Source organism: Maricaulis sp. (assembly GCF_015665295.1).
Lineage (GTDB): Bacteria > Pseudomonadota > Alphaproteobacteria > Caulobacterales > Maricaulaceae > Maricaulis.
In genome coordinates this window covers 1-56,608 of record NZ_JADFAJ010000003.1, presented here as the reverse complement: position 1 = coordinate 56,608, position 56,608 = coordinate 1, and the positions used below count along the sequence as shown (strand labels likewise).

Genomic DNA, 56,608 nt, shown 5'->3' with positions numbered 1-56,608 from the left:
CGGCAGGACAGCCGATGCCCTGGCCGAGCTGGCGTCCCTGCATGATGCCGGTGGTGATCCGGTGGTGATCACCCGGGACCTGCTGGACTATGTCCATGCCACGGCGCGGGTGAAAGCAGCGGGACCGAAGGCCGACCTTGGTGAAGCCGCCGACACGGTGACCCGCCTCGTGACGCTGGCGGAGAGCCAGACTCTGGGTCAGCTGACCCGGATGTGGAAGATCTTGCTGACCGGACTCGATGATGTCCGCGCCGCGCCGGATGCGCTGGCTGCCGCGGAGATGACGGTCCTGCGCCTGGCTTCCGCCGCCAGCCTGCCGCCGCCGGAGGAGGCCGCACGCGTTCTCGCCGGATTGCCGCGCACCGGCGCACCGTCGGAGGCGCCGGGAAAGCCTGAGCCGGCCACCGCGCCGGACCCGGCCCCTGCCGCCAGCAATCCGTCCAGCCTGTCTTCCAGCCATCGTGCGCTGCAGGAAGCGGAACCGGCCAGCGCCGTTGAACAGGATGAGGCTGCGATCTGCGGACCGCAGACCTGGGAAGCGCTGATGGAAATGCTGCGCGAGAAGCGCGATATCGGTCTGCAGTCCGACATGGAGCGCTATGTGCGTCCGGCGGCGTTCAAGCCCGGCTCCTTCAGCTTTCAGCCGATCGAGGACGCGCCGCGCGATCTCGCCCAGCGCCTGTCCCGACGACTTCTGGAATGGACCGGCGAGCGCTGGATGATCCTCGCTGATGCCGGTCTTCGCGGCGGCGAGACCTGGGCCGAACGGCGTGAACGCCTTAAGGCGGAACGCCTGGAGGCGGCTCGCCGCGACCCGGCCGTTACCGAGGCATTGCGCCTTTTCCCGGGCGCCGAAATCACCGCCGTGCGCGATCCTGCGCCGGCGGATGCTGATCGAAATGATGAGACCACGGAGAAACGCGCATGACCGATCTGATGGGCCTGATGAAGCAGGCGCAGGCCATGCAGGCGAAAATGGCCGAAGCCCAGGCCCGGCTCGACGAAACGCAGGTCTCGGGCGAGGCCGGGGCCGGCATGGTCCGTGTCACGCTGACCGCCAAGGGGGATATGGTGTCGCTCAAGGTCGATCCGGGCGTGCTGGACCCGTCAGAGCCGGAAATCCTCGAGGATCTCGTCAAGGCAGCGCATGCCGATGCCCGCCGCAAGGGCGAAGCAGCCCAGCAGGAGATCATGAAGGAAGCGGCTGGCGGCCTGCAATTGCCGCCCGGCATGAAGATGCCCTTCTAGGCCCCGCCCGGAATGAAAACCGCTTCCGCCGGACCCGAGATCGAACGGCTGATCTCATTGCTCGCCAAACTGCCTGGCCTGGGACCGCGCTCGGCGCGCCGCGCCGCGCTGCATCTGCTCGGCAAGAAAGACGCGCTGATGCGTCCACTGGCCGATGCGCTGGCGGACGCCGCCGACAAGATCCGGGCCTGCACGGAATGCGGCAATCTCGACGTTGCCGACCCGTGCACCGTCTGCGCCGCGCCGAACCGGCTCGACGCCGCAATCTGCGTGGTCGAGACTGTCGGCGACCTGTGGGCACTCGAGCGGGCCGGTGCCTTCAAGGGGCGTTATCATGTGCTCGGCGGTGTCCTGTCAGCGCTGGACGGCGTTCGACCGGAAGACCTCAACATCGCCAAACTGGTGGAACGCGCCGCCCGTGAGGAGGTGTCCGAGATCGTGCTGGCGCTCAATGCGACGGTCGATGGCCAGACGACGGCGCACTACCTGGCTGACCGGATGGCTGATTGCGGCGTGGCGGTCACCTCGCTGGCACGGGGAGTCCCGGTGGGTGGCGAGCTGGATTATCTCGATGACGGGACCCTGGCCGCAGCCTTCCGCAGCCGGTCAAGCGTCTGAATTAGCCTATTCAACGGACAGATTCGGACTATTGTCCTTGAGGGCATCGGGGAGACGGCTGTGGACGAGAGACCTACGGAAAGCCTTGAAGACATGAATCCGGCGCGCGTGACACGCCGCGCCTTCGTGCTCTTTTTCTGCACCGGCCTGTTCATGGTCTCCCTGGTTCTTGCCGCCATCACGGCAGTCAAGATACAGGCCTTTCATCTCGGTCCGCTGACGGTGCTCGTTCCGGCTGGAACCCTCGCATTCGGCCTGACCTATCTCGCAACCGATGTGATTTCCGAGGTCTGGGGGCGGGGCTATGCGCTGTGTGTGGTGATTACTGGCGTCCTGATGCGCTTCGTGATCCTGCTGCTGCTGCTCTACGCCATGCACGCCGAGGCGGTCTTCCCCTTCATCACGACGGGCGGAACCTGGAGCGATGCCCAGCAGGCGGCTTTCGTCGAGGTCTTTTCATCCGGCAACCGGACCAATTTTGCGGGCCTTGTCGCCTTTGGCATCAGTGCACTTGCCGATGTGATGATCTTTCATCACTTGCGGGAAAAGGATGCCGGCAGGAACCGGCTCTGGCTGCGCAACAATGTCTCGACCATGGTGTCGCAGATCTTCAACAGCACGATCTTCATCTCGGTCGCCTTCGCCGGCAACCAGACCTGGGCGGTGATCGGCAGTCTGGTGCTGGGCCAGGTGATTGTGAAGCTGCTTGTTGCTGCCATCGATACGCCGCTGGTCTATCTCCTGCGCAATATCGCAGAAGGTCGAAAGCTGACCGATCTCACCGGGTAGGCGTCCTCATGCCGCCGGTCAGGGGATGACAGGCACCAGGCGCAGGACAGCACCGTCCGTGGCGTCGGTGAGGACATAGAGATGGCCGTCAGGCCCGCTCGCCACATCGCGAATGCGCTCGCCCGGATCGGTCAGGAGCTCCTCCGTCGAAATCACGCGATCGCCCTCGATCTCCAGGCGTATGAGCATGGAGCCCGCCAGGGCGCCGACGAAGAGGTCACCCTGCCAGCGCTCGAACCCGTCCCCCTGGTAAAACGCCATGCCTGACGGGGCGATGGACGGGTCCCAGAACCAGATCGGCTGTTCCATGCCCGGCCCGTGGGTGGCATCGGAAATCGGCGTGCCGTCATAATCGACACCCCAGGTAATGCGTGGCCAGCCATAATTGTTTCCGGCCTCGATCACGTTGATCTCGTCGCCACCGCGGGCGCCGTGCTCATTGGCCCAGACCGAGCCGGTCTGCGGATTGATGCCGATACCCTGAACATTGCGGTGGCCGTAGCTGTAAATCTCCGGCCCGGCGCCGCGAACGCTGACGAAGGGATTGTCGAACGGGACCGTGCCGTCATCGTTGAGCCGGACGATGGTGCCGAGATGGTTGGCCAGGTTCTGGGCCTCATTGGGATGCAGACCGCCTTCGCCCAGGGTGAGCAGCAGGGTGCCGTCGCCGAGGAAGAGAAGCCGGCCGCCGAAATGCAGGCCGCGGGCCTTGGCGAAATTGACCCGGAACAGGGTCTCGACGCCCTCCAGCGCCGTAGCCGCCTCATTCAGCCGGCCACGGGCGAGCGCCGTATGATTGGCACTCATGCGGCCTTCGGAGAAAGCGAAATAGACCAGCCGGTTGCTGACAAAATCCGGGTGCAGGGCGAGGCCCAGCAGACCACCCTGGCGCGCGGCAAAAATGTCGGGCAATCCGGCGATCGGGGCGCCGCGCAGCACGCCGTCCTCGATCAGGCGAAGCCGGCCTGCGCGCTCGGACACCAGCATGTCCCCATCGGGCAGAAAGGCGATTGACCAGGGAAATTCCAGGCCGTCCGCTACGGTCTCGATGCGAAAATCAGCCTGCTCGGTCTCGTGGATTGTCGTTTGTGCCCAGCTGGCTGAGGCCAGCAAGGCGGCGGCGGCAAGGCTTGCAAGCATACGCATGTGTCCACTCCCGACCCGGCGCGGTCGGACAAAGACTAGCGCATGCCGGCTGCCGGGGCAGCGGTGTTTGCATCACGATCCGGATATTTTCGCCTTGGCGTTAAAGCGCGATTGAGCCGGCAAAGCTGGCCAGGCGGGAGCCAAGGCGGGGCTGGAAGGCGCTCACCTGTGACCAGCGGCGACGCAGCCGGCCGGGAAGCTCGCCAACCCGGCCCGGCACGAGGGCCAGGGCTTGTTCGGCCAATTCCCAGGACCGGATTCCCAGGGCTGCCATGCCGGGTGCGAGGACGCGTCCATCAGCCAGCGGCACGGAATGGCTGGCATAGTGTTTTTTGTAGTGATCGCCGCCGCGGCCGAGATCAACCCGGTTCAGACCGCGTTCCGGGGCCTGCTCGAACAGGCCGTGCAGAAGCAGCAGGCCGGGCGAGTAGCGCGCCAGTTCCGGATCATAGGCCGGAAACCAGGAGTGATAGATATCACCTGCCACGAGGCCGAACTCGACCGCAGCGAGCCGGTCGCCGAACCAGAGCGCAGCCGTGAGCCCGGAAAACTCATCGCCCTCGCGCTGGCGCAGGTCGCGGAGAACCTCCTGCACCCAGTCGACGCCGAAGACATTGAGCTTGCCGGTGTCGCGATACTGCGCCTGCTTCCAGGTGCTCAGAGCCGCGAAGGCCTGGCCGTCCGGATCGCCCAGCGTGACGCGGACCTCGCCAAAATCACGTATCGCGGCGCGCTGGCGCCGGGCCGTCTTCTTGAAATGATCCTTGTGCAGGGCGCGGCGGGCCTCCAGGAAGGCGGTGCCGTCCTGCCCCAGATCGGCAATATGGCTGCCGCAGCGCTGGCGCTGCATAGACCGGTTTTCCCTCAGCGGGCCGTGCCAGTTCTCAAAGACCAGCGCCGAACCGCCGGCGGCCCGGGCCAGGCGCTCGGGGATGATGCGGGCGGGGTCGCGCGCGATCACGCCCTGATAATCGCTCATCGGGGCGCCGATCGGGCGGACAATGCCGCCATGCGCAGCATGATGGGGAAAATAGCCAATCGTTTCACCGCCATCCTCGATGATCGCGATGCGGGCATCGGCGCGGGCGCGGGCGACCGTCTGCGCGAATTCAAACCGCAGATAAGGGCTGACCAGCTTGCCATCCGGGCACGCCCAGTCATTCCATTGCGCGATCTGCCCGGCGGAAATGTCCTCGATTGAAACGATTTGCGTGCGCACCGTGTCCCTCCCAAGACGTTCACCCCGTTCCAAGCAAGCTTCAGGCCGGATCGGGGTGAGGCAGGGAGTCGGCGGGGTGACTGGTTTTGTCCGGGCAGCGTGCCAGGTTTGCGGCGGTGCGGGGCGGGCGGCTGGCCGCACCCGGACGACTCATCCAGAATGGCGGCCAGCAGGAAGGCGACAAACACCGTGACCCTTACAGATATTTCCCCGGAAACCTGGCTCGTTCTCGGCGGCATGGCCGTTACGCTCGCAGTGCTTGCCGGCTTGCTGCTGACCCGCAAACCGGCCGCGACAACATCGCCGGATACCGCCGAACTCGACCGGCTGCGCGCCGAGCGCGATGATTGGCGCGAACGCCAGGAACAGGCAGCGACTGATCTGGCAACCGCACGCGAGGCGGTCGCCCGGCTTGACGGCGTCGTGGAAGAGCGTGACCGGTTGCGCGCCTCCCTGGAGGCCGTCACAGCCGAGCGCAATGCGCTCAATGCCCGTCATGAGGCGCTCAAGACCGAACATGACGCGACCCAGCGCCATCATGACGAGAAGCTGGCCGAGCTGGACAAGGCCCGCGAGCGCCTGAGCGAGCAGTTCAAGCTGACCGCCGCCGAAATCCTCAAGACCTCCGGCGCCGAGCTCAACAAGCAAAGCACGGACAACCTCCAGACCCTGCTCAACCCCTTGCGCGAACAGCTCACCGATTTCCGCGCCAAGGTCGAGAAGGATGCCGAGCAACGTCACGGCCATGCCGGCGAAATCAAGCAGTTGATGGAAACCGTGCGCAAGGATGCGGCGCGCATGTCCGACGATGCCCAGAAGCTCGCCAACGCGTTGCGCTCATCGTCCAAGGTGCAGGGCGATTGGGGGGAATTGGTACTGGCACGAATTCTCGAGAGTTCCGGCTTGCGCGAGGGCCATGAATTCCACACGCAGAAGAGTGAAACCCTGGAGGACGGCAGCCGGCTGCGCCCCGATATCGTTGTTGACTTGCCGGGCGGGCATCGCTTGGTCATCGACTCCAAGGTGTCCCTGAAGGCTTTTGATCAATGCGTGAATGCCGAGACCGAAGAAGAACGCGGACTCGCCCTGAAGCAACACATCCAGTCGGTGCGTAATCATGTGAATTCGCTGGGCGCGAAGGATTACGGCCAACTCTACACTGGCGTGTCGTTTACCTTGATGTTCATTCCGCTGGAAGGTGCGGCTTCTCTGGCGCTCCAGAATGACGTCAACATCTCCGTCTATGCCGCTGAGCGGGATGTGATGATCGCAACACCGACGACGCTGATGATGGCGATGCGGACAATCGGCAATCTGTGGACCGTGGACCGCCAGAACCGCAACGCGCTGGACATCGCGGACCGTGCCGGAAAGCTGTTCGACAAGTTCCACGGGTTCGTGTCGGACATCGAAGAAATCGGCCAGCGGATCAATCAAGCGGAAAATGCTTGGAGTAATGCCAAAGGTAAACTGATCGACGGTCCGGGAAATCTCGTCGGCCAGGCTCAGAAACTGAAGGACCTCGGCGCCAAGACTCGCAAATCTCTGCCGGCGGAATACCTCGATGCGGCGGGTGTCGAGGACCTGCCCGCGATTGGCGCCCCGGAAGCGGTCGATTCTTGATCCTTTAAGCCGGGGCGACTATCTAGGGGTCATGGCTGTTCTCGATATTCTCACCGTTCCCGATCCGCGGCTCAAGGAAGTGTCGCAACCTGTTGACCAGGTTGACGACGAACTCCGCGCGTTGATGGATGACATGCTGCAGACCATGTATGCGGCGGATGGTATTGGCCTGGCCGCGATCCAGGTCGGCGTTGCCAAGCGCGTCATTGTCATGGATCTCGCCGGTCGGGACGAGGAGCCGCAGCCGCGCTATTTCGTCAATCCGGTCCTGTCCGACCCGTCCGACACGCTCAAACCCTATGAAGAGGGCTGCCTGTCGGTGCCGACCGTCTATGACGAGGTCGAGCGCCCGGACCGGATCCGCATCCGCTATCTCGACTATGACGGAAAGCCGCAGGACGAGATTGCCGAGGGCATGTTCGCCGTCTGCATCCAGCACGAGATGGACCATCTCGAAGGCGTGCTCTTCATCGACTACCTCTCCCGCCTCAAGCGCCAGCGCGCTGTCCAGAAGGTAAAGAAGGTCGAGAAGTCCAAGGACCGCGACGCGGCCTAGCGCCGCCCGTGCGGCTCCGCGAAATTGATCATCGGTCCGGCGGGCACGATGCCGGTGGGATTGATGGTGCCGTGGCTGGCGTAATAATGCTTCTGGGCATGCTCGAAATTGCACGTCTGGGCGATGCCGGGATGCTGGTAGAGGTCGCGCGCATAGGCCCAGAGATTGGGATAATCGACCAGGCGTCTGAGATTGCATTTGAAATGGCCGAAATAGACCAGATCGAAGCGCAAAAGCGTGGGCAATAGGCGCAGGTCAGCCTCGGTAATGGTGTCGCCGGCCAGATAGCGGGTGTCGTCCAGCACCTGTTCGAGATGGTCGAGGGTCTCGAACAGCGGGAAAACCGCTTCTTCATAGGCCGCCTGGCTGGTCGCGAAGCCGGACCGGTAGACGCCATTATTCACCGTTTCGTAGATCCGGTCATTGAGGGCATCAATCGCGGCCCGCTTGTCGGCCGGATAATAATCGCCGGGCTTCGCGCCGACGCCGTCAAAGGCCGAATTGAACATGCGGATGATCTCGGCACTCTCGTTGGACACGATGCGGCCGGTTTTCCTGTCCCACAGGACGGGCACGGTTACCCGGCCGGAATAATCCGGCTCGGACTGCAGATAGACCTGATACATCAGATCCTTGCCCAGCAGTCGGTCGCCGACAATCCCGTCCTCGTCGCTTTCGAAAGTCCAGCCCTTGTCGGCCATGTGCCAGTGCACAACCGAGACCGGGATCATGTCTTCCAGCCCTTTCAGCGCCCGGTAGATCAGGGTGCGGTGGGCCCAGGGACAGGCGTAGGACACATAGAGGTGATAGCGGTCGGGCTCGGCGCGGAAGCCCTCGCGGCCGGTTGGACCGGCCGATCCATCCGCAGTCACCCAATTGCGCAATTGGGCCTCGGAACGTTCGAAGCGCCCGCCGGACTTGTCGGTGTCATACCAGGTATCATGCCACTTGCCGTCGACGAGCAGACCCATGGATCCCTCCGATTTTCTGTTTGATGGTCAGCGAAATGGGGACAGGTCCAATTAACGCGCTGTGCGGAACGCTTGGCCGGTCCGGAGACCGGCGCGCTAATTGGACCTGTCCCCGATCAGGTTCAGAACTTGCCGGCCTGGAAGTCACGCACCGCCTGGTGCAGCTCGGCCTCGGTATTCATCACGAAGGGGCCGTAGCGGGCGACCGGCTCATCGATCGGCTTGCCGGCAACGAGCAGCAGGCTGGCGCCTTCAGGTCCGGCCTTGAGCGCGATCCGGTCACCGTCTTCCAGGACGCCGAGATCGGGATCATCGACACGGCCTTCGCCGGACGAGACCGAGCCCTTGTACACCGCGATGAAGGCGGTGTGGCGGGGATCAATATCCTCTTCCAGCGTGGCGCCGGGCTTGAGCACGATATCGATCAGGGTCGGCTGGATGGCGACAGAGGTGGCCGGGCCGGTGACGCCGGTCGAACTGGATCCGGCGAGCACGCGAAGGCTGGCGCCGGGTCGGGTCTCGACCGGAATCTCGCTCTTGTCGAATTCCTGGTAGCGCGGCTCCGTCATCTTCAGCGCGCCGGGCAGGTTGACCCAGAGCTGGAAACCCCAGAGCCGGCCATTGTCCTGCTCGGGAATCTCCGAATGCACGATGCCGCGCCCCGCAGTCATCCACTGGATGCCGCCACCCTCGATCACGCCGGCATGGCCCTTGTTGTCGCCATGGCGCATCTTGCCGTCGAGCATGATGGTCACGGTTTCAAAGCCGCGATGCGGGTGGTTCGGGAAGCCGGCCATGTAATCGGCGCTGTCGTCCGAGCGGATCTGGTCAAGCATCAGGAAGGGATCAAGCTCCATCAGGCCGCGATGCCCGAGCATGCGGGTGAGCTTTACGCCCGCCCCGTCCGAGGTCGGAAGGCCGCGCGAAACCCTGGTGATCCGGCGCGTCTTGGTGAGGGTATCGGTCGCGGTCATGGAGCTGGGATCCTGTCCTTCACCCGTCTGAGGGCATTTCCGCTACACAAAATAGGGATTTTACGCGCGAGCGCCACCGAAACAGCCGAAAGAGATTGTTTCCATCGTGGAAGCGATCAGGCAGGTTGCTGTGAATCTGAGGAGTGAATCATGCGCCTGGCAGTTCTGATATCCGCGCCGCTGGCCCTTGCTGCCTGTTCGAACGATCAACCGGCGGCCGGGGCCGACCTGTTCGATCGCTTGTCCGCCCTGTGTGGCCAGGCTTTTGAGGGCGAGGTTGTCAGTGATGATCCGCGCGATGCCGACTGGGCGTCACAAGTCCTGACCCTGCATGTACGTGAGTGCTCTTCTTCGGAAATCCGTATTCCCCTCCATGTCGGTGAGGACCGGTCGCGGACCTGGGTCATCACCCGGGAAGCGGCGGGCCTCCAGCTCAAGCATGATCATCGTCATGAAGATGGCAGTGAGGATACGCTCACGCAGTATGGCGGGATGACGATCACCGCGCCCACCGAGACGCGGGCCGAATTCCCGGCCGACCAGTTCTCGCGCGGTCTGTTCGATCGCGAGGGTATTGCGGTGTCCATGGCCAATGTCTGGTCCGTCACCCTGACCGATACCACCTTCACCTACGGCCTGGATCGCCCCGACCGACATTTCGAAGCCGTCTTCGATCTGACCATGCCGGTCCAAGCGCCGCCGCCGCCCTGGGGCGCAGAATAAGCGCAAACCGGCTTGACGGCGGACCCTTGTTCGCGCTCAAACCCGCGCCATGACCTTACGCCTTGCCTTTATGGGCACGCCCGATTTCGCGGCGCGCTCGCTCGCTGAAATCGCGGCTGCCGGCCATGAGATCGCCCGTGTCTACACCCAGCCGCCGCGCCGGCGCGGACGTGGGCAGTCGGAACAAAAGACGCCGGTTCACCAGCTGGCGGAAATCCTGGGCATCCCTGTCTCGACACCCGAGAGCTTTCGCGATCCGGACGTGATCGCGGAGTTTGCCAGCCTCGACCTCGATGTGGCGGCCGTGGTCGCCTATGGCCAGATCCTGCCGCAGGCCGCGCTGGACGCACCGCGTCTGGGCTGTCTCAACCTGCACGCCTCCCTGCTGCCGCGCTGGCGCGGTGCCGCGCCGATCCAGCGGGCGATCATGGCAGGTGACGCGTTGACCGGCGTGCAGTTGCAGCAGATGGAGGCCGGTCTGGATACCGGTCCGATCCTGCTGTCGGAGACCGTGCGTATTGCTCCGAACGACACCGCCGCCACTCTGCACGACAAGCTGCGCGATGCCGGTGCCCTGATGTGGCCGCGCGCCTTGTCGGCGCTGGAACGCGGGTCTCTGGAAGCCGTGCCGCAGTCCGACGAGGGCGCCACCTATGCAAAGAAGATCTCTGCTGCCGAGGCCCGGATCGACTGGTCGCGCCCGGCAAACGAGCTGTCGGCCCATATTCGAGGCCTCTCGCCCTTCCCGGGCGCCTGGTTCGAACTGCCCACCGAGAAAGGGCCGGTCCGCACCAAGGTCTTGATGGCCGAAACTGTCGAGGGCGACGGTGCTCCCGGGACCGTATTGCAGGGTATGACGGTCGCCTGCGGTGAGGGTGCGCTGTCGCTGACGCGGCTGCAGCGCGAGGGCAGGGGCGCCATGGATGCGGCGACCTTTCTCAATGGCAATCATGTCCCCGCCGGGACGGTGCTGGGCTGATGACGCGCTACAAGATCACGATTGAGTATGACGGTCGCCCCTTTGCCGGCTGGCAGCGCCAGGCCAATGCTCCTTCCGTGCAGGCAAGCCTGGAGCGCGCTGCCGCGAAGCTCGATGGCGCGCCGGTCCTCGTCTATGGCGCGGGCCGTACCGATAGCGGTGTGCATGCGCTCGGCCAGGTCGCCCATCTCGACCTCGCCAAGGATCTGTCAGCCGACAAGGTCCGCGATGCGATCAATTTCCACCTCAGGCCTGACCCGGTCGCCATTCTCGAGGCCGAAGAAGTGAGCGCGGACTTCCATGCCCGCTTTTCCGCCACCCAGCGTCACTATCTCTACCGGATGATCGACCGCCGCGCCCCCCTGACGCTCGACAAGGGCCAGGTGTGGCGTGTCCCGCGCAAGCTCGACGCCGAGGCGATGCATCATGCGGCAAAGGCGCTGCTCGGCCGGCATGATTTCACCACGTTCCGCGATGCCCAGTGCCAGGCTGAAAGTCCGGTCAAGACGATCGATGCGATCTCGGTCTCGCGCTATGGCGAGGAGGTCCAGCTGACCTGTTCGGCGCGGTCCTTCCTGCACCGCCAGGTGCGCTCCATGGTCGGGTCGCTTGTCGAGGTCGGCGTGGGCAAATGGTCGGCGCGGGACTTCCGGCAGGCCCTCGATGCCGCCGACCGCAGCCAGTGCGGCCCGGTCGCTCCGCCTGACGGTCTGTATCTGACGGCTGTCGACTACCCGGCCGCGGCCTGAGCGCCGGACAAGGCCTGGCTGATCGCCACAAGGACCAGGAAGGATGTCATCGCCGGGATGGTCGCCGTCAGCGCCGCGGTGATCGTCGGCAGGCCCAGCGTCACATAGGCCAGGCGCCAGTGGACCAGGATGCGCAGATAGCCGTAGAGGAAGAACAGGAAGTCGCGGAACTCGGCATTGATGATGCCGATGACTTCCAGCGCCAGGATGCCGGCAATCACGCCATAGAGCCAGACAACGCCCCAATTGTGCACGACCACCCAGTGCATGTATCGGTTTCGGGCGCCGGCGATCGCCACGGCGACAGCGGCAGAGACCGGAAAGCTCAGCCAGGTCCCGAAGAAGATCAGGAAATAGGTCGTCGCGTCGACCGACGTGCCGATATATTGCCGCTCGACATGCGCGAGGATGGCCAGCGGCAGGGCGAACAATATCCCGCCGAACGAGCGCCAGAAGCCGCGCAGCGAGACGTCGAACATCGCTTCGCCGCCGGGCCGGAAGGTGAGCAGCCGAAGGGCGCCCAGCATGCCGCGCCATCCTTCCATGACAAGGCCGATCATGCGGGAAAATCCTTGAAATAGCGGGTCAGGATGCGCGTGTAGATCGAGGTCAGGCTCTCAATGTCGCTGACCGGCACGCGCTCGTCGATCTGGTGCATCGTGGCCCCGACGAGACCGAACTCGGCCACCGGTGCGTAAAGCTGGATGAAGCGGGCATCACTGGTGCCACCGCCCGTGGTCAGGGCCGGGCGTCGGCCCGTCTCGGCCTCGACGCAGTCCTGCAACAGGGTGGTGAAGGCGCCGGCCGGGGTCAGGAAGGCTTCGCCGGTAACATGGATATCAGCCTCGACCCGGCCGTCGAAATCGAGATTCGCCTTGGCCACCTCGTCACGGATCCACTGGCTCAGCGCATCGCCGGTATGGGCGATGTTGAAACGGATGTTGAAGCGCGCCACCGCGGCCGCGGGAATGACATTGGTGGTCGGATTGCCGACATCGACGGAGGTGACTTCCAGATTGGATGGCTGGAAATGCGGGACGCCCGTGTCCAGCTCGCGCGCGGTCAGGCGGCCCAGCAGGGTGAGCAGTGGCGGGATCGGGTTTTCGGCCCGCTCGGGATAGGCGACATGGCCCTGCCGTCCGGTCACGGTCAGCCTGCAGTTCAGCGAGCCGCGCCGCCCCGACTTGATGGTGTCGCCGAGCGTATTGGGATTGGTCGGCTCGCCGACGAGGCAATGGTCGAAACGCTCGCCCTCTTCGGCCAGGGCAACCAGAACGGCCTTGGTGCCGTGAATGGCCGGGCCTTCCTCATCACCGGTGATCAGGAAGGCGATCGAGCCGTCCGGCTCGCCGGCCTTGGCCAGAAAGCGGTCCACCGCGGCCACCATGGCGGCAATCGCGCCTTTCATGTCGGCCGCGCCGCGTCCCCACAACAGGCCGTCATCGGCCTCTGCACCGAAGGGCGGCCGGGTCCAGTCGGCGTCCGCGCCGGGCGGGACAACATCGGTATGGCCGGCAAACAGGAAGCAGGGCGAGGCCGAACCGCGCCGCGCATAGAGATTGTCGACCTCGCCAAACGGATAACGGCGGCAGGCAAAGCCCAGTTGTTCCAGGGCTGCTTCCAGCACGCCCAGCGCACCGGCATCGGCCGGCGTGATCGACGGGCGCCGGATCAGCGCCTGGGCCAGCGGCAACGGGTTGGAAAGGTCGGCGGTCGTTCTCATATGGGAAACATAGCCAGTTCGCTCTTTCAGGCCAGATCAAGGACGCAGCCATGCCGAAATTCTCGCTCGACGACATCGAAGAAACCGGCGGGACCGGTTACCCGCCGGAATTCGCCGGTGTTGTGGACGGTCGCCAGGCGCGCCGCCTGACCGGCCCGGCCGGTCTGACCCAGTTCGGGGTCAACCTGGTCCGGCTCAAGCCGGGCGCCTGGTCGGCGCAGCGTCACTGGCACACACATGAGGATGAATTCGTCTGGCTGGTCGAGGGCGAGGCCAGGCTGGTGACCGACGAGGGCGAAACCGTGATGCGCCCCGGTGATTGCGCCGGCTTTCCGGCCGGCGAGCCTGACGGCCATTGCCTGATCAACCGGTCGCAGGCCGATTGCGTCTTTCTGGTCGTGGGGTCACGGCTGGACGCTGACGGGGCGCACTATCCGGATATCGATCTGGAGGCGAAGCCGGGCCGCTATTCCGGTCCCGGACTGTTCACGCGCAAGGACGGATCGCCGGTCTAGCCAAACAGCGCCTTTTCCATCGCGAAGCGCTTGAAGGCGATGCCGCGGATCGAGACATCCTCCGGCGCAGTCACCGAATAGCCCAGGGCCGCGAAAGCCGGCTGGGCCATCAGGCTGGCATGGACGTGCAGGCGCGTCTGCCCCGTGCGGCGCGCCTCCTGCTCGATGGCGTCATGCAGGGCCCGGAACACGCCCTTGCGCTGCCAGCTGGGCCGGATATAGGCGAAGTCGACATAGGCCGGCGCCTCAAGCGTCATGAAACCGACGATGGTTCCCGCCTGTTCGGCAATGATGATGATCTGCTGGCCGAGGCGCTCGTCCCAGTCCGGGCCCTTGCGGGGTTCGGGCACCCAGGCCGCCCGTTGCTCGGAGGTGTAGCGGCTCGGCCCGTTGCGGACCGCGTCATACATGACTTCGCCCAAGGCGACATGGTCCGCTGCGCTGCCGCGGCGGATCAGGATCGGCGTTTCCATGGTGGCATCCGTGAGGCTAGTGCGAGCGGCCGTGGGTTTCGCGGAAGCGTTCCATCGAGACCGAGATCTTGAAGGTTTCGCGATATTTCGGCGAGCCGACCGGGCGCGGCGGTTTCTGCGAGGTCAGGGCGAGAATGCGCTCGAGCGTGTCATGCGCGGCACCGGACTGGCCGGCCCCGATATAGGCGTGCAGTTCGACCAGGGCGTCCGACAGGGGGTCGCCGCCACGGATGATGAAATAGGGTTCTTCCGACCCCATCCGGTGCAGCACGTCGAACTCGGACGGGTTGTCGGCCGAGCCGTATGGGGCCGCCGGATTCTTTGCTGCCGGCTTTTCCTTGATCGTGTCGTCAGTCATCGCGCGCCCCTTCGAGAGTGATTTGGCCCATGTGACCAGATTCGACGGCAAAACGGTAGCGGCGCATCAGCGCAGGCCGGGCTTCGGGTGAAGCAGGGGTTTGCGGTCAGGGCGATGGCGGCGCGGCGCGGCGCGCGCTAGACAGGGGGTATGTCATCCATCGCACCCAGACGCATCGCCATTATCGGCGCCGGCCCGGCCGGGCTGATCGCCGCCGAACACCTCGCCACGATCGGCCATGAGGTCGAGATCTTCGAACGCATGCCGACGCCGGGGCGCAAATTCCTCATGGCCGGACGCGGCGGGCTCAACCTCACCCATTCCGAGCCGCTGCCCGCCTTCCTGGGCCGCTATCGCGAAGCGGCCGACTGGCTCGGCCCGACCATCATGCAGCATGAACCCGCGGCCTTGCGCGCCTGGTGCGAAGGCCTGGGACAGGCGAGCTTTGTCGGCTCCTCTGGCCGGGTCTTCCCCGAGGCGATGAAGGCCTCGCCCCTGTTGCGGGCCTGGCGGGCCCGGCTGGACTCGCTCGGCGTGCGCTTTCATCTGCGCCATGAATGGACCGGCTGGAATGATGAGGGCGCGCTGCAATTCTCGACGCCGGACGGCCCGATCGCCATGCAGCCTGACGCCACCTTGCTGGCGCTCGGCGGTGCCAGCTGGCCGCGTCTGGGCTCGGACGGCGGCTGGACCGAACATCTCGCCGGCCGCGGCGTCGCGCTGGTTGCGTTTTCTGCTGCCAATTGCGGGGTCGAGATTGCCTGGAGCGCGGTGACACAGGACCGGTTTGCCGGCGCGCCGCTGAAGACGATTGCGCTGAGCCTGGGTGAGGACCGCGTCCCCGGCGAGGCGGTGATCGCGCGCTACGGGCTCGAGGGCGGTGCGGTCTATGCCCTGTCGGCGCCAATCCGTGCGGCGATGGCGGCTGGCAGGCCTGTGACCCTCCATCTCGATCTCAAACCGCATCGCGACGTGTCCGACATGGCCGCCTGGCTCGGCAAGGCGAAGAAGGGGCAGTCGCTGACCAATACGCTGCGCAAGGCCGGTCTGACACCGCAGGCGATCTCGGTGCTGCGCGATGCCGTGCCGGACCTGCCGCGTGATCCTGCCGCGCTGGCGCGGCTGATCAAGGCCGTCCCGCTGAGGGTGACGGCCCAGCGCGGCCTCGACCGGGCGATCTCGTCCGCCGGCGGCATTGCCCGCACCGCGCTGGATGAGCGCTTCATGCTGACCGCCCTGCCGGGCGTGTTCGCAGCCGGCGAGATGCTGGACTGGGATGCCCCGACCGGCGGCTATCTGCTGCAGGCCAGTTTCGCGACCGGTCTGGCCGCCGCGCGGGGTGTCGAGGCCTTCCTGGTGAACCCTTAGCGCAGCAAATCGTTGATCGAGGTCTTGGCCCGCGTCTGCGCATCGACACGCTTGACGATGACGGCGCAGTAAAGGCTCGGCCCGCCCTTCGGATCGGGCAGGGCGCCGGGCACCACAACCGAATACGCCGGGACTTCGCCATAGCTGATCGCGCCGGTGGCGCGATCAACGATCTTGGTCGAGCGGGTGATATAGACACCCATTGCCAGTACCGAGCCCTCGCGCACGATCACGCCCTCGACCACTTCCGAACGCGCGCCGATAAAGCAATTGTCCTCGATGATCACCGGGTCGGCCTGCAGCGGTTCCAGCACGCCGCCAATTCCGGTACCCGCCGAGATGTGGCAGTTGGCGCCGACCTGCGCACAGGAGCCGACACTGGCCCAGGTGTCGATCATCGTGCCTTCGCCGACATGGGCGCCGAGATTGACATAGGACGGCATCAGCACGGCGCCGGGCGCGATATAGGCGCCCCGGCGGACCGCACAGGGCGGCACGGCGCGGAAGCCGGCGGCCTTGAACTCGGCCTCGCCCCAGCCTTCAAACTTGGATGGGACCTTGTCCCACCAGCGCGCACCGGCAATCCCGCCCTCGATCAGGCCCATCGGATTGAGCCGGAAGCCCAGTAGGACGGTTTTCTTCAGCCATTGGTGCACGACCCAGTTGCCATCATCCCCACGCGAGGCGACCCGCGCCTGGCCGCTGTCCAGCAGGCTGATCGCGGTCTCGACGGCCTCGCGGACCTCGCCGGTCGTGTCGGTCGATACCGAGTCACGGTTTTCCCAGGCGGTTTCGATCGTGGTGATGAGGGCGGTGTCGGTCATGAGGCGTCGTCCGGTGTGGCAGCGGTCCGGATGGACCCGAGGAAGGTGGGCAGGCAGTCCACGGCGTGGTGGACGTGATCGGGATGTTCGTCCGGCGCGGCGCTCTCTTCGTCGCGCGGGCCTTCTTTGGCGCGAACGAGCACGGTTGTGAAGCCCATCTCGTGCGCGGTCTTGAGGTTGCGCACGCTGTCCTCGAAAAAGATCGACTGGCGCACCGGCAAGTCGAAATGCGAGACGAACTTGTCGAAGCCGGCCTGGTGCGGCTTGGGCTGGAAGCCTGACGCCTCGACATCGAAGATGTCGTCGAAGAGATGGGTCAGCCCCATGTGACTGAGAATGTTTTCGGCATGGCTGAGCGAGCCGTTGGTATAGACGAGGCGCTTGCCGGGCAGGGCTTCGATACGGGCCGCCAGCTCGGGATGGGTGATGATCCCGGTCGGGTCGACATCATGCACGAAGTCGAGGAATTCCCGCATGTCGACCGTATGGTTGGCCATCATGCCGTTCAACGTGGTGCCATAATCGCGCCAGTAGGACTTCTGGACGATGCGGGCTTCGTCCTCCGGCAGGCCGAGCGTGCGCGCGACATATTGGGTCATGCGCCGGTCGACCTGGGTCATGATCGGGGCGTCGGACGGGTAGAGCGTATTGTCGAGGTCGAAGACCCAATGGGTGATATGTCTCAGGTCGGCCATGTCAGGGCCTCCGGAAGTCGCCCTCGCCCAGCGTGATGCGGGCACCGCCCTCGCTGGGCTGGGCGATGCGGCGGAAACTGGCGGCCGTATAGCCGCGGTCGATGCAATCGGTTCGGCCTTCGGCGACAAACCGCGCCGGCGCGATGCAGAAGGATTCATTGCCCTCGACCAGGCCGCGTCGTCCGGCCGTGTTGATGCGTTCGGCATAGTAGAAGGCGTTGGCGGTCTCGAGCCGGGTCGCCAGCACGCGGGCGCATTCGCCGGCATGGATGCGCCACCAGCCGCGTGACTGCCAGATCGTGCCGAGCTGGTAGCCGATGGCCACGGCGATATCGCCATCGGCTTCATTGCACATGGTCAGCCCGCTCCCGGCGTTGCGGCCAAGCGCGCGCGCTTCCAGCGCGTCGATCAATGCATCATCAGACGGGCGACTGGTCAGGCCGGCATCGCTCAGAAAACTGCTGACCGAACGCGAGGTCGAGCGACCGCTCAGACCGTCGACCGCAGTGATGGGATAGCCCGCCGATTGCAGCAGGCGCTGGATGCCGGCAATGCCCGCCCGACTGCCAAAATTGACCGGTTCGACCAGCACCGTGCGCTCGCGGTCATCGCCCTCGCGGATGAAGAAATCGCGGGACGCCATGCCAAGCGAGGAGCAGCGTGTATTGGCGACGACCTCGAAGTCGGATTCATCAACGCAGAGCGGGACAGTGCCGCGCCATTCGCGGACGCCGCCGAGATAGGCGATCGAGGACTTGGCGTAATAGAAGATCGGCTGGTCGCTATCGAGGTCCACATCGTTGGCGATGGTGACACAATTGCCCGGCCGCAGCCGGGTCCAGCCTTCGATGGCGACCCCGCCCTCAACCGCCCAGGCGGCGGCGGCTTCGACGATGTAGCTTGTCTCGTTGCACAGTTCGGCTGCATCGGCGCGCGGTGCGGACGTCAGGAACAGGACGGGCAGGGCAACAAGGCCGGCAAGCAGGAAACGCAACATGCGCGATCATCCCATGTCGGGCAGCAGGGCGACAATCTCGGCCCGCAGCTGGTCGACCCCGTCCTGCTTGGCGCTTGAGGTGGCGACCACGCGCGGGAAGGCTGCCGGTCGCTTGGCGATCTTCTCTGCCGTCTCGCCGATCAGGCGGACCACGGCTGGTGGCTTGATCTTGTCGGTCTTGGTCAGAACGACCTGGTAGCTCACGGCGGCTTCATCGAAGACGTCCATGATCTTCAGGTCGACCTCTTTCAGGCCGTGACGGCTGTCGACGAGCAGGTAGACGCGCTTGAGGTTTACCCGGCCGCGCAGGAAGGCTCTGGTCAGGCGGGTCCATTTCTCGACCACCGGCTTGGGCGCCTTGGCATAGCCATAGCCGGGCAGGTCGACGATGCGCAGATCGCTGTCCGCCACCTCGAAGAAGTTGAGCTCGCGGGTCCGGCCCGGCTCTCCCGAGGCGCGGGCAAGGCCCTTCTGGTTGGTCAGGGCGTTGATCAGCGAGGATTTGCCGACATTCGAGCGCCCTGCGAAGGCAATTTCCAGCTTGTTTGGCTCGGGCAAATGATCAAGCGCCACCGCTCCCATCAGGAAGGTGCAGGGCCGCGCGAAGAAACGGCGCCCGAGGCCGGGGTCGAGCTCGTCGCTACCGTCGGTCAGGACGCGTCTCCTCCGCCACGCTTCAACAGGCGGGCGACCAGCTTGTCGACCTGCGTCTCATTCCCGTGGCGCCGCATGATGATGTATTGCTGCAGGACGGATAGGAAGTTGTTCCACGCCCAGTAGATCACCAGACCGGCCGCGAACGGGGCCAGGATGAAGGTGAAGACGATCGGCAGGAAGGCGAAGATGCGCGCCTGCATCGGGTCCGGCGGCGGCGGGTTGAGCGCCTGCTGGGCCGCCATGGTCAGGCCCATGATGATCGGCCAGGCACCAATGCCCAGGACGCCGCCGATCAGCCACATGCCGGTCGGGTCGTAGGGGATGAGGCCGAACAGGTTCCACATATTCGTCGGGTCGGCGGCCGACAGGTCACGGATCCAGCCGAAGAAGGGCGCGTGGCGCATCTCGATGGCGTTGAAAAGGGTCTGGTAGAGCGCGAAGAAGATCGGGATCTGCGGCAGGATCGGCAGACAGCCGGCCAGCGGATTGATCTTCTCGGTCTTGTACAGCTCCATCAGGGCTTGCTGCTGCTTCTGCTGGTCAGCGGCATAGCGTTCCTTGATCTCGGCCATCTTCGGCTGCACCGCCTTCATCTTCGCCATCGAGGCGTAGGCGCGGTTGGCGAGCGGGAACATGACGATCTTGACCATCAGGGTCAGGGCCAGAATGGCGAGGCCGAACTGGCCGGTCAGCCCTTCCAGCATGTGCAGGAGCCAGACGAAGGGGCGGGCGAGGAACCACAGCCAGCCCCAGTTGATGGCCATGTCGAAACGCTCGATGCCAACCTCGTTCTGGACCTGCTGCAGCACGTCCAGTTCCTTGGCACCGGCAAAGATCCGGGTCGTCGAGGCCAGGCTTTCACCGGCGGGAACGGCGATCGCCTGCTCGACATAGCTGGCTTCAAACGCATCGATCTCGCCGCGCTCGATGGTGCGGAAGCGTGCGGTGAAGGCACGGTCCTGGTCGGGAATCGCTGCGGCCATCCAGTAGCGTTGCGTGATGCCGACCCAGCCGCCGATTCCATTGTCCTCGGTCTGGTTGCCATCTTCCAGCTTGCCGAAACTGCTCTGCACCAGGGCGCCGTCGACCACGGCAAGTGCGCCTTCAAAGACGGCCATGTTGCGGGTCTCGTCTTCCGGGCGGCCTTCATGGCGTACCAGGCCGTAGCGCGAGAGCTCGACTTCCTGGCCGGAATTATTGGTCACGACGTCGGTCAGGGTGAAGAGGTAATTGTCGTCGACCGAGATGACGCGTTCGAAATGCAGGCCAGACGGGCTGTCATAGGTCAGGGTGACCGGCGTGTCCGGCGTCAGTGTCGAGCCGGAGGACAGGGCCCATTCGGTCGAGCCACCCGGCAGGTCGGAAAAGCCCTGCGTGCCCGAGGTCCAGCCGTCGCGGGCGTAGAAGACATGGTCGCTGCCGATCGGGTTGAGCAAAGCGACCGGCGTATCGTCATCAATGGTCTCGCTGTGGCGGCGCAGGCGGATATCGTCGAGGCGGGCACCGGTCAGTGACAGCGAGCCGAGAACGGCCGGGGCATCGATGGTGACGCGCTGATTGCCGGCGAGGGCAGTTTCGCGGTCGACCGTCGCGGCAGCGGCCGGTTCGATCGACGAGGCCGGCAGGTCGGGGTCTGCAATTTGCTGGGCGGCTTCGATCGCGGCCTGCTCGGCGCGACGCTCTTCCTCGGCCGGTCCCATCACGAAGACCTGGAAGCCGATCAGGATCGCGCCCATCAGGCCCAGTGCGATAAACAGGTTGCGTTGGTCTTCGCCCATGAAATCAGGCCTCTTGCGCTTTGTGTTCGCGATCGCCCGGGGTCCTGCCGTCGGCCAGACTCACCAATGCGCTTTCGACATCCCCCACCAGGCGCGACCAATCCCTGTCGGGCGTTGCCGCGCGTGCGATGAATACATAGTCGTTGCCGGGCTGTCCGTGGAGGGGGAGAAGCAGCCGGGCAATCTCCCGCAGGCGCCGCTTGGCACGATTGCGGACAACGGCACCGCCGATCTTGCGGGTCGCGGTGAAACCGGCCCCGATATGCGCGTCCTGCAAACGCAAAGAGCCGTCTCGCGAGCGGGCCTGAATGACCACGCCCGATCGGACGGCTTTTTTGCCTTTTGCGACGTGCAAAAATTCGCGCCGCGTTTTCAGCCGCTTAACGGCAGGAAGCGGCGTAGGCATCGTCCTTAGGCGGACAGACGCTTGCGGCCCTTGGCCCGGCGACGAGCCAGGATTAGACGGCCGGATTTCGTCGCCATGCGCGCACGGAAGCCGTGCCGGCGCTTGCGGACGAGCTTGGACGGCTGAAATGTACGTTTCACGGTCGCGCTCCATTGGCGTTAATTCGAGAGCGGCGGCAATTACGCGCTTGAAGCGGCGGCGTCAAGGCTTCATGCCCCTCACTGAGCAGGAGAATGACATGGCAAACGCCGCAAACCAGCCGCCGCAAATCCCGCCCGGGCCGGGCTCCACGGGCCTGCGCGGGCTGCGCCGGCTCATTCTGGTCGCGCTGCTGCTTGTTATTGCGTGGCTTTTGCTGACGGGCAGGACCCCGCTCGACCTGCTGGCCTGGCTGCGCGAAAGCCGGGGGCTGACGCAGGCGGTGATCGACCGTCATTTCGCTCTGGCCCTCCTTCTTTGCACGCTCAGCTATGTCGTCCTCGCGAGTCTGGCGCTTCCCGGTGCGCTCTGGCTGACGATTGCAGCGGGATTCGTGCTCGGCCAGGCCTGGGCGATCCCGGTCTCGCTGATCGGGCTCACCCTGGGCGCAATCAATACCCTATTGTTGGTGCGCTTTCTGGCCGGTGATGCCCGCCGGGCCCGCTTGCGCCAACGGTATCGGCGCCTGGCGGCCGGTTTCGAGCGCGACCAGCTGACCTACATGATCCTGCTGCGGCTGCTCCCCTTGCCCTATTTCGGGGTCAATCTTGCCGCCGGCCTGTCGCGGGTGTCGCTGGCAGCGACTGCGCTGGGGACGATCATCGGATCCGTGCCCTCGATCATCCTCTATGCCGGTTTCGGGGCCGGTCTGGGTTCGCTGAGCGAAATGGACGCCTTGCCGGGACCTGCCGCGCTCCTGCAACCGCAAGTCTTCCTGCCGCTCTTGATGATCATTCCGCTCGCCCTGGCACCGCTTCTCTGGCGTCGCTGGCAAAGGCGGCGAAAGGCAGGCGCCTTGTCGGGCAAATCGCACTAGGCTATCGGCGTTGAACAATGCCCACTGATTTCCAACCCCCCAGCGATCCTGTTCGCCCGTCCGAAACGCCGCCCCCCGGCGTGTTCGACAATCTGCGGGCGCAGCTCCTGATGGTCACGCTTGGACTGGTCACGGCTGGCCTCGTCCTCGTCTACTTCCCGGCGGCCGCCAGTTTCAGGCTGCAATGGATGACAGACCGGGCCGAGGCGGCGCACCTGGCGGCGCTGGCAGCCGACGTCGCACCCGGCGGGGCCCTGGGTGAGGAAGAGGTCAGGGCGCTGCTGATGGGCGCTGATGCCGTCGCCGTGGCCCGTGTCCGCGACGGCATGAACGAGTTGGTCCTTTATTCCGGTCCGATCGGAGAGGGGCTTGTTGAAAGCGATTTGCGCAAGGCGACCTGGTTCACCCATATCCGCGACACGATCGAGACGCTCAATGCCTCGGACGATCGCCTGCTGCGTATCCGTGCCCACCCGATGGGCGCGCCGGACGAGCTGATCGATGTCATCGTCCGCGAAGCGCCGTTGCATACGGCCTTGCGCGAGTTTTCCGGCCGCTTGCTGATCTATGCCGGCCTGGCGGCATTCATTGTCGGCGCAGTCCTGTATTTTGCGCTCTTTTTCCTGTTCGTGAGGCCGATGCGGCGGCTGGCCGGCGCCATGACCCATTTTCGTGAGGACCCGGCCGATCCGGCGCGCATGATCACGCCCGGTGCGGGGCGCAACGAGATTGGCCAGGCCGAGCACGAACTGGCCCGCATGCAGGCCGATATCCGCCAGGCGCTTCTGCAGCGCGAGCGGCTCGCGGCACTCGGCGGAGCGGTCGCCAAGATCAATCATGACCTGCGCAATGTGCTCGCCAGCGCGCAACTCGTCTCGGACCGGCTTGCCATGGACAGCGACGACCGGGTGCGCGGCATGGGTGAGCGACTGGTGCGGGCGGTCGATCGCGGCGTCAGGCTGTGCGAGGCGACGCTCGAATTCGGCCGCGCCGAGGAAAGTGCTCCGGTGCGGCAGCCGATCGCTGCGCGGTCCCTGCTGGACGAGGTGGCCGGCGACGCCATGCTCGCCGAAGGTGATGTCAGCTGGACCAATGAGATCGGGGACGAACTCTGGCTCGACGCCGATCCGGACCAGGCGCACCGGCTTTTTCTCAATCTGTGCCGCAATGCCATCCAGGCGATGCAGGCGAATGAGGGCCCGCGTCGGCTCACCGCCCGCGCGACGCCGGTGCCGCCGATCGGTGACCGGCCCGGAGAGATCCGGATCGAGATTTCCGACACCGGTGCGGGCGTGCCGCCCAAGGCCCGGGAGCGACTTTTCCAGCCGTTCAGCGGCTCGACCCGGCGTGGCGGAAGTGGTCTGGGTCTGTCGATTGCCCGCGAACTGGCACGGGCGCATGGCGGCGATGTGGACCTGGTGGCAACCGGCGAAAGCGGGACGGTTTTCGCCGTTCGCCTGCCGGCTGCCAGCCGTCCGCTGGTCTGATCAGGGCTGGCGGGCCTGACCCTCGCGACGCGGATCCGCGCCGCCGATCAGTGTCCCGTCCTCGAGCCGGCGCACAATGTGCAGGCCGGAAATCTCGCCGCGATTGGCATCCAGCGTGAAACCGAGACCGGCCAGCCCCGAGACGATGGCCGGGTCCATTCCGTCCTCGATGCGAACAATATCGCCGCGCGCGACCACATTGGGCAATTCGATCGCCTGCTGCGGCGTCAGACCCCAGTCGAGCATGCCGATCAGCGTCTTGGCGGTATAGGCGATGATCGAGGAACCGCCAGGCGAGCCGGTCGCCAGCACGAATTCGCCATCATGGTCGAACACGATGGTCGGTGACATGGACGAGCGCGGCCGCTTGCCGCCTTCCGGTGCATTGGGCACGGGTGCGCCGTTGGCATCGGTCGGGGTGCGCGAGAAATCGGTCAGCTGATTGTTGAGGAAAAACCCGCCGGCCATGCGGTGACTGCCGAACACACTTTCCACCGTTGTCGTCATCGACACCACATCGCCATCACTGTCGACGATCACGAAATGGCTGGTTCCCGGCGAGTCGGGCGTGGCATCGGCGCCCGGCACTGCAATGCCGTCGGGAATGCCCGGTGTCGAGGTCGGCAGGGCGGTCGTGCGATCAACGCCCAGCGCGCGCTCGGCGAGATAGTCGGCGTCGAGCAGGCCCGCCACCGGCACGGTCACAAAGTCTGCGTCAGCGACATAGGCGTCGCGGTCTGAATAGGCGAGACGGCTGGCTTCGATGAAACGGCGCCATCCCTCCAGCGTGTCCGGCCCCGTGGCTGCCATGTCATAGGGTTCGAGCAGGCCGAGGATCTCGTTCACCGAAATCCCCCCTGAGGCAGGTGGTGGCGCGCCGCAAACCGTCCATTCGCGATAGTCACGGCAGATCGCGTCGCGGCGAATGGCCTGGTAGGCGGCCAGATCCGTCAGGGTCAGCCCGCCCGGGCGCGGCTCGGCCTGCACAGCGTCGACAATGGCGGCCGCGATCGGCCCCTCATACAGGGCATGCCAGTCGGCAGACAGCGCGCGTGTCGTCTCGGCATAGGCCGGATTGCGCAGCAGATGGCCGGCGGGCAGGGGCGTGCCGTCATCGGCGAAGAAATAATCGCGCGAGGCCGGCCATTCATCAAGCGGCCCGCGCGGCGCCGTCCCGGCGATGAGGCCGGCGAGACGCGGCGAGATTTCAAACCCGCTTTCGGCCAGCCCGGTGGCGGCCGCAAATCCGTCGGCCCAGTCCAGCACGCCGTGGTCGGCATGGGCCAGAGCCAGCATGGCGACCGCGCCTGGCACCCCGACCGAATGACCGGAGAAGACAGACTCGGCGAAACCGAGCGGCTGGCCGGTCTCGTCGAGGAAAAGCTCGGGGGTCGCGCTGGCCGGAGCCGTCTCGCGGCCGTCATAGACCGTCAGATCGCCGCTCTGGGCATCGTAATAGAGCAGGAAGGCGCCACCACCGAGGCCGGAGCTCTGCGGCTCGACAAGGCCCAGCACGCTCTGCACGGCAATGGCAGCATCGATGGCATCACCGCCGGCGCGCAGCGCTTCCAGCCCGGCTTCCACGGCATGGGGATTGGCCGCGGCGACCATCGCAGGGCCCGGCTGGGCCTCGGGAGCGGTCTCCCCGGCGCCGGAGCAACTGGCAAGAATGAGCCCACCGGCGAGCGCGGTGGTGGCGAACAGGAAACGCAGCATCTAACTTGCCCCTCAGCAATGTCCGGTCAGACTGGACCCACAACTCAGAGATAAGAGGCCGGTCATGTCAATGCCAGCATTCCGCAACAGCCTGACCGATATTGCCGGCCTGCGCGTCGGACAGGTTCATGACGCCTCGGTAAAGACCGGCGTGACCGTAATCCTGCCGGACCGGCGTGCTGTTTGTGCCGTCGATGTCCGTGGCGGCGGTCCGGGCACGCGTGAGACCGATGCCCTGGCCAGCCATACACTGGTTGATGCGGTCGATGCCCTCGTTCTGGCCGGTGGCTCGTCCTACGGGCTGGCGGCGGCTGATGGCGTCGCCGCTGCGCTGGGCGCGCGCGGCGACGGGTTTGCCCTGTTCGACTTGCCGGGCGTGCCGAAATCCCCGGTCGTGCCTGCCGCGATCCTCTATGATCTCGCCAATGGTGGCGACAAGGCCTGGGGGGAGGCGCCACCCTATCGCGCGCTCGGCCGGCAGGCGCTCGCCGCAGTCTCCGACACGGTCGAGCTTGGCGCTTTCGGCGCCGGTCATGGCGCGCGGGCCGGCCTGCATGCGGGCGGCACGGGCACTGCGAGCCTTGAGCTGTCCGGCGATGGCGGCCGCGTGGCGGCCCTGGTCTGCGTCAACAGTTTCGGCTCGGTCACCCTGCCCGGGGACGATGATGTCTACTGGGCGTGGCCTTACGAGATCGACAGCGAATTCGGCGGTGCCCGCCCATCCGCCGGCTGGCGCGCCGATGCGGAACACTGGGGGGCTGCCAAGATGCAGCCCGGCCCGCGCGAAAACACCACCATCGCCGTGGTCGCGACAGATGTCGCCCTGACGCCGGCCCAGGCGCAACGTCTCGCGATCATGGCGCAGGACGGGCTTGCCCGCGCCATCCGCCCGGTCCACACGCCCTTCGACGGGGATGTTGTCTTTGCCCTGTCCACCGCCGCCCGCCCGCTCGGCGAAGGCGGCGAGCTGGCGCTCGCCCGGCTCGGCTCGGCCGCTGCCGATTGCCTCGCCCGCGCCGTTGCACGAGGCGTTCACGCCGCGCGCCTGGCGGCCGGCTGAGATGCGCTGCACAAGCCGGTGCAATTGCCGCAATCGGGGACTTGCCATCCCCCAAAGCCGGGGCTAGGTTCCGCGCCTCTTCGGGGCTGAGACCTCGAAGCCATACGGCCTGCACCGGTAGCTCAGTTGGATAGAGCACTAGACTACGAATCTAGGGGTCGGGAGTTCGAATCTTCCCCGGTGCGCCATTTCCTTGATCTCGCGGCAACTCGCTTCGCTCGCGCCTCCGATGGGGCGGCCTGGCCGGCCGGCGCGCAGTCGCGCTTGCGAACCCGTTGGGTTCGAAATGGCGCCTCTAAGGTGCGCCATTTTTCCCTTGTTCCCGTTCCGCTCGACCCGAGCCGGATGCCGTCTTCGGTGCCGGGGTCGATGCTCACATGGAACGCGCTCAAGGCTTAGGGGTCCGGATCTGATCCCGCGAGGCGCGCCATTTTTCCCTTGTTCCCGTTCCGCTCGACCCGAGCCGGATGCCGTCTTCGGTGCCGGGGTCGATGCTCACATCGAACGCGCTCCAGGCTGCGGGGTGTGATCTCGACCGTTCGAGGCGGGCAATCATTCGTCGCGACTTCGCTTCTATTGTCCGGTCGGTGCGCGCGGAGCGTGGTGGAGAGAGGGGCTGACATGTCGTGCCGCCGCGCCGTCCCCGCTCGCATGCGCCGCGATGTCGTTCACCGGATTTCCGGCGGTTGCCGGTCGTGAATTGCGCGCCGCCATCACATGCCGGATTGTTCAGCCAGGACTATCGTGTGCGGCGCGGGTTGCGGTGGGGGGAACCGTGTTCACGAACAACGTTTCCGGCAAGCGCTTATAAAATATAATCTTTTGCACGAGCTTGCTGCAGGCTTGCGGCAGCAATGGGTTAATCTCCGCGGGGCGAGGCGAAAGGATGTTTCGGAACGCGCCAAAGGTTGACCGCCATGCCCTTTCGTCTCCAGGACCTCTCACTGAAAGCCCGTCTGGCCTTGCTGGCCGCCACGTCCGTGGTTCTCCTGCTCGGTTACGTCGTTGCCAACGGGTTGCTGCGACACGCCGTGTCCGGCATTGAGGATGAAGCCCGACACTCCACGTCGAGCCTGATTGCCGCGAACAAGCTGGAAAAAGACCTGACCTCCCTCTTGCGCGACACCTATCTGATGGCGGCCGAGCCGGCGCCGGACCGGATCGATGCGGCGCTGGGTAATCTTGTCGATTTCGAAATTTCGCTGGCCGAGGCCGAGCAGATTGTCGTCCTTCCCGCCTATGAAACCGCCCTGTCGGGCGTCCGGGCCGACTATGCCGGCCTGCATCAGCTGATCAGTGACACGGCCCGTGACATTGCGGGCCTGGACCGTCAGGGCGTGTCGCGCTTTGTCGACAGTCTCGCGGTTTATGACGACCGGATGGACACCGCCATCGAGACGGTGCGAGACGGTGCAAGTGCGGATCTGGACGCTGCCTGGGCGAGCCTGGACAACATGGCCCGGATCACATTCTGGGCCGGCATTGTCGCGGTGGCCGGGGCGACGATCGGCCTGTTCGGGCTGACCCGGCTCATTGGCGGCACGATTCGCGCCTCGGTGACAAAAACCCGCGATATTGTCGGTGCTCTGGCGCAAGGGCGCCGCGATCTCGACATTGACGGCATCAATCGCAGTGATGAGTTCGGCGACCTCGCCCGCGCCACTTCAACGCTTCAGGATGCTCTTCGCACCGCCGACACGATGCGTGAGCGCGAGCTGCTGGAGGCCGACGAGAAAGCGCGTCGCCATGCCGCTCGTGAGGAAGCCGTTGGCAAGTTCGAACAGGCGTCCAGCGAGCTTCTGGCCAGCGTGATGGCAGCATCACAGCACTTGTCAGCCTCGGCCAACCAGATGCAGTCGACCTCCAGCGAGGCGGCGACACTGTCGGACTCGGCGCGCGGTGCAGCCTCGAATGCAGCCTCCAGCGTGCAGGCTGTGGCAGCTGCCTCCGAAGAACTCGCGGCCTCGATCAGCGAAGTTTCGACCCAGGTGAACCGGACCAGCGAACTGTCTCAGCTCGCCGGTACCGAAACAGGCTCCAGTTCGGAAGTGATCGGACAGCTGGCCCAGGCCGCCGAAGCCATTGGCGCAATTGTCGAGATCATCGACACCATTGCCTCGCAGACCAATCTGCTGGCACTCAATGCCACGATCGAGGCGGCCCGCGCCGGTGAGGCGGGCGAGGGATTTGCGGTGGTTGCTTCCGAGGTCAAGGCGCTGGCCGAGCAGACGACGTCTGCAACCCAGCAGATCGCCGAGAAGATCAACGGCATCCAGTCGTCGGCTGAAGCCTGCACGGCTTCCTCCGCCAAGGCCCTGGAAGCGGTCGCACAACTGGGCGAGCTGGCGGTGGCTTCGGCGTCGGCCATTGAGCAGCAACGTGTAGCGACGTCGGAAATTGCACAATCGGCCCAGCGGGCCCAGGACGGCACGACGCGGGCCGCGACCGATGTCGACCAGGTCGCACAATTTACCCGACAGACCGACGAGGTCTCGCGCTCCGTATTGAGTGCATCGACTGAAAGGGCCACCCGGCACGAAGCCTGGAAAGCCGAGTTTGAAGACTTCCTGACCGCCATCCGTGCGGCTTGAGGCGGAGGATGGCCATGCAACACCTGACCCGAACAGTGCTCGCCACCCTGATTGTCAGCGCGGCAGTCATCCCGACGGCCTCCGCCACGGATGACCCGCACGGCACGATCCTGCTGGATATGCGTGCCCGATATGAAGCCGTGGAGCAGGCGGGCAAGCTGGACGCCGAAGCGGCCACGCTGCGCACGCGTCTCGGCTGGCAGTCGCCGCAATGGGCGGGCTTCACCTTTCTTGTGGAAGGCGAAAACGTCATCGCCCTGGGCTCTGACAACTACAATTCCGGTCTCAATGGCCAGACCGCCTTCGCCACGATCAAGGATGACGACATCACCGAGCTGAACCGGTTGCAGGTGAGCTATGCGGCCGGTGAACACGTGCGCATAACGGCGGGACGCCAGCTTCTGTCCTTTGACGGTAACCGTTTCATCGGCTCGCCGTCCTGGCGGCAGGACCGCAATTCCCATGACGCGCTGCGGGTCGATCTGAGCCAGGATGGCTGGCGCGCAAGCTATGTCTATCATGACCGCGTGCTGCGGGGGCCGGGCGATGATTTCGACTGGGACAGCGACAGTCACCTGCTCAATCTGGGCTATACGGTCAATGCGGCCGCCGTCCTGACTGGTTTTGCCTATTTCATTGATCTGACAGACCCGTCTGCTCCGCAGGACGTCTCGAACATGACCTGGGGCGGGCGCCTCACCGGATCGCTCCCGCTAGGCGATGCCAGCTTGCGCTATGCGGCGCTGGTGGCGCGTCAGAGTGATTACGCTTCATCGACGGCGGATTTCGATCTCGGCTTTGCCAGTTTCGATGCCAGCATTTCCGGCTCGGGCGCGACACTCATGGTCGGCTATGACGTGCTGGAGGGTGATGGCAACAACACGATCGCCACGCCCTTGGGCTCCGGCCACGGCTTTCATGGCTGGGCCGATGCGTTCAGCGGCGGCGGGGCGCAATCGACTGCGGACGGGCTTGAAGACCTGCGCTTCGGCGCCAGTTATGAAGGCGGGTTGGCGCTCGGCTTCCTGTCCGGTTGGGAGATCGGCGCCATGCACCGGGATTTCACGAGCCAGCGCAATGACGGTGATCTGGGGCGCGAATGGGATGCCTGGCTGAGCCTCGACTTGCCGGGCGATGTCGGTCTGTCCTTCCAGCTTGCCGATTACCAGTCCGGGACAAGCCCGCTTTCACCGGCCGACAGGACCAAGCAGTGGATTGTCTTGACCCATGCGCGCTGACCCGTCGTGGCAGTGCAATGAAAAAGGCCGGGCAACATGCCCGGCCTTTTTTTGTTATCGGCGCGAGTCCGGGCGTTGATCAGGCCGCTGATGCCGCTTCTCGCTGCATGCGGCCGGCAACGGCGTCGATGATCTTCCAGTCGCTCTCAGCCTCGTCGCTGGCATAGAGATGACCATCGATGAGGGCTGCCGCCGTCGTCTCGGTCGGCGTCGCCGTACCGGCCATGGTGGCAATGATCGAGGCGCTGCCGGTCAGGGCGATCACAGGCTTGCCCTTGTCAGCAAACAGCTTCGCCAGGGCGCTGGCGCTGTCGGGCTGCGTCACGGCGTCTTCGAGCAGGACCAGCGCATCATAGGCGCTCTCGTCAATTTCGGCGACGGTTTCCGCTACGGCGAAATTGATCTCCGTGCCGCCATTCTTGCCGCGCAGCAGCGCTTGCTGTCCGGATACGAGGACAAGGCGTCGATTGTGGCGGGCAAGTGCGTCGGTGGCCGTCTGCAATTGCTGCACATTGACGGTGTCGGCGACGAAAGCCGCGACGCGGGTGGGGCGGGGACCATGTTTCATCAAGCGGGTATTCTCCATTGTTGCGGGCGCAGTTCATCCGGCGCCAAGTTTTATTGCTGTAGAGGAATAATGATCATATGCGTCGAATCAAGGGCCGCATATGTCATTAAAATATATCGCTCCGGCGTCTCAAAATTATTGCACCGGAACTCTGAAATATAAAAACGCGTATTTAATTGCGTAATTCATGACTATCGAGACAAGCGCCAATCATGATTTCGGCTGTTATACATTTAATTTGTTGATTGTCTCAGCTATTTATTCGCAGCCAAACCGGCTTTCCGGGTGATGCATGACCCAAAAGTTCCGGATTTCTGCGCAGGCCGTGCCACCACCGAAAATCAATCGCGCCCGCCGGCATCCTCGAACTCGGTATCGAATTCGGAGCCGAAGCCGGCATCCGGCTCATCGGAGGCATCCTGTTCCTCGCTGGCGAGGTCTGTCAGTTCAATGACGGCTACGGAGGTGGTCGCGGTTGGCTCGAAATCGGCCTTGTCCTCGCTGCGCACCGCTGACTTGCCTGTCCGGCGGACGAGCATCAGGGCGACGAGCGTGAACAGGGCGGCGGATGCAAAGAAGAACAGGCCGGCTGGTCCGATCAGGCTCATCACGCCGCTGGCGACAAGCGGTCCGATCATGGATCCCAGTGCCCAGACCATGAGAATGCCGGACATCATGCTGGTCGCCTGCCCGTCCGGCGCCCGGTCGGCCGCGTGGGCGACGGCAACGCCGTAATAGGACAGGGCGCCGGCACCCCACAAGGCCGCGATGGCAAATATGGCCGCCTGCGGCAGGAGGCTGCTGAACAGGGCCAGGACCAGCGCCGAACTGCCGGCGGCTACGGCCAGCCCGGCGATCACGAGCCGCCGGTCGATCCGGTCCGACAGCATGCCGGCCGGCCAGGTCGCGATCACCGATCCACCAATCATGGCGGCGTTGAACAGGGCCGCCGTCTGGGTGACGCTGGCGGTCGAGAATCCCTGTATGAAAACGGCATAGAGCTGGAGCACGGCGCCGGACACCATGCCGGAGATCAGGGCGGCGATAATGGATGACGGGGCGAAGTTCCAGATTTTCAGCGGACTGAAAGGCTTGGTCGACGGCAGGGCGGGTTCGGCACGCCGCGTGGCACAGACCGGGATCAGGCTCGCGGTCAGAAGGGCGGCAACGATCAGGAAGCCGGTTGCGGTGCCGGCCGGTGCGCCGGCCACCAGGAAGGGACCAAGCATGAAGCCGAGCTTCGAGGTGACCAGGTAGAAGCCAAGAATGGCGCCGCGGCTCTGGCTCGGTGCGGCGTCTGCGATCCAGCTTTCACCGGAGGCGAGGAAGCCGGCGACACACACGCCGATGATGAATTGCACCAGCATCCACCACGCCATGGCGCCGCTGATATAGAGCGAGGCGGCGCCGAGCGAGGCTGCGGCCGCGAAGCCGGCGATCGCCCGGATATGGCCGATCTGCATGATCTCGCGCGGGGCCAGCCGGGCGCCCAGCAGGAAGCCGAGCGCGTAGGCCGACACGATGGCACCGATTTTCATCGGCGAAGCCCCTTGCGCCAGCAGCGTCAACGGACCCACGACCGACAATCCGCCCAGCGCGGCCTGCAGGATGGCAAGCGCGATAACGATCGCCGCGACATTGCGATAGCTGTCGGTTCCGGGTGCGGTTGTCGTGGGCGCTGTCATGAGGGCTCGTCGGGCGTGGCGGTGCGAAGCCCGGTCAGCCGGGCGGCGAGGGGGCAGCTTCAGGCAGAGCTGTCGGCCATGCAAGGGCCGGGGGTGTCAGACCGGCAGTTCCGTCGTGTTCTTGATCGCTTCCATGGCGAAGCTGGCGCTTACATCCGACAGCGGCGCGATCGCGATCAGCTTCTTGTAGACCTCGTCATAGGCCCGCACATCCGGCAGGCAAAGCTTGATGAGATAGTCGATATCGCCGCTCAAACGATAGAATTCCACCACTTCCGGCATCCGCGCGACCCCGTCGGCAAAGCGCTTCAGCCAGTCGGCATCATGGTGGCTGGTCCGCACCGCGATGAAGAGCGTGGCCTGCAGGTCGAGGGCTTCCGGGTCGAGCAGGGCGACATGCTTGCGGATCACGCCGGCTTCGCTGAGCCGCTTGAGACGGCGAGCGGTCGGCGTCGCACTCAGCCCGATCAGGTCCGCCAGTTCCTGCACGGTCCGGTCGGAATCCCTTTGCACCGCTCGCAGCAGGCGGCGGTCATGATCGTCAAAAACCATAATGGCACTCCAGCTTGGCAATAATCACTAGTGAGTCCGAACAGTATAGCTGAAATTTGGTGAAAATCGCCCCCGGTCAGATGTTTGTATGGCGGATCACTGTCCGGAGTTGCTCATGTCCTACCCGACCGTCGGCCCAGCCCGCCTCGACACCGTCCGACGGGGATTGATCGGTGCTGACCGGATGCTGGCCACCCCGTTCGGCACCAAGCCGTTCCTCTATGCCGACTACACGGCGTCCGGGCGGGCGCTGCAGCAGGTCGAAGCGCAGGTCGAACGGCTGATGCAGGATTATGCCAATCCCCACACCGAGGACAGTGCGACAGGACGCGCGAGCAATCGCTGGATGCGCGCCGCCGAACGCGTGATCCGTCAGGCGGTCAATGCCGCGCCGGGGGACTGTCTGTTGCCGTGTGCTGCCGGTGCGACCGGTGCCATTCACAAACTGCAGGAAATTCTCGGGCTGGCGGTCGCACCGGCCAGCCGTGCCGGGCTGGGTCTCGACGCGGGTGCCAAGGTGAAGACGGTGGTCTTCGTCGGTCCCTATGAACACCATTCCAACGAGTTGAGCTGGCGCGACAGCCTGGCCGAGGTCGTGTCGATCGGACTTGATGCGAGCGGCGGGATTGATCTTGCCGCCCTCGCCACCGCGCTCGCCGATCCGCGCTTTGATGGCTGGCGCAAGATCGGCGCCTTCTCGGCCGCCTCCAACGTTACCGGCATACGCACGGATATCGCCAGCCTGGCGCATCGCCTGCACGCAGCCGGGGCGATTCTGTGCCTCGATTGCGCGGCCAGCGCGCCCTATCAGCGCATCGACATGCATCCGGAGCTCGATCCGGAGGCGGCGATTGATGCGGTCTATTTCTCGCCCCACAAATTCGTGGGCGGACCGGGGTCTTGCGGTATCCTGGTGTTCGATGAGCGGCTCTACCGGCGTGACCTCCCGCCGACCCAGAGTGCCGGCGGGACCGTTCGCTATGTCTGGCAGGACGGGCATGACTTTCTGGAAGGCATTGAAGCGCGCGAGCGTGCCGGCACGCCGGGCTTGCCGCAACTGGTCCGGGCGGCGCTGGCGATGCAGATCCAGACCGAGATCGGCGCCGATGTGATCGCCGAGCGCGAGCATAATGCCCTGGAGCGGGCCTTCTCGCGCTGGTGCGGGCACGAGCGGATCGATGTGCTCGGCCCGCAGGTGCCAGCCCGGCGTCTCGGCATCGTCGCCTTCAACCTGCGCAAGGCCGATGGCGATATGATCGAGCCGCGCCTGGTCACGCTCCTGCTCAATGACCTGTTCGGCATCCAGTCCCGCGCCGGGTGTTCCTGTGCGGGCCCTTATGGTCACCACTTGCTGGGCATTGACGATGCCACCACGCAGGACATCCGGACCCGGGTCCTGGCCGGCGATGTCGGTGCGCGGCCGGGCTGGTGCCGGGTCAGCCTGCACTGGATCATGTCCCAGGATGAAATCGACTATCTGGTCGATGCGGTGTGCTTCCTCGCCGACAACGCAGAATTTTTCGCCGGCTTTTATGACCGCGACCCGGAGACCGGCGCCTGGCACTGGGCGGGGGACCCGGTCGATGAGGGTTCTGACTGGCCGTCGGGGCTGCTTGACGCGCGCCGGAACGGCCAGGACGCGGAGCCAGAGCCGCACCCGACCGATCCGCGTGATCGTCTTGAAGAACCTTTCCGGGTGGCTCGCGACATGGTTCGCGTGTTCAGCGAGACCGGGCTTGACCCGCGGGATGTCCAGCTGGTCGACGTTTGAACGGCGGCTGTTCCGGCGAGTCGTCCTGCCTGAATTTCAGGACGCCGCATGCATCCAGAATCTGATCGATGACGGCTCTCTCCTCCGCATTCAGCGGTGTCCGGCGCGGATAGAGGGGGGCGGCGCTGTCGCGGTCATTGACCCAGGGCGCATCCCACAGCTCGGTGGCCTGGATGAAGGCTTTCGCGCGGGCTTCGCCGCCGGTCTCGAGGCAACCGGCCAGACAGGTATCGACATAGGTCTGCGGGATGGGGTGGGCATCATCGGCACGAACCTGCTCGCGATTGACGACGATCCAGTAGCGCCCGTCCGGCAGCCTGGCGCGATCCTCGCCGGCCGGATGGACACTGGCCGGATCCACCTCGGTGAAGACATAGCCGCGCTCGCGATGCCGCAGCTCCGGCGTGATCCGGGTCGGAACCAGCGCAGCATGCAACAATTGTCCGGGAGCCTGGCGGACGCCGGCATAGGTCGCGGCTTCGTCGCCATAGCGCACGGTCCAGCCTCGTCGCCAGCCGGTCGCGACAACAGGACGAATCGCACTGACAATGCCGGAATAGGTGCGGCGGCTATAACTCGAGAGCAGGCTGCCATAGCCGATCATGTAGTCAGACACGCAAACTCCGATCCCGGTCCGCAAACGAAAACGGCGCGGATCACTCCGCGCCGTTTCATTCTGGTCGGGCTTGCGCCCGTGTCCAGCCCGTCGTCCGGTCCTAGCGGTTGCGTCGGGTCGAACGCGCCGAGGACGAAGCGGAGTAAGAGGCCCGGGCGACCGGTACTTCTTCCGAATAGGCATTGCCGTCGGCCGGCATGTCGGTGCCGTAGAGATAGGTATTGCCCTGGCTCGACGGTGCCGGCTGACGCGAGGCGACCGGCGGGATTTCCGAGCTCATCGGCGGGTTGTGACCCGGCAGGTTGATCTCTTCGCAATCCACCAGACGCCATTCCCAACGCTCTTCCGTGCGCAGCGAGTAGCGGGTGATGGTCTGCGTCTCGACCGGGACTACGTGACTGTCGACAGTGGCGTGCTGGTCGAGCACTTCGATCCGGTAGGTATCGCGCTCTTCGGCGATCGGGATCTCCTCGATGCGCGCTTCCTGGATCAGCACGTCGCGGGTGATCTGGGCATATTCAGCCGGATGGCTGACTTCGCGGATATTGGCCGGCTGCACGACAATGTTGCGGGTCACGGTCTGATATTCGCCGGCTTCTTCCACCAGGCACCAGACTTCACCGGTTTCGCTGTCGAAGCGTGTCATGGACGCGCCTGGCACATAGCCGCGACGCCAGACCATGCGGGGCTCGCGAACGAGAATCGATTCGGTGACAGTGTCGTGCACCGCCGGAACGACCTCGTATTCGACATAGGACGGGCGAATCTCGACGGTTTCGGTCACCGTCTCGTAGACCGGCTCATGCACGATGTAGCGCATGCCGGCTTCGCGCGAAATGTACTCGCGATACTCGTCGCGCAGGCGCGGCGGCGCGACACTGTAGCGCTCATAGGAGTCCTGCGTGGTAACCTGCTCGGAATAGATATCGTATTCCGGTGCAATGCGGACGCGCGCGTAACACTCGCCGGTCGCTGCCGTGGACGGCGGGTCCGGCGGGAACCATTCCTGATCGCCGGCGTGTGCGGTGGCGGCGGTGAGCAGTGCGACGGCACTGCCGCACAGGAGTTGGTGTTTCATCTTTATTCCCCCCTTGGAATCTGTTCGGAGCCACGCCTGAGGCGCGCTTCGATGACATAAGGTTAACGGAAGCGGGGAGTGTCGTTAAGAAATAATACGCGTCAGACCTCGTTTTCAACTCACGGGGGAATTGTCAGACGCCTTTTCAACTCAAGGGGTTACGCTGACACCCATCATGAACATCATGATGCAGCCGGTCATCTTTGCGGCCCAGGTCCCGACCATATCGCCGACCACCGCCAGCAACACGCCATCGGGTGCAGCGCATCGACGGCGCTGGTGTCGGCCTTGAGCGCCTTGCCGATCCGCTTGGCATTCGCAACCCCGAGCAGACGGAAGGCCATCCCGATACTGGCGACGATGATGTCGACCGCGATCCAGGCCGCATAGACCGCGCTGCCGACGCCAATCCGGGAGCCGGTCGCGGCAAGGCAAGGCGTCAGATGCAAAACGGCCCGACGCTTGGGCCGGGCCGTTTCGTCATGCGTTTGAAGGTCGCTTTACCAGATCGAGACGCGCTCTTCCGGCGGCAGGTAAAGCTCGTGATCCTCGGTCACCCCGAAAGCTTCGTACCAGGCGTCCTGATTGCGCAGCGCGCCATTGATGCGGTATTGCGCCGGCGAGTGCGGCCCCTGGCGCAGCTGGCGGACGAGCGCCTGCTCGGTGTACAGATTGCGCCACACCTGACCCCAGGCCATGTAGAAGCGCTGATCGCCGGTGAAACCATCCAGCACCGGGGCTTCGCCGCCATGATCGGCGAGGTAGAGCTGGTAGGCCCGGTAGGCCATTGAGAGGCCACCGACATCACCAATGTTCTCGCCCAGCGACAGGCGACCGTTTACGAACTCGCCCTCTACCGGGGAAAACTCGCTGTATTGGGCGGCCAGCTGATCCGTGCGTTCATCGAAATTCCCACGGCTCAGTTCGGTCCACCAGTCACGCAACACACCATCGCCGTCAGAGCGGCTGCCCTGATCGTCGAAGCCATGACCCATTTCGTGGCCGATCACGGCGCCGATGCCGCCGAAATTGACGGCCGGGTCGGCATAGGGGTCAAAGAAAGGACCTTGCAGGATGGCGGCCGGGAAAACGATCTCATTCGCGGTCGGGGAATAATAGGCATTCACCGTCTGCGGCGACATGCCCCATTCCCAATCGCGGATCGGTCCCCGCAGGCGGGCGCCACTATCAGCGCGGAACCAAGCCGCAATGCGCTCGGAATTGCCGAACAGGTCATCGGGACGAATCTCGATCGATGAATAGTCCGGCCACTGATCAGGATAGCCGATTTTCGGCGTGAAATTCTCGAACTTGTCGATGGCGCCGGCACGGGTTTCTTCGTCCATCCACTCCAGCGTTTCAAGGCGTTCGCGAAGGGCCATGCCGAGATAATCGACTAGGACCTCCATCTGCTGCTTGTATTCCGGCGGGAAGAAACGCTCGACATAGATTTGGCCGAGCGCCATGCCCATGGATCCATTGACATATTGGATGGCCCGGGACTCAAGCGGTCGCGGCGCTTCAACGCCTGACAGGGTGCGGTCGTAGAAGTCGAAGGAACGCTCATAGAATTCTGGTGTCAGCGACCCGCGATTACTGGACAGGTAACGGAAGGTCATCCAGTCCTGCCAGGTTTCCACCGGCACTTCGGTGAACAGGGTTGCCAGCGACTGGATGGCGGTATCCTGACGGATCACCACCTCGGTCTGGTCAGCGAAATCGAGTGCTTCCATGAAAGCGGTCCAGTCGAAACCGGGTGCGCTGGCTGCCAGTTCTTCGGTCGTCATCAGATTATAGGTGCGGGTCCGGTCGCGGCTGTCTTCGCGGGTCCAGTGGACCTCGGCGAAGGCTGTTTCCAGGTCAAGGATGCGTTGTGCTCGCTCGGCCCCGCCATCAATACCAATGAAGCCAAAAGTATCAGCAATGTATGCCAGATAGGCGTCGCGGAACGCCTGGTAACGCTCGGTCTCTTCCAGATAGTAGTCGCGGGTGGGCAAGCCTAGACCGCTCTGGCTCACGCCAACAATGTAGCGATCCGGATTGCCCTGGTCACGGGTCACCCCAGCGCCAAAGATGGATGCCGTGCCGGGGCTGCCCATCAGCGTCGCGATATCGGTATGGTTGCTGGCTGCGGCAATGCGTTCGATCATCGGCTGAGCCGGTTCGAAACCGCGCGTCTCAAGCGTTTCCTGATCCATGTAGGCTGCGTAGAGATCGCCGATCTGCTGCAGCGGTTCCCCGGCAGCGGCATCAGCGGCGCCAGCTTCCTCGATGATGCCGTTGATGCGTTCCTCTGAAAGCAGGTAGAGTTCCGTGAAGGATCCGAAGCGCGAGAAGCCTTGCGGCATCTCGACTGAATCGAGCCAACCACCATTCACATAGCGATTGAAGTCGTCACCCGGATGAACGGTAGTATCAACATGCTGGGTCTCGATGCCCCAGCTACCGAGGCGCGGATCACCGGCGGACGGATCGCCGACAACGGTCGCGACAGCCTGGGTCTCGCTGGTGGCGGGTTCATTCTGTGCGCTGGTCTCGGCTTCCGGCGTTTCGCCTGACGGCGAGCAGGCCGCCATCAGAGCCAAGCAGGCACTGGTCAGCAGAAGCTTTTTCATCGTGTTTCCCCTAAGAGCAAAATCCTTGGTGGAAACACTAGTGCGATAGGGCCGGGGCGCAATACGCGGGCACCGTCTCTTACAGCCCTGTAATGTAACGGCCCGACATTGCTGCCGGGCCGTTACATCGGATCAGGGGGCGCCCTACCAGATCGAGACGCGCTCTTCCGGCGGCAGGTAAAGGTCATTGTCCTCGGTCACACCGAAGGCCTCGTACCAGACGTCCAGATTGCGGACGACGCCATTGGTGCGGTATTGCGACGGGCTGTGCGGATCGGTTGCAAGCCGGTTGATGAGGTTGTCCTCGCGATACAGGCGCCGCCAGACCTGGGCCCAGGCCAGGAAGAAGCGCTGGTCGCCGGTGAAACCGTCGATCACAGGAGCCTGGCCATCGCAGCATGCATCGAGATGGCGATGATAGGCCGTATAGGCCATCTGCACGCCGCCGAGATCACCGATATTCTCGCCCATCGTGAATTCGCCGTTCACGGAGCGTCCTTCGACCGGCGAATAGCCGGAATACTGGACGCCGAGACGGTCGGCACGCTCCTCGAAGCGCTCATTCGTCTGTTCGCTCCACCAATCCCGGATCGAGCCATCATGGTCGAAGCGGCGACCCTGATCGTCGAAGCCGTGGCCGATCTCGTGACCGATCACCGCGCCGATGGCACCGTAGTTGACCGCGGCATCTGCGTTCGGATCAAAAAAGGGCGGCTGCAGGATGCCGGCCGGGAAAGTGATCTGGTTCATGAGCGGATTGTAGGACGCATTGACCGTCTGAGGCGGGTAAGGCCAGGCGTTCCGGTCCACCGGACCGGCGAGGTCGGCAACCTGCTCATTCCATTCGAATTCGCTGAGGCGGATGAGATTGCCGAACAGGTCGTCGGCGCTGATTTCAAGGTCGGAGTAGTTCTGCCACTCGTCAGGATAGCCAATGCGCGGCTCGAAGGTGGACAGCTTCTGCAGGGCGTTGGCCCGGGTTTCGTCATCCATCCAATCAAGCGTATCGAGGCGACCCGCGAAGGCCGTCGTCAGGTTGGCAACGAGGGACTCCATGGCCGATTTGGATTCCGGCGGGAAATGGCGGTCGACATAGACCTGGCCAACCGCTTCGCCGAGCTGGCCACCGACAAGATTGACGCCGCGGCGGTCACGCGGGCGCTGTTCCTCGGCGCCGTTCAGCGTCGTGCCGTACATCGCAAAATTGGCCGCGTCGAACGCTTCCGGCAGGGCGCCGGCATTCGAACGGATGAAGTGGAAGGTCATGTAGTCCTGCCAGACATCTACCGGCGTCTCGGCGAAAATCCGGCCGGCGGCCTCGATCGCGCTCGGCTGCGCCACGAGATAGGTGGCAACACCGCTGAGGCCGAGTTGTTCCATGCTGGCTTCGAAGTTCAGCTGTGGCGCAAGGGCGGCCAGCTGTTCCATCGGCATCGGATTGTAGATCCGCTGGATGTCGCGGCTGTCGGCCTGCGACCAATGGGTTTCGGCAAGGCGCATTTCCAGGTCGAAAATGGCCTGGGCCCGGGTTGCCCCATCCTCGATACCCGCCAGGTCGAAGATCTGTGCGATGAAGGCGAGATAGGCGTCGCGATAGCGCTGGTTGTCTTCTTCAAGGTAGAAGTCGCGATCCGGGAGACCAAGTCCGCCCTGGCCGACAAAGACCGTATAGCGCGTCGTGTCGGCCGGATCGGGGATGATGCCGACGCCAAAGGGCGATTGGTGATGGATGGTCGCGAACAGGGCGTTGATGTCGTCATGCGTCTCGGCGGCCGCGATCTGGTCCAGATAGGGCCGTGCCGGGGCGAGACCGAGCTGGTCGATGGTCGAGGTGTCCATCCAGCTGCCATAGAGGTCGCCGACCTTCTGCTCGATCGTGCCGTCGGCTGCGTTCATCGCCGCCAGCTCGAGGATGATCGCCTGGACCTGTTCCTCGGCTTCCAGCGCCAGCACGGTGAACATGCCGAAATTGGTCAGGTCGGACGGGATCTCGGTCTCGTCGAGCCAGGTGCCGTTCGCATAGCGGTAGAAATCATTGCCGGCCACGACGCTGGTATCCATGCCCGTCAGGTCAAACCCCCAGGTCCCGATTTCCGGGCTCGCAGTGGCGGTCGAATGAGCGGTGTCCGTCGCCGTTTCGGTCGGCGCTGCCGGCTGGCAGGCGACGGTGAGCGCCAGGACGGCGGTGCTCAGCAAGAGCTTTTTCATGCGATGATCCCCTTGTTTCTTGTTCCAGGACGCAAAAACGCCCCGCGTTGATTACTACGCGGGGCGTTTGGACGCCAATTATTCGGCAGGTGCGTGGTCGAGATGACCGGCCTGTTCGCCATGGGCGAAATCGGTGTCGGTGTAGTGCTCGCCGAGGGCCGGCTGCTTCTTGCCCGTCCACACCATCCGGAAGAAGCGGGCGATGTCGACCCCGATGGCATACATGGCCGGAACCATGAGCAGGGTCAGGAAGAGCGCGAAGATAACCGCGAAGCCCAGGGCGACGACCATCGGCTTGAGGAATTCCGCCTGGGTCGAGCGCTCGGCCATCATCGGGAAAATTCCGAGGAAGGTGGTGACCGAGGTCAGAAGGATCGGGCGGAAACGCTGCACGCCGGCATCGACGAGCGCCTGGTAGGCACCCACGCCATTGGCGCGCAGCCGGTTGACGAAGTCGATCAGCACCAGGTTGTCGTTGATGACGACGCCTGCCGCGGCCCCGACCCCGAAATAGGAGAAGAGGGCGATCGGCATGTCGAACATGAAGTGTCCGAAAATGGCGCCGGTCAGCGAGAATGGGATGGCGATCATGATCACGATCGGCTGGAAGTAGGAGCGGAAGGCGATCGCCAGCAGCAGGTACATCGAGATCAGCGCGAAGGCGAGCAGGACCAGGACTTCCGACATGAATTCGCGTTCGCCCTCGGCCTGGCCGATTTCGTCACGCGAGACATGCGGGAAGCGGGCCTCGAACGTCTCCCAGTAGTTCTCGCCGAGGCTGGCATTGACGTCGCCGCGGGCAGCCGGGTCCGACAATTCCGCGCTGACCGTGATCGTCCGCATGCCATTGCGGCGGTTGATCCGGTTGAGGCCCGGCGCAAAGTCGGCTTCGGCGACCGCGGCCAGCGGAATTTCACGCCCGTCAGCGGTGCGGATACGTACATCGCGCAGGGTGTCGAGTGAGCGGCGCGAAGCTTCGTCCAGGCGCACCATCACACGCACATCCTGGCCATCACGCGGCAGACGCTGAACTTCCTCACCCCAGAAAGCCTGGCGGACCTGACGCGTCACATCGTTCAGCGTCAGGCCGAGGGCCTGGGCATTGGGACGCAGGCGCACCTGCAATTCCTCGGTCGAGGTCTGCATGGAGTCGACCACGTCGTAGAGCGTGTCATAGCTGCGCAGCTGGGCCTTGAGATCGTCGGCCGCGGCCCGCAATTCCTCCAGGTTCTGCCCCGACAGGGCAAAATTCATGGAGTTGCCACCGTCATTGATCGTGGAGTCGAGACGGATCTCCTCGGCATCCGGGATCGGCCCGAGATACTCGCGGATCTGGGCGGCGACTTCCGAGGTCGGAAGGCTTCCGGGACGGACTTCCGGATCGGCCAGGGTGATCCAGGCACGGATCCGGCCGTCGGTGGCGAGCGTGGAGCGGCTCTCGATCATGTCCACTTCACCCGGAAACTGCTCGCGGTAATAGCTGAGCGCCTCGTCCTGGGCCCGATCGAGTTGCTGGCGGACCTGCTCGGTCCGGTTCCAGGGCGTGCCTTCGGCCAGTGTGATCGAGGTCTGGATCGTCTCGTTCTCGATCTGCGGCATGAAAACCGAACCGACCCGATTGGTCATCATCATGGAAATCGAGGCGACAAAGATCAGGAAGAAGCCGACAAACGTCGCATAACGGTTGCGTATGCAGGCCTTGGCGACCGGCCGGTAAACACCGCGGGCAAAGCTCAGCAGGGAGTTGGCGATCATCCGCTGCACAGCGATCAGTGGCCCGAAGAAGCCGGTACTGGACTGCGGCTTCATGTGCGACAGGTGGGCCGGCAGGATGAGCAGGGACTCGATCAGCGAGAAGGCCAGCGCCGCGATCACCACGAGCGAAATCTGTCGGGTGAACTGCACTTCCGGTCCGGTCAGCAGCATCCAGGGCGAGAACATCATGATGGTGGTGATGACGGCGAAAATCACCGGCTTGGCCACCATCTGCGTGCCGACGATCGCGGCCGTCAGACCAGGTTCGCCGCGTTCGACGCGGTCGTGGATGTTTTCCCCGACCACGATGGCATCATCGACGACGATACCGATCACCAGCAGGAAGGCGAACAGTGACAGCATGTTCAGCGTGACGCCAAGCATGGGCAGGATCAGGAAGGCGCCGCCGAAGGCAACGAAGATCCCGATGGTCACCCAGAACGCCACCATCGGGCGCAGGAAGAGGAAGAGGACGATCAGGACCAGGATGCCACCGAACAGGGCGGAGCTGGCGATCGTTTCCATGCGACCCGTGTACATTTCCGAATTGTCCCACCACAGCGACAGGTGGACGCCATCGGGCAGTTCAGCACGCTTGCGGTCGATATAGTCGCGAACCTGCTGCGAGGTGTTCACCACATCGATGTTCGGCGAGGTTTCGACGACGACGAGCACCATCGGCTCGCCATTATAGGTGGCTTCGAGATTGAAATCGCTGAAGCCGTCGGTCACGCGGGCAATATCGCGAACGCGCAGCGTACCGCCGTCGCTCGTTTGCCGGATGATGATGTCCTCGAACTCGGGCGCCGTATCGGCCAGCTGGCGGGAGGTGATGTTCACATCACCCAGATCGGTCCGGACACTGCCGGCCGATGCGTTCAGCGAACTGGAGCGGACGGCGCGGACAATCTCGTCGAAGGTCAGGTCGTAGCGACGCAGCGTCTCCTCGGAGACCTCGATCGAGACCTCTTCGCCGCGGGTCGCCCACATGTTGACAATGGAGGCGCCGGGCAGCTGGGCCACTTCGTCCCGGATTTCGCGGGCGATGGCCTGGAGTTCACGCCGGTCCGGGCTGCCGTGCACGGCAAATCCGACCACCTGGTCCTGGGAACGCCAGGGCGTCACGACGGGGCGGAAGGCCGATTGCGGCAGGTTGTTGACCGAGTCGACCTCGAGCTTGATGGCGTCGATGAACTCACCGACATCGACCGAGCGCTTGCCCTCGATATTGATATTGCCGCCGCCTTCGCGGGCGGTCGAGGTGATGGTCTCGATACCGTCCATGTCCGAGAGGGCTTCCTCGATCCGGACAATGATCTGCTCTTCGACTTCCTGCGGCGAGGCGCCCGGCCAGGCGACCGAGACGCTGGCGCCGTTCACCGACACGGTCGGGAAGACCTCGCGGTTAAGCGATTTGTAGCCAATGAAACCGCCGAGAACGGCGATGATCATCACCAGGTTGGCAGCGACGGAATTTCGCGCCCACCAGCCGATAATACCGCCCCGCGGGGCATCGTCATGAGTGGTGTTCGGGTCGGTCATCGCCGTTCTCCTCCCTTGGGGCTGTTCGGTTAACCGGCGCTCGCGACAGCATCGCTGTCGGCTTCGCCGGTTTCGGTTTCAGCCAGGCCTTCGGCCGTGTCGTCTTCGTCATAGGTTGCCGAATAGGCCGCGATCATCTCGCCGGCCGCATCGAATGTCTGGATGCGCATGCCATCGCTGGCGCCGCGGATCGGCGAGATGACGACCATTTCGCCACCACGGACCCCGGAGGAGACCACGACCCGCTCCGAGTTGGAGTCGATGACGTCAACGGTGCGGACCGAGAGGGTCCCGCCCTCTTCCGCGACATAGACGCTGTTCTGGCCGCGCAGGGCCGAGCGGGGCAGGATGTAGGCATTTTCCACATCACGCCCGGTGATATTGGCGGTAACAAACAGGCCGACGGCCAGCGGCGTCCCGTTCGAGGCACCGGCCCCGTAGGGATCCGTCACTTCGGCAATCGCGTAGAGAACGCGCGTCTGCGGGTCGATGGCACTGTCAGTGCGGGTGATGCGGCCCTGCCAGGTCTGCTGGCTGCCACCGAGGGCGGCGCTCAGCTCAACCGGCATGCCTTCGCCGTCGCCACCGGCATTGTAGGCGATCGGAATGCCCAGCAGGCCGAGTTCGTGATCAGTCAGCGGCAGGCGCACCAGAACGGCATCGGTCGAGAACACTTCGCCCAGCGGCGTACCCGGCGACACATACTGGCCGAGGTCGGCGCTCTTGGTGCGGACGCGGCCGCTGAACGGCGCGGAAATCCGCGTGCGTTGCAGGTCGAGGCGGGCCGCCTGGAGGGCGGCTTCCGCCGCGGCCAGCTGGGCCCGCGCTTCGGCCAGTTGCGGCTCACGCAGCGTCAGGGACGAGGCTTCGCCCTCGCCGAGCTCAGCCCACTCGCTGGCGGCCAGTTCGGACTCGGCCTGTTCGCGGACCAGGGCCTGTTGCGCCTGTGCGACCTGGGCGGAGGCCCGGGTCACGGCGAGACGATAATCGGCGTCGTCGATCTGGACCAGGGTTTCACCGGCCTCGAAGAAGCCGCCCTCGATGAAATCCGGATTCACAAAGGTGATACGTCCGGCGACCTGGGGCACGAGATTGATCTGGGTGCGCGGACGGGCCTCGCCTTGCGAGGAGACCTGCAGTGCGATCGTGTCCAGACGGGCCTCGTCGACGAAGACCGCGACCGGCCGCGGTGCGGCGTTGGCGCGCTCCGGGCGCTGTTGCGACATGAAGAGGCTGACAATCACGCCGACGCCGACAGCGCCAACAACGATGAGGATCAAGAAACGTCCGAGAAACTTACCCATGATTATTCTCCTGTGTGCGCGGCCGGGTCTGCGGACTGGGCCGCGGAGAAATCGCCGGCAAGGGCGAGATAGAGATCGACGCGATTGGTCACACGTTCGCGACGCGCCGAGATGTATTGGCTTTCAGCGCTGATCCGCCGCGACTGGGCGGTCAGCAGTTCGAAAATGGTGGATACGCCGCGGGCGTATTCGCGGACCACAAGGTCCTCGGCCGCTGCGGCTTCTTCATAGGCCTGGCGCAAATTTTCGACCCGCCGGGCGAGAATCGCGTCGGCATGGATCGCATCTTCCGATTCCTGCCAGGCGGTCAGCACGGTCGCGACATAGCCGGCGACCAGCCCCTCGGCATTGGCATAGACCTGGTCACGTTGGGCCAGCAGGGTGCCACCATCGAAAATCGGCGCGACCAGCGAGGCGGTGATGCTGGAGACCAGCGTGTCCAGGTCGAACATGTCGGAGACATCGATACCGCCGGTGCCGGACGAGCCACGCAGGGACAGGCTCGGGATGAGCGCCTTGGCGGCGGCGTCCGATTGCAGGCCCGCCGCATCCAGGCGGTCGCGCGCAGCCCGAACATCGGGACGGCGACCGAGCAGGTCGACCGGCCTGCCCAGACCGCCCAGGGCGGCAAGCTCGGGGAAATCGCCCTCCGGCGCCAGGCTGGCGGACGGATAACGACCGAGCAGGGTTTCAAGGCCGCGAGCCGAAGAAGCTTCGACGCGCTGGCGCGAGGCGAGGGCGGCCTGCGACGAGGCCAGCGCGCTGCGGGCGGTCCGAACGTCCGAGCTGCGGACCAGGCCGCGGGCAAAGCGGCGTTCGGTAAGGTCGAGTGAACTCTGGCGCGTCGCGACATCGCGCTCGGCCAGTTCGGTCTGCTGGCGGGCCTCGATCAGCGAGAACCAGCCCTTGGCCACCAGGCCTGCGACCGACAGCTGCGCGGCGCGGACGTCCTCGGCTGCGGCTTCGGCGTTGAGGCCGCTGGCACGTGAATTGTCGCGAAGCGCGCCCCACAGATCGGTTTCCCAGGATGCGGAGAGGCCGAGGCCGAAACTGTCCGACCCGGCACCGCTGTTGCGCTCGGTGCGTGTGTAGGTGGTGCTGCCGTCAAGGCGCGGCAGGAAGCGCGCGCCGTCGATGCGCGCCGCCGCCTGGGCGCCATGAAAGCGCGCCAGCGACTGGGCCAGAGACGGATTGCCCGCGAAGGCTTCATCAATAAGAGACGAGAGGCGCGCATCCTCCAGGGAGGCGACCCAGTCGCGGGCCAGCTCGGCCCCGGCTTCGCCCGTACCGGCTGACCAGGAAGCCGGTGCCGAGGGAAGTGTTCCCTCGGCACTGAATTCCCGGGTCTCGAAGGCCTGCAGCGTGCTGCAGGAAGCGGTGGCCAGTGCTGTGGCGATTACTAGCAAACGTTTTGCCATGCGTTGTCCCCGCACGTCTTGATCTGAATTGGAGCTGCATCCTAGGAGCGGCATAGCGAAAGTCAACAGATTTTTATCGAAAAACACTAAATGCATAGCGAATGGCATGAAAACTCTCTCGAAATTCGTGATGTCGTTGTTCTGCCGTTATGGCTTTGATGCCGCGGGCTCGTCATTTGGATGCAAATCACGCTAGAACCCGTATGGCGACCACGCGCCAAAACTGCGCTCTGCGCCCCGTTCGGCGCGCTACATGACGCATGACAAGTCCAAAGGCGACTAAAACTTGAGCAATAAAAATGACTCCGAGGCGCCACTGATCCGGATCAGGCGGCGGGATACGGCCGCAGTCGCGGGCCTTGGCAGCATGGTCCTCGTCCTGTTCTGGATGTTTGGTGAGCTCGGCCTGCTGGAAACAGTGGTCGCGATCACCACCATCGCGGCGCTCTCGACCTTCTATTACCTGACCGTGCGGACGGCGCTCAATCCACTCCCGGACCCCGCTTCGCACCGCGGCCAGGACAGTGGTGCGTCAGGCAGCTCGGCCAATGCCCAGCTGATGCTGGAGAGCCTGCCCATTCCGGTCCTGCTGGTCGGCTCGGGTGGCCGCATCGAGATCGCCAATCCGGCGGCACGCGAATTCCTCGGCCTCGGTCCGGTGACCGGCCATCTGTCGTCTGTATTGCGTCAGCCCCAGGTCCTCGAAGCTGTCAGCGCAGCACTTCGTGGCCACGCCGTTGAGCCGGTCGAATACTCCATGATGGCGCCGGTCGAGAGCCATGTCCGGGCGTTCGTTGCGCCGGTCGCCGCGCCGGAGGACCCGGCCCTGCCGTGGCGCGCCATGCTTGTGCTGTCGGACGAAACATCGATCAAGCGCGCTGACCGCATGCGGGCCGACTTCCTGGCCAATGCCAGCCATGAGTTGCGTACACCGCTGGCCTCGCTGGCCGGCTTCATCGAGACGCTGCGCGGTCACGCCAAGGATGATCCGGATGCGCGTGACCGTTTCCTGGCCATCATGTTCGACCAGACCGAGCGCATGCAGCGCCTGATCAATGATCTTCTTTCGCTGTCGCGTGTGGAAATGGACGAGCATGTGCCGCCAAGCGGCACGGCCGACATGGCGGCGATCATTGATGATGTCGTGGACGTCTTGCGGCCGCAGATCGCCGAAAAGTCGATCAGGCTCGAGGTCAACGCTGAACCGGCCGTCGCCGTGGGTGAACGGGATCAATTGCTCGAAGTCGTGATGAACCTGGTCGAGAATGCGATCAAGTATTCGGAATCCGGATCGACCGTGACCCTGCAGCTGTGCACCGGGCTCACCCGGGACCAGGCGGAGCGTCCCGGCCTCGTGCTGGGCGATGCCGCAAGCCGGCTGACCCTGGCGGGCCCCAGCTCGGAAGCCGGCGACCGCTTCCTTGCGGTCCGTGTCCGCGATGCGGGCAAGGGCATCGAGCGGGGAAACCTGCCGCGCCTGTCGGAACGGTTCTATCGTGTCGATGGCCAGAAGAGCGGCCCGAAGGAGGGGACCGGACTCGGGCTGGCGATCGTCAAGCACATCGTCAACCGCCATCGCGGCGGCTTCACGGTCGAAAGCCTGCCCGGCACGGGATCCGTCTTCAGCGTGTTTCTGCCGGTCGCGCGCCACGTGTCAAAAGCTTCTGAATTGCCAGGGGGTTGACGCCGGTATCCGATTTTTCCCGCGGGCAGGCTGGGTGCTGTCACAAAACCGTAGCCTGACTGTCATATACGGGGCGCGCATCGGGCGTACCACTCGAACCGGCGCCAACGGAACCAGACCACCATCGGCGAGCCGAGGGGAATTGAATGTCCATTATCGCCATCGTCGCTCTCGCGATCATCGTGATGCTGGCCGGCGGCTTTTATGTCGGCCGCTCGCGGGCGATCGCGGCGGTATCGGGCGCGACAGCGAGCCTGCATTCCCTGCCCAATTATCATGGCTATCACGTTGCGATCTGGACCGGCCTGCCAGCCTTCCTGCTGCTAGCGGTCTACGGCATGTTCGGCCCAACACTGGTCGACCGCATCACGGCCGCCGAACTGCGCCGGGACGCGATCGTGCTGACATCCAGCTTCGAGAGCGAGCTTGCCTCGGATCCCGAGATCCTGGCGCTTGAAGAGGCGTTGACGCTGCTGCGCGCCCGTGCCGATGCGATCAGTGATTCCATGGCCGAGCTTCGCAGCGCCAGCGGCAGCGATCGTGACCCGCAAAGGCTTGAGGCGCTCGCCGTGGAGCAAACCGACCTCGTCAACCAGATTGCGACGACCGAGGACGCCCGGCTGGCGCGGCGTGATGTGTTGCGCGACCGGGTCTCGGCCGAGGCCGCCGCGTCCGGCGCCGAGGTTCGCGCCCTGGCGGGTTTCGAACTCGTCCACGCGCCGCGTGAACGGCGACAGCTCTTCCTGTCGGATGTCCGCCGGATCGCAACGGACGGCCTGGCCAGCCGGGCGAGCGACGAGCTTGATGCTGCTGCGGCCGTGATGGCGCACCATGACCTCCGCATCCGCTACCTGTTTGCCGGTTTGGCCCTGGCGCTCGCTGTCGGTGGCCTGGTCCGGACACGCGGCCAGATCGCCGGTCCTTTCCGGGCCCGCAATCACGTCGAAGGCCTGGTCACGGCCATGCTTTTCCTGTCGTCCGTGATCGCGATCATGACGACGATCGGCATCGTCTTCTCGCTCCTGTTCGAGAGCATCCGCTTCTTCTCGACAGTGCCTCTCACCGAATTCCTGTTCGGCCTGCAATGGTCGCCCCAGATCGCGCTTCGGGCGGATCAGGTCGGTCAGTCCGGCGCCTTCGGAGCCGTGCCCCTGTTTGCCGGTACGGCGATGATCACGCTGATCGCCATGGTCGTGGCGGTCCCGATCGGCCTGTTGTCGGCCATCTACCTGTCGGAATATGCCGGCCCGCGTTTCCGCCTGACTGCCAAGCCGATCCTGGAAATCCTCGCCGGCATTCCCACGGTGGTCTACGGCTTCTTCGCCCTTTTGACCGTCGGCCCGGCCATTCGCAGTTTCTTTGCGATGATCGGCATTGACGATGTGGTGACACAGAGTGCCTTGTCGGCCGGCCTGGTCATGGGGGTCATGATCATTCCCTTCATCTCCTCGCTCAGCGACGATGTGATCAATTCCGTGCCGCAATCGCTGCGCGACGGCTCCTATGCCATGGGCGCGACCAAGTCCGAGACCATCGGCCGCGTGATCATTCCGGCAGCCCTGCCGGGCATTGTCGGCGCCATCCTGCTGGCCGTGTCGCGCGCGGTCGGTGAAACCATGATTGTTGTGATGGCGGCGGGCCAGGGCGCGAACCTGACCGCCAATCCGCTGGAATCAGTGACAACGATCACGGTGCAAATCGTCATGCTGCTGACCGGCGACCAGGAATTTGACAGCCCCAAGACCCTGTCCGCCTTCGCGCTGGGCTTGGTCCTCTTCGTCATCACGCTCCTGATGAACGTCCTCGCGCTGCGCGTCGTGCAAAGATACCGGGAAAAATATGACTGATACCCCCGACATCTCGCCGATCCGGTCTGCTGTCAGCAAGAATCTCGGTGCCCGCTACCGGGCCGAGTTGCGCTTTCGCGCGGCCGGTCTCGCAGCGGTCGCAGCGGCGGTCGGCATTCTCGTCATCCTGCTCGCCTCGATCATTTCTGGCGGACTGCCGGCCTTTACGGTCAACCAGCTGGAGCTGACTGTCGAACTCGATCGCGAGCTCATCGATCCGAACGGTGATGGCAGCGAGGAATCCTTGCGTCGGGGCGGCTACAGCCGGGCCCTTCAGGACGCCATACGGGCGGAATTTCCCGAGGTTCAGGCCCGCCGTGATCTGCGCAACCTGTTCAGTCTCTATACCGCGCTCAATGCCACGCGCCTGATGGATGATGTGCTGGAGAATCCCGACCTGATCGGCAGCCGGTACGACTTCACCATGCCGCTTGCCGATGACCTCGATCTCTACCTCAAGGGCCTTCTGGTTGAGGATCGCACGCTGGATACCGGCGGCGTCCTTTCCCTGGCGGTCGAGGGCGATGAGGTCGCGATCAGTTCGACGGAAACGGATTTCCGCGAGCTGGCCGCCGAACTCGCCCGCGTGCTGCGCGCCCGGGCCACCGTTCTGGAAGTCCAGGCCGACACGCTCGCCGGTCTCGCCGAAGGCCTGTCCGGCACCGAAGCCGAGGACCTGCTCTACGACGCTGACCTGAACCGGCGCCGGGCTGCAGACATTCGCGCAACGCTGGAGGCCGATGCCGGATCGCTGACGCTGGATGCGAGCCTGCCCAGCGTGATCGTCGAGGTCGAAGGTCGCGCCGTCGCGCTGACATCGCTTGGCCGCAACGGCGCCGCGGCGACCGGGCGTTTCCTGATCGGGTCCGAACCACTCGCAGCGGCAGCTGACTGGACGCTGTATGTGATCGATACGCCGGCGGAACGTCGCCGGGTCAGTGACCAGCTGATCGTATGGACGCGCGCGCTGCAGGAGCGCGGCGCGATCCGTGCGAGTTTCAATACCTACCTCTTCGCCAATGCCGACAGCCGTGAACCCGAGCTGGCCGGGGTCAAGGGCGCGCTGTTCGGCTCCATCCTGACGATGATGATCACGATCATCATCTCGGTTCCGATTGGTGTCTTCACCGCGCTCTACCTTGAAGAATACGCCCCGAAGAACCGTTTCACCGCGCTGATCGAGGTCAATATCAACAACCTGGCGGCGGTCCCTTCCATTGTCTTCGGCCTGCTCGGGCTGGCGGTCTTCATCAATGCCTTCGGACTGCCGCGTTCGGCGCCGCTCGTCGGTGGCCTTGTCCTGTCGCTGATGACCCTTCCGACCGTGATCATTGCAACCCGCGCCGCGCTCAAGGCGGTGCCGCAATCGATCCGCCAGGCGGCGCTGGCCGTTGGCGCCTCGCGGACCCAGACCGTGTTTCATCACGTCCTGCCGCTGGCCGCACCCGGCATCCTGACCGGTGCCATCATCGGCCTGGCCCAGGCGATGGGCGAGACCGCACCGCTCCTGATGATCGGCATGGTCGCCTTCATCGCCGATGCACCGACGCTGGGGCTGGAAGGGTTCACCGAGCCCGCGACCGTCATGCCGGTCCAGATTTTCCTGTGGTCCGACGGCGCCGAACGGGCCTGGGAATACCGCAGTGCCGCCGCAATCCTTGTTCTTCTCGCGCTGATGATTGGCTTCAATGCCCTAGCCATCTATCTGCGCCGTCGCTTCGAGCGGAGATGGTAGATCCATGACCGATGCATCCCACAATCCTGCCGAGCTGCCGATCAAGGTCGCCGCGCGCGACGTGACCGTCAGCTATTCCGGCAAGCAGGCCCTGCACAATGTCTCGATCGACATTCCCGATCGTTCGGTGACGGCCTTCATCGGCCCGTCGGGCTGCGGCAAGTCGACCTTCCTGCGTTGCCTGAACCGCATGAATGACACGATCGAGGGGGCCAAGGTCGGCGGATCGCTGACCATTGATGGCCGGGAGATCAACGACAAGTCGATCGATCCGGTCGTGCTTCGCGCCAGCGTCGGCATGGTGTTCCAGAAGCCGAACCCCTTCCCGAAATCGATCTATGACAATGTCGCCTACGGACCGCGCATTCACGGTCTCGCCCTGTCGCGCCCGGAGCTCGACGAGATTGTCGAGAACGCCCTGCGCAAGGCCGGCCTGTGGGACGAGGTTTCCGATCGTCTTGCCCATCCCGGCACCAGCCTTTCCGGCGGTCAGCAACAGCGCCTCGTCATCGCCCGCGCCATCGCCGTCAATCCGGAAGTCATCCTGATGGACGAGCCGTGTTCGGCGCTCGACCCGATCGCCACCGCGCGAATCGAAGAGCTGATTGACGAATTGCGCGAGAATTACTGCATCATCATCGTCACGCATTCGATGCAACAGGCAGCGCGGGTCTCTCAGCAGACCGCCTTTTTCCATATGGGCAACCTCGTCGAATACGGGCCGACCGAGGACATTTTCACCAACCCGCGCGACTCCCGCACGCAGGACTACATCACCGGACGTTTCGGCTAGGCCGGGGCATCCATCGAGAAGGGGGCCAGTCATGGCGCTTTCAAGAACTGCGCACATCGTTACCGCCTATGGCGAAGAGCTGGACCAGCTTGCCGACGATCTCGCCCGCATGGGTGGCCTTGTCGAGACGCAGCTGGAAAAGGCGATCGCGGCCGTCGTCCGCCGCGATGCCAGCATCAAGCCGGACATCAAGGCCCGCGAGGCCCAGGTCAACGCCCTGCAGGTGGACATTGAAAAGCGCGTCCTGCGTCTGTTTGCCCTGCGCCAGCCCCTGGCGACGGACCTGCGGATGACGATCTCGGCACTCAAGATCGCCTCCGATCTGGAACGCGTCGGCGATCTTGCCAAGAATATTGCCTATCGTGCCGGCGATCTGGCCGGCTATGCCCCGCTTCCCCTGACCCAGCAGGTCGAGCGCCTGGGCGCAATCGTGATCAAGCAATTGCGCGAAGTGCTGGATGCCCAGTCCTCGGCCGATATCGAGCCGGCGGTGCGCGTCTGGCATTCCGATGACGAGGTCGATGAGCGCTACAACACGCTGGTCCGCGAAATGCTGCTCGCGATGACCGAGGATTCCGGCCTCGTGGGCCCGGGCGTCCACATCCTGTTCGTCGCCAAGAATCTGGAGCGCATCGGCGACCACGCCACCAATATTGCAGAAGCCGTCCACTTCATGGTGACCGCGTCACCTCTGGTGGACGACGGTCATTCCTGAGCCAGACAACGATCGTAAGCCCGGAGCCGTTCGATGAAACCCCAAATCCTTGTCGTTGAAGATGAAGATGCCCTGGCCACCCTGCTTCAGTACAATCTGGAGAAGGAAGGCTATACGGTCGCGGTCGCCAGAGACGGCGAAGACGCCCTGATGCAGGCTGAAGAGGCCACGCCGGATCTGGTCCTGGTTGACTGGATGCTGCCGAAAGTGTCGGGCATCGAGGTCTGTCGCCGCCTGCGCGGGCGCCAGGAAACGGCGAATGTGCCGATCATCATGCTCACGGCTCGCGGCGAGGAAACCGACCGGGTGCGCGGTCTCGATACCGGCGCTGATGATTACATCGTCAAACCCTTCTCGATGACCGAGCTGTTCGCGCGCATCCGCGCCGTTCTTCGCCGTATCCGTCCGGGCCTGGCCGAGGACGTGATCGAGGCCGGCGACATCACGATGGATCGTGTCGCGCACCGGGTCCGCCGGGCTGATCGGGAAATCCATCTCGGACCGACCGAATTCCGCCTGCTGGATTATCTCATGCAGCACCCCGGCCGGGTCTTCTCGCGTGAGCAATTGCTCGACGCGGTCTGGGGCTCGGACGTCTATGTCGAGGCGCGCACGGTGGACGTCCATGTCGGTCGCCTGCGCAAGGCGCTCAACAACAAGGAAGAGCGCGACCCCATCCGCACCGTCCGTTCAGCCGGCTATGCCTTTGACGTGAATGCGTGATCGCAACGCGTATCGTGCCCTAATTCGTGTGACAGGTATGTGATCGCGCACTAGGGTTTCCCGCAGGGATGAGCTCTGGGGGATTTCTTGATCGTGACACGGGGCTTGAAATGGGCCGCCGCGGCCGTGCTGGGTGTGGCCATAGCGGGTTCGGCCTGTGCTGACGACTGGCAGGATGTGTTTGCGTGGCGGGAGATCCAGTCGGAGGTCTCGCAGCGATACATTGAGGCGGGGGGGCAAAGGACGCCGGCTCATTTCCGCAGCAGCGCCGCTCTGGATCTGGCCATGTTCAGCGCCGCGAATGCGGTGGCAAAGCGCTATACACCCTATTTCGAAGGCCTGCCCGATGGTGCAACCGACGCAGACCTGGCCGCGCATCATGCCGCAGCCGCTCTCCTGACGCGGCTCTATGGAGACAGTGCGCGGGCCGAAACCGACGCTCGTCTGATGGCTGTGAGCGAAGGGCATACGCCTGAAGCGCGGGTCGCAGCCAGCCGGCTGGCCGACGCCGTCGTTGACCTTACCCTGGCCCGTGCCGGTGCCACGATCGGTGATGTCCCGCCCTATCGGCCCTTCACCACGGCCGGTCGCTGGGTCCCGACCGAATTGCCCTATTTCCGCGGCGCACTGAATGCCCGGCCCTGGGTGATGGCGGCTTCGTCCGACCTGCGACCGGCGGGGCCGCCCGCGCTGGACAGCGAGCTCTGGGCCGAAAACTTCAACGAAGTTATGACGTTGGGCGCCCTGGGCAGTGAAGTCCGAACCGAAGAACAGACCGCGGAGGCGCGCTTCTGGGTGTCCAAGGACTGGGAGCCGCTGGTACGCCAGCTGGCTGCGCGGCGGGAGCTTGATCTCCTGGATACCGCGCGGGTCATGGCCTTGATGTCACTGGCGACATCGGATGCAGGCCTCGCGACGGGTGAGGCCAAGGACCATTTCCAGTTCTGGCGTCCGATTACCGCCATTCGCAACGCCGATCTCGACGGCCGCGAGGATACCGCTGTGGTGGCCGATTGGGCACCTCTCCTGAATACGCCGCGTCATCCGGAGTATCCGTGTGCACACTGTTCCTACGGTGCTGCCGTTTCTGCCGTGCTGACGGCCAGTTTCACCCTCGAGGCGGGGGAGAGCGTGGATGTCTACGCCGAGGACGCGCCGGAACTGATCGAGGCCATCGACGATCTCGGTGATTTCAGCCGGCGCATGTCGATGTCGCGGCTCTATGGCGGTGTTCACTACCGTTTCTCGAACGAGGATGCCGAAGAGATTGGCCGTACAGCGGCCGGTTTGGCGCTGGCCCGTTTCGGACAGCCGGTCGAGGCGGACTAGGTGTCGTTTCTCAAGACGTTGTTCAGTAGCTGGCTGAGCCTTTTGGTTGGCGGCTGTTTGGCGAGAGCATAGTGCGGCCGGCCGGTATTGTACCAGTCTAGATATCGGGCGAGATCGCGGTTCCGGCTATCGGATGATCTGTAGGGTATGGCGTAGGCCCATTCCCTGAGCAGG

52 protein-coding genes and 1 tRNA gene (1 of these 53 cut by a window edge) are annotated in these 56,608 nt (G+C 64.5%); 25 read left to right on the top strand and 28 right to left on the bottom strand.

Translation table 11 applies throughout. The annotated features are described in order from the left end of the window. The 4 genes in view from QZZ02_RS01785 to QZZ02_RS01770 are tightly spaced (at most 60 nt apart) and all read left to right on the top strand, a layout consistent with a single transcriptional unit that may run on beyond the window. Positions 1-928, top strand: the 3' portion of a protein-coding gene (locus tag QZZ02_RS01785) for a DNA polymerase III subunit gamma/tau (RefSeq protein ID WP_291841854.1). The gene continues 881 nt to the left of window position 1, outside the view; the window shows 928 of its 1,809 coding nt (coding positions 882-1,809); its start codon lies off the left edge, out of view; its stop codon occupies positions 926-928. Beyond that, positions 925-1,248, top strand: a complete 324-nt coding sequence (locus QZZ02_RS01780) for a YbaB/EbfC family nucleoid-associated protein (RefSeq protein ID WP_291841853.1) — start codon at positions 925-927, stop codon at positions 1,246-1,248. Before QZZ02_RS01785 ends, QZZ02_RS01780 begins: the two co-directional genes overlap by 4 nt. 12 nt (positions 1,249-1,260) lie before the next feature. Next, the gene (recR, locus tag QZZ02_RS01775) at positions 1,261-1,866 is read left to right on the top strand and encodes a recombination mediator RecR (protein WP_291841851.1); all 606 of its coding nucleotides are present in this window, start codon (positions 1,261-1,263) and stop codon (positions 1,864-1,866) included. Between the two features lie 60 nt (positions 1,867-1,926). Further along, a complete protein-coding gene (locus QZZ02_RS01770; RefSeq protein WP_291841850.1) occupies positions 1,927-2,655 on the top strand; it encodes a queuosine precursor transporter in 729 nt (242 codons plus the stop codon). A gap of 18 nt (positions 2,656-2,673) precedes the next feature. Here QZZ02_RS01770 and QZZ02_RS01765 read toward each other — a convergent pair whose 3' ends face one another. Both QZZ02_RS01765 and QZZ02_RS01760 read right to left on the bottom strand, forming a co-directional pair. Continuing rightward, the gene (locus QZZ02_RS01765; protein ID WP_291841849.1) at positions 2,674-3,801 is read right to left on the bottom strand and encodes a PQQ-dependent sugar dehydrogenase; all 1,128 of its coding nucleotides are present in this window, start codon (positions 3,799-3,801) and stop codon (positions 2,674-2,676) included. Positions 3,802-3,901: 100 nt separating this feature from the next. Further along, positions 3,902-5,020: a GNAT family N-acetyltransferase gene (locus QZZ02_RS01760; protein ID WP_291841848.1), complete on the bottom strand. Its 1,119-nt coding sequence runs from the start codon at positions 5,018-5,020 to the stop codon at positions 3,902-3,904. Positions 5,021-5,209: 189 nt separating this feature from the next. Here QZZ02_RS01760 and rmuC point away from each other — a divergent pair, with 189 nt between their 5' ends. Together rmuC and def are read left to right on the top strand one after the other, a co-directional pair. Beyond that, positions 5,210-6,643 carry a DNA recombination protein RmuC gene (gene rmuC, locus QZZ02_RS01755; protein WP_291841847.1) on the top strand — a complete coding sequence of 478 codons (1,434 nt, stop codon included), beginning with the start codon at positions 5,210-5,212 and terminating at the stop codon, positions 6,641-6,643. A gap of 31 nt (positions 6,644-6,674) precedes the next feature. Further along, the gene (gene def / locus QZZ02_RS01750) at positions 6,675-7,199 is read left to right on the top strand and encodes a peptide deformylase (RefSeq protein WP_291841846.1); all 525 of its coding nucleotides are present in this window, start codon (positions 6,675-6,677) and stop codon (positions 7,197-7,199) included. Here the strand turns inward: def and QZZ02_RS01745 are convergent. Both QZZ02_RS01745 and QZZ02_RS01740 read right to left on the bottom strand, forming a co-directional pair. Then, on the bottom strand, positions 7,196-8,170 hold the full coding sequence (locus QZZ02_RS01745; RefSeq protein WP_291841845.1) for a glutathione S-transferase family protein: 975 nt from the start codon (positions 8,168-8,170) through the stop codon (positions 7,196-7,198). The genes def and QZZ02_RS01745 overlap by 4 nt on opposite strands. A gap of 122 nt (positions 8,171-8,292) precedes the next feature. Then, entirely contained in the window at positions 8,293-9,144 is an 852-nt protein-coding gene (locus tag QZZ02_RS01740) for a pirin family protein (RefSeq protein ID WP_291841844.1), read from the bottom strand. A 150-nt stretch (positions 9,145-9,294) separates the two neighbouring features. On the opposite strand from QZZ02_RS01740, the gene QZZ02_RS01735 reads away from it, so the two are divergent. The 3 genes from QZZ02_RS01735 to truA are packed head-to-tail and all read left to right on the top strand — an operon-like array spanning position 9,295 to position 11,595. After that, positions 9,295-9,867 carry a hypothetical protein gene (locus QZZ02_RS01735; RefSeq protein WP_291841842.1) on the top strand — a complete coding sequence of 191 codons (573 nt, stop codon included), beginning with the start codon at positions 9,295-9,297 and terminating at the stop codon, positions 9,865-9,867. A 49-nt stretch (positions 9,868-9,916) separates the two neighbouring features. Further along, entirely contained in the window at positions 9,917-10,846 is a 930-nt protein-coding gene (gene fmt, locus QZZ02_RS01730; protein WP_291841841.1) for a methionyl-tRNA formyltransferase, read from the top strand. Continuing rightward, positions 10,846-11,595: a tRNA pseudouridine(38-40) synthase TruA gene (gene truA / locus QZZ02_RS01725; protein WP_291841840.1), complete on the top strand. Its 750-nt coding sequence runs from the start codon at positions 10,846-10,848 to the stop codon at positions 11,593-11,595. Before fmt ends, truA begins: the two co-directional genes overlap by 1 nt. Here truA and QZZ02_RS01720 read toward each other — a convergent pair. Both QZZ02_RS01720 and dapE read right to left on the bottom strand, forming a co-directional pair. Further along, complete coding sequence (locus QZZ02_RS01720) at positions 11,577-12,155, bottom strand: hypothetical protein (protein WP_291841838.1); 579 nt, start codon at positions 12,153-12,155, stop codon at positions 11,577-11,579. The two genes, truA and QZZ02_RS01720, sit on opposite strands and share 19 nt — an antisense overlap. Then, positions 12,152-13,318, bottom strand: a complete 1,167-nt coding sequence (gene dapE / locus QZZ02_RS01715) for a succinyl-diaminopimelate desuccinylase (RefSeq protein WP_291841837.1) — start codon at positions 13,316-13,318, stop codon at positions 12,152-12,154. The genes QZZ02_RS01720 and dapE overlap by 4 nt, the downstream gene beginning before the upstream one ends. A 50-nt stretch (positions 13,319-13,368) precedes the next feature. Here dapE and QZZ02_RS01710 point away from each other — a divergent pair, with 50 nt between their 5' ends. Then, positions 13,369-13,833, top strand: coding sequence for a cupin domain-containing protein (locus tag QZZ02_RS01710; protein WP_291841836.1), 465 nt, complete (start codon positions 13,369-13,371; stop codon positions 13,831-13,833). Here the strand turns inward: QZZ02_RS01710 and QZZ02_RS01705 are convergent. Both QZZ02_RS01705 and QZZ02_RS01700 read right to left on the bottom strand, forming a co-directional pair. Then, on the bottom strand, positions 13,830-14,306 hold the full coding sequence (locus QZZ02_RS01705; protein ID WP_291841835.1) for a GNAT family N-acetyltransferase: 477 nt from the start codon (positions 14,304-14,306) through the stop codon (positions 13,830-13,832). The genes QZZ02_RS01710 and QZZ02_RS01705 overlap by 4 nt on opposite strands. Positions 14,307-14,322: 16 nt before the next feature. Next, positions 14,323-14,664 carry an aspartate decarboxylase gene (locus QZZ02_RS01700; RefSeq protein WP_291841834.1) on the bottom strand — a complete coding sequence of 114 codons (342 nt, stop codon included), beginning with the start codon at positions 14,662-14,664 and terminating at the stop codon, positions 14,323-14,325. A 150-nt stretch (positions 14,665-14,814) separates the two neighbouring features. Between QZZ02_RS01700 and QZZ02_RS01695 the strand changes: the two genes are divergently transcribed. Then, positions 14,815-16,032 carry a TIGR03862 family flavoprotein gene (locus tag QZZ02_RS01695; protein ID WP_291841833.1) on the top strand — a complete coding sequence of 406 codons (1,218 nt, stop codon included), beginning with the start codon at positions 14,815-14,817 and terminating at the stop codon, positions 16,030-16,032. Here the strand turns inward: QZZ02_RS01695 and dapD are convergent. The 7 genes from dapD to rpmH form a co-directional block, all read right to left on the bottom strand. After that, a complete protein-coding gene (gene dapD / locus QZZ02_RS01690; RefSeq protein ID WP_291841832.1) occupies positions 16,029-16,856 on the bottom strand; it encodes a 2,3,4,5-tetrahydropyridine-2,6-dicarboxylate N-succinyltransferase in 828 nt (275 codons plus the stop codon). The genes QZZ02_RS01695 and dapD overlap by 4 nt on opposite strands. Further along, positions 16,853-17,551 (bottom strand): pyrimidine 5'-nucleotidase, encoded by a 699-nt coding sequence (locus QZZ02_RS01685; protein ID WP_291841831.1) that lies wholly within the window; start codon positions 17,549-17,551, stop codon positions 16,853-16,855. The genes dapD and QZZ02_RS01685 overlap by 4 nt, the downstream gene beginning before the upstream one ends. A 1-nt stretch (position 17,552) precedes the next feature. Then, a complete protein-coding gene (locus QZZ02_RS01680; RefSeq protein ID WP_291841830.1) occupies positions 17,553-18,548 on the bottom strand; it encodes a DUF1036 domain-containing protein in 996 nt (331 codons plus the stop codon). Between the two features lie 6 nt (positions 18,549-18,554). Next, a complete protein-coding gene (yihA, locus tag QZZ02_RS01675; protein WP_291841829.1) occupies positions 18,555-19,130 on the bottom strand; it encodes a ribosome biogenesis GTP-binding protein YihA/YsxC in 576 nt (191 codons plus the stop codon). Positions 19,131-19,198: 68 nt separating this feature from the next. Continuing rightward, on the bottom strand, positions 19,199-20,983 hold the full coding sequence (yidC, locus tag QZZ02_RS01670; RefSeq protein ID WP_291841828.1) for a membrane protein insertase YidC: 1,785 nt from the start codon (positions 20,981-20,983) through the stop codon (positions 19,199-19,201). Between the two features lie 4 nt (positions 20,984-20,987). After that, entirely contained in the window at positions 20,988-21,389 is a 402-nt protein-coding gene (gene rnpA, locus QZZ02_RS01665; RefSeq protein WP_291841827.1) for a ribonuclease P protein component, read from the bottom strand. Between the two features lie 5 nt (positions 21,390-21,394). Further along, entirely contained in the window at positions 21,395-21,529 is a 135-nt protein-coding gene (gene rpmH / locus QZZ02_RS01660) for a 50S ribosomal protein L34 (protein ID WP_291841826.1), read from the bottom strand. 98 nt (positions 21,530-21,627) lie between these two features. Between rpmH and QZZ02_RS01655 the strand changes: the two genes are divergently transcribed. Together QZZ02_RS01655 and QZZ02_RS01650 are read left to right on the top strand one after the other, a co-directional pair. Next, on the top strand, positions 21,628-22,404 hold the full coding sequence (locus tag QZZ02_RS01655) for a VTT domain-containing protein (protein WP_291841825.1): 777 nt from the start codon (positions 21,628-21,630) through the stop codon (positions 22,402-22,404). Between the two features lie 17 nt (positions 22,405-22,421). Further along, on the top strand, positions 22,422-23,891 hold the full coding sequence (locus tag QZZ02_RS01650) for a HAMP domain-containing sensor histidine kinase (protein ID WP_291841824.1): 1,470 nt from the start codon (positions 22,422-22,424) through the stop codon (positions 23,889-23,891). Here QZZ02_RS01650 and QZZ02_RS01645 read toward each other — a convergent pair whose 3' ends face one another. Continuing rightward, positions 23,892-25,607: a gamma-glutamyltransferase family protein gene (locus QZZ02_RS01645; protein ID WP_291841823.1), complete on the bottom strand. Its 1,716-nt coding sequence runs from the start codon at positions 25,605-25,607 to the stop codon at positions 23,892-23,894. 64 nt (positions 25,608-25,671) lie between these two features. Here QZZ02_RS01645 and QZZ02_RS01640 point away from each other — a divergent pair, with 64 nt between their 5' ends. From QZZ02_RS01640 to QZZ02_RS01625, 4 genes are all read left to right on the top strand, one after another. Beyond that, the gene (locus QZZ02_RS01640) at positions 25,672-26,667 is read left to right on the top strand and encodes a P1 family peptidase (RefSeq protein WP_291841822.1); all 996 of its coding nucleotides are present in this window, start codon (positions 25,672-25,674) and stop codon (positions 26,665-26,667) included. Positions 26,668-26,778: 111 nt separating this feature from the next. Further along, positions 26,779-26,855, top strand: a tRNA-Arg gene (locus tag QZZ02_RS01635). A gap of 729 nt (positions 26,856-27,584) precedes the next feature. After that, entirely contained in the window at positions 27,585-29,258 is a 1,674-nt protein-coding gene (locus QZZ02_RS01630; protein WP_291841821.1) for a methyl-accepting chemotaxis protein, read from the top strand. A gap of 14 nt (positions 29,259-29,272) precedes the next feature. Beyond that, on the top strand, positions 29,273-30,496 hold the full coding sequence (locus QZZ02_RS01625) for an alginate export family protein (RefSeq protein ID WP_291841820.1): 1,224 nt from the start codon (positions 29,273-29,275) through the stop codon (positions 30,494-30,496). 79 nt (positions 30,497-30,575) lie between these two features. On the opposite strand, the gene QZZ02_RS01620 is transcribed toward QZZ02_RS01625, so the two are convergent. The 3 genes from QZZ02_RS01620 to QZZ02_RS01610 form a co-directional block, all read right to left on the bottom strand. Further along, entirely contained in the window at positions 30,576-31,064 is a 489-nt protein-coding gene (locus QZZ02_RS01620) for a DJ-1/PfpI family protein (RefSeq protein WP_291841819.1), read from the bottom strand. Positions 31,065-31,405: 341 nt separating this feature from the next. Further along, entirely contained in the window at positions 31,406-32,749 is a 1,344-nt protein-coding gene (locus tag QZZ02_RS01615; protein WP_291841818.1) for an MFS transporter, read from the bottom strand. Between the two features lie 96 nt (positions 32,750-32,845). After that, entirely contained in the window at positions 32,846-33,301 is a 456-nt protein-coding gene (locus QZZ02_RS01610; RefSeq protein ID WP_291841817.1) for an Lrp/AsnC family transcriptional regulator, read from the bottom strand. Between the two features lie 115 nt (positions 33,302-33,416). Between QZZ02_RS01610 and QZZ02_RS01605 the strand changes: the two genes are divergently transcribed. Further along, on the top strand, positions 33,417-35,072 hold the full coding sequence (locus QZZ02_RS01605) for an aminotransferase class V-fold PLP-dependent enzyme (RefSeq protein ID WP_291841816.1): 1,656 nt from the start codon (positions 33,417-33,419) through the stop codon (positions 35,070-35,072). On the opposite strand, the gene QZZ02_RS01600 is transcribed toward QZZ02_RS01605, so the two are convergent. The 8 genes from QZZ02_RS01600 to QZZ02_RS01565 form a co-directional block, all read right to left on the bottom strand. Beyond that, complete coding sequence (locus QZZ02_RS01600) at positions 35,023-35,688, bottom strand: hypothetical protein (RefSeq protein ID WP_291841815.1); 666 nt, start codon at positions 35,686-35,688, stop codon at positions 35,023-35,025. The two genes, QZZ02_RS01605 and QZZ02_RS01600, sit on opposite strands and share 50 nt — an antisense overlap. Positions 35,689-35,788: 100 nt before the next feature. Beyond that, entirely contained in the window at positions 35,789-36,766 is a 978-nt protein-coding gene (locus tag QZZ02_RS01595) for a hypothetical protein (protein ID WP_291841814.1), read from the bottom strand. A gap of 197 nt (positions 36,767-36,963) precedes the next feature. Further along, positions 36,964-37,215 carry a hypothetical protein gene (locus QZZ02_RS01590; RefSeq protein ID WP_291841813.1) on the bottom strand — a complete coding sequence of 84 codons (252 nt, stop codon included), beginning with the start codon at positions 37,213-37,215 and terminating at the stop codon, positions 36,964-36,966. 51 nt (positions 37,216-37,266) lie between these two features. Further along, on the bottom strand, positions 37,267-39,381 hold the full coding sequence (locus tag QZZ02_RS01585) for a M13 family metallopeptidase (protein ID WP_291841812.1): 2,115 nt from the start codon (positions 39,379-39,381) through the stop codon (positions 37,267-37,269). A 144-nt stretch (positions 39,382-39,525) separates the two neighbouring features. Beyond that, on the bottom strand, positions 39,526-41,589 hold the full coding sequence (locus QZZ02_RS01580; protein WP_291841811.1) for a M13 family metallopeptidase: 2,064 nt from the start codon (positions 41,587-41,589) through the stop codon (positions 39,526-39,528). 78 nt (positions 41,590-41,667) lie between these two features. Next, positions 41,668-44,886 carry an efflux RND transporter permease subunit gene (locus tag QZZ02_RS01575; RefSeq protein ID WP_291841810.1) on the bottom strand — a complete coding sequence of 1,073 codons (3,219 nt, stop codon included), beginning with the start codon at positions 44,884-44,886 and terminating at the stop codon, positions 41,668-41,670. 29 nt (positions 44,887-44,915) lie between these two features. Then, a complete protein-coding gene (locus tag QZZ02_RS01570) occupies positions 44,916-46,190 on the bottom strand; it encodes an efflux RND transporter periplasmic adaptor subunit (RefSeq protein WP_291841808.1) in 1,275 nt (424 codons plus the stop codon). A gap of 2 nt (positions 46,191-46,192) precedes the next feature. Beyond that, a complete protein-coding gene (locus tag QZZ02_RS01565; RefSeq protein ID WP_291841807.1) occupies positions 46,193-47,608 on the bottom strand; it encodes an efflux transporter outer membrane subunit in 1,416 nt (471 codons plus the stop codon). Positions 47,609-47,894: 286 nt separating this feature from the next. On the opposite strand from QZZ02_RS01565, the gene QZZ02_RS01560 reads away from it, so the two are divergent. The 7 genes from QZZ02_RS01560 (at position 47,895) to QZZ02_RS01530 (ending at position 56,434) form a co-directional block, all read left to right on the top strand. Further along, complete coding sequence (locus QZZ02_RS01560; RefSeq protein WP_291841805.1) at positions 47,895-49,292, top strand: ATP-binding protein; 1,398 nt, start codon at positions 47,895-47,897, stop codon at positions 49,290-49,292. Between the two features lie 146 nt (positions 49,293-49,438). Further along, positions 49,439-51,139 (top strand): phosphate ABC transporter permease subunit PstC, encoded by a 1,701-nt coding sequence (gene pstC, locus QZZ02_RS01555; RefSeq protein ID WP_291841804.1) that lies wholly within the window; start codon positions 49,439-49,441, stop codon positions 51,137-51,139. Then, positions 51,132-52,874 carry a phosphate ABC transporter permease PstA gene (gene pstA, locus QZZ02_RS01550; RefSeq protein ID WP_291841803.1) on the top strand — a complete coding sequence of 581 codons (1,743 nt, stop codon included), beginning with the start codon at positions 51,132-51,134 and terminating at the stop codon, positions 52,872-52,874. Before pstC ends, pstA begins: the two co-directional genes overlap by 8 nt. Before the next feature lie 4 nt (positions 52,875-52,878). Next, complete coding sequence (gene pstB, locus QZZ02_RS01545) at positions 52,879-53,667, top strand: phosphate ABC transporter ATP-binding protein PstB (RefSeq protein ID WP_291841802.1); 789 nt, start codon at positions 52,879-52,881, stop codon at positions 53,665-53,667. 31 nt (positions 53,668-53,698) lie between these two features. Next, a complete protein-coding gene (gene phoU, locus QZZ02_RS01540; protein WP_291841801.1) occupies positions 53,699-54,382 on the top strand; it encodes a phosphate signaling complex protein PhoU in 684 nt (227 codons plus the stop codon). 33 nt (positions 54,383-54,415) lie between these two features. Next, positions 54,416-55,105, top strand: a complete 690-nt coding sequence (phoB, locus tag QZZ02_RS01535) for a phosphate regulon transcriptional regulator PhoB (RefSeq protein ID WP_291841800.1) — start codon at positions 54,416-54,418, stop codon at positions 55,103-55,105. Between the two features lie 105 nt (positions 55,106-55,210). Then, positions 55,211-56,434 (top strand): vanadium-dependent haloperoxidase, encoded by a 1,224-nt coding sequence (locus QZZ02_RS01530; protein ID WP_291841798.1) that lies wholly within the window; start codon positions 55,211-55,213, stop codon positions 56,432-56,434. Here the strand turns inward: QZZ02_RS01530 and QZZ02_RS15035 are convergent. Beyond that, the gene (locus QZZ02_RS15035; protein WP_366511482.1) at positions 56,431-56,607 is read right to left on the bottom strand and encodes an integrase core domain-containing protein; all 177 of its coding nucleotides are present in this window, start codon (positions 56,605-56,607) and stop codon (positions 56,431-56,433) included. The genes QZZ02_RS01530 and QZZ02_RS15035 overlap by 4 nt on opposite strands. Position 56,608: the final 1 nt, after the last annotated feature.

What these genes read in the sequence shown, in the direction of transcription:
- QZZ02_RS01780 (WP_291841853.1), top strand. Translation starts at nt 925, where the DNA reads ATGACCGATCTGATGGGCCTGATGAAGCAGGCGCAGGCCATGCAGGCG.
- recR (WP_291841851.1), top strand. Translation starts at nt 1,261, where the DNA reads ATGAAAACCGCTTCCGCCGGACCCGAGATCGAACGGCTGATCTCATTG.
- QZZ02_RS01765 (WP_291841849.1), bottom strand. Translation starts at nt 3,801, where the DNA reads ATGCGTATGCTTGCAAGCCTTGCCGCCGCCGCCTTGCTGGCCTCAGCC.
- def (WP_291841846.1), top strand. Translation starts at nt 6,675, where the DNA reads ATGGCTGTTCTCGATATTCTCACCGTTCCCGATCCGCGGCTCAAGGAA.
- QZZ02_RS01745 (WP_291841845.1), bottom strand. Translation starts at nt 8,170, where the DNA reads ATGGGTCTGCTCGTCGACGGCAAGTGGCATGATACCTGGTATGACACC.
- QZZ02_RS01740 (WP_291841844.1), bottom strand. Translation starts at nt 9,144, where the DNA reads ATGACCGCGACCGATACCCTCACCAAGACGCGCCGGATCACCAGGGTT.
- QZZ02_RS01735 (WP_291841842.1), top strand. Translation starts at nt 9,295, where the DNA reads ATGCGCCTGGCAGTTCTGATATCCGCGCCGCTGGCCCTTGCTGCCTGT.
- fmt (WP_291841841.1), top strand. Translation starts at nt 9,917, where the DNA reads ATGACCTTACGCCTTGCCTTTATGGGCACGCCCGATTTCGCGGCGCGC.
- truA (WP_291841840.1), top strand. Translation starts at nt 10,846, where the DNA reads ATGACGCGCTACAAGATCACGATTGAGTATGACGGTCGCCCCTTTGCC.
- QZZ02_RS01720 (WP_291841838.1), bottom strand. Translation starts at nt 12,155, where the DNA reads ATGATCGGCCTTGTCATGGAAGGATGGCGCGGCATGCTGGGCGCCCTT.
- dapE (WP_291841837.1), bottom strand. Translation starts at nt 13,318, where the DNA reads ATGAGAACGACCGCCGACCTTTCCAACCCGTTGCCGCTGGCCCAGGCG.
- QZZ02_RS01710 (WP_291841836.1), top strand. Translation starts at nt 13,369, where the DNA reads ATGCCGAAATTCTCGCTCGACGACATCGAAGAAACCGGCGGGACCGGT.
- QZZ02_RS01705 (WP_291841835.1), bottom strand. Translation starts at nt 14,306, where the DNA reads ATGGAAACGCCGATCCTGATCCGCCGCGGCAGCGCAGCGGACCATGTC.
- QZZ02_RS01700 (WP_291841834.1), bottom strand. Translation starts at nt 14,664, where the DNA reads ATGACTGACGACACGATCAAGGAAAAGCCGGCAGCAAAGAATCCGGCG.
- QZZ02_RS01695 (WP_291841833.1), top strand. Translation starts at nt 14,815, where the DNA reads ATGTCATCCATCGCACCCAGACGCATCGCCATTATCGGCGCCGGCCCG.
- dapD (WP_291841832.1), bottom strand. Translation starts at nt 16,856, where the DNA reads ATGACCGACACCGCCCTCATCACCACGATCGAAACCGCCTGGGAAAAC.
- QZZ02_RS01685 (WP_291841831.1), bottom strand. Translation starts at nt 17,551, where the DNA reads ATGGCCGACCTGAGACATATCACCCATTGGGTCTTCGACCTCGACAAT.
- QZZ02_RS01680 (WP_291841830.1), bottom strand. Translation starts at nt 18,548, where the DNA reads ATGTTGCGTTTCCTGCTTGCCGGCCTTGTTGCCCTGCCCGTCCTGTTC.
- yihA (WP_291841829.1), bottom strand. Translation starts at nt 19,130, where the DNA reads ATGGGAGCGGTGGCGCTTGATCATTTGCCCGAGCCAAACAAGCTGGAA.
- yidC (WP_291841828.1), bottom strand. Translation starts at nt 20,983, where the DNA reads ATGGGCGAAGACCAACGCAACCTGTTTATCGCACTGGGCCTGATGGGC.
- rnpA (WP_291841827.1), bottom strand. Translation starts at nt 21,389, where the DNA reads ATGCCTACGCCGCTTCCTGCCGTTAAGCGGCTGAAAACGCGGCGCGAA.
- QZZ02_RS01655 (WP_291841825.1), top strand. Translation starts at nt 21,628, where the DNA reads ATGGCAAACGCCGCAAACCAGCCGCCGCAAATCCCGCCCGGGCCGGGC.
- QZZ02_RS01650 (WP_291841824.1), top strand. Translation starts at nt 22,422, where the DNA reads ATGCCCACTGATTTCCAACCCCCCAGCGATCCTGTTCGCCCGTCCGAA.
- QZZ02_RS01645 (WP_291841823.1), bottom strand. Translation starts at nt 25,607, where the DNA reads ATGCTGCGTTTCCTGTTCGCCACCACCGCGCTCGCCGGTGGGCTCATT.
- QZZ02_RS01640 (WP_291841822.1), top strand. Translation starts at nt 25,672, where the DNA reads ATGTCAATGCCAGCATTCCGCAACAGCCTGACCGATATTGCCGGCCTG.
- QZZ02_RS01630 (WP_291841821.1), top strand. Translation starts at nt 27,585, where the DNA reads ATGCCCTTTCGTCTCCAGGACCTCTCACTGAAAGCCCGTCTGGCCTTG.
- QZZ02_RS01625 (WP_291841820.1), top strand. Translation starts at nt 29,273, where the DNA reads ATGCAACACCTGACCCGAACAGTGCTCGCCACCCTGATTGTCAGCGCG.
- QZZ02_RS01620 (WP_291841819.1), bottom strand. Translation starts at nt 31,064, where the DNA reads ATGAAACATGGTCCCCGCCCCACCCGCGTCGCGGCTTTCGTCGCCGAC.
- QZZ02_RS01615 (WP_291841818.1), bottom strand. Translation starts at nt 32,749, where the DNA reads ATGACAGCGCCCACGACAACCGCACCCGGAACCGACAGCTATCGCAAT.
- QZZ02_RS01610 (WP_291841817.1), bottom strand. Translation starts at nt 33,301, where the DNA reads ATGGTTTTTGACGATCATGACCGCCGCCTGCTGCGAGCGGTGCAAAGG.
- QZZ02_RS01605 (WP_291841816.1), top strand. Translation starts at nt 33,417, where the DNA reads ATGTCCTACCCGACCGTCGGCCCAGCCCGCCTCGACACCGTCCGACGG.
- QZZ02_RS01595 (WP_291841814.1), bottom strand. Translation starts at nt 36,766, where the DNA reads ATGAAACACCAACTCCTGTGCGGCAGTGCCGTCGCACTGCTCACCGCC.
- QZZ02_RS01585 (WP_291841812.1), bottom strand. Translation starts at nt 39,381, where the DNA reads ATGAAAAAGCTTCTGCTGACCAGTGCCTGCTTGGCTCTGATGGCGGCC.
- QZZ02_RS01580 (WP_291841811.1), bottom strand. Translation starts at nt 41,589, where the DNA reads ATGAAAAAGCTCTTGCTGAGCACCGCCGTCCTGGCGCTCACCGTCGCC.
- QZZ02_RS01575 (WP_291841810.1), bottom strand. Translation starts at nt 44,886, where the DNA reads ATGACCGACCCGAACACCACTCATGACGATGCCCCGCGGGGCGGTATT.
- QZZ02_RS01570 (WP_291841808.1), bottom strand. Translation starts at nt 46,190, where the DNA reads ATGGGTAAGTTTCTCGGACGTTTCTTGATCCTCATCGTTGTTGGCGCT.
- QZZ02_RS01565 (WP_291841807.1), bottom strand. Translation starts at nt 47,608, where the DNA reads ATGGCAAAACGTTTGCTAGTAATCGCCACAGCACTGGCCACCGCTTCC.
- pstC (WP_291841804.1), top strand. Translation starts at nt 49,439, where the DNA reads ATGTCCATTATCGCCATCGTCGCTCTCGCGATCATCGTGATGCTGGCC.
- pstA (WP_291841803.1), top strand. Translation starts at nt 51,132, where the DNA reads ATGACTGATACCCCCGACATCTCGCCGATCCGGTCTGCTGTCAGCAAG.
- pstB (WP_291841802.1), top strand. Translation starts at nt 52,879, where the DNA reads ATGACCGATGCATCCCACAATCCTGCCGAGCTGCCGATCAAGGTCGCC.
- phoU (WP_291841801.1), top strand. Translation starts at nt 53,699, where the DNA reads ATGGCGCTTTCAAGAACTGCGCACATCGTTACCGCCTATGGCGAAGAG.
- phoB (WP_291841800.1), top strand. Translation starts at nt 54,416, where the DNA reads ATGAAACCCCAAATCCTTGTCGTTGAAGATGAAGATGCCCTGGCCACC.